We start from the raw sequence: 42,619 nt of genomic DNA, 5'->3' as shown, positions 1-42,619 counted from the left end.
GCCGTGGCGGTGGCATGAGGGGCGGTGGCGGTGGTTCCGTTGCACCCGGCGGTGGTGGCGGCTTTAGAGGTGGCGGCATGGCCGTTGCGCCCGGCGGCGGTGGCGGCTTCAGAGGTGGCGGCATGGCCGTTGCACCCGGCGGCGGTGGCGGCTTCAGAGGTGGCGGCATGGCCGTTGCACCCGGCGGTGATCGCGGCATCAGGCCTGGCGTCGTTGCCGGCACGGACGGCCGCGGACCTGCCGTTGTTCGGCCCGGCGTCGGCGGAGGTACCGTCGCGGGTGGCGGCTGGCACGGCGGCCGTCATCATCATCATCACCGTCATCGTCACGGCGGCTTCTGGCCGGGCTTCGCGATCGGTGCTGGCATCGGATCTGCCTATGGCTATTACGACAACTCCTACTATTACAACGACCCCTATTATTACGACGACAGCGTGGTCGCCGCGGCGCCCCCGGCCGGCGACGATGCCGTGGCGTACTGCACGCAGCGGTACAAATCCTACGATCCGGCGTCAGGAACCTATCTCGGCTATGACGGGCAACGGCACCCCTGCCCCGCGCAATAACAGGATATCGTAAGTTCGAAGGGCGGCGCATTCCGGTGCGCCGCCCTTTTCATTGCAAGATTACGAGCGCAGCGCCACCGCGACGCCACCGAGCGTGAACACCAGCGCCGCGACCTCGCGAAGCCCGAGCGGCTCATGCAGCATCGCTGCCGCCGCAAGCACCCCGATGACGGGAACGAGCAAGGTTCCAATCGAGGCGGTCGCCGCCGGCAGCCGTTCCAGTGCGGCAAACCAGCACACGTAGCAAAGGCAGAACGCGATCAGCGTCATATAGAGCAGCGACACCCAGCCGACGTATGACAGCGCAGCCAGTTGCGGCTGCTCGACCGCAAGCCCAACGATCGCGATCGGCAGGCAGCCGAGCCCGACCTGCCAGGCGGCCAGCGACAGCGGCGGCATCGCCAACGGAAAATGCTTGGTCAGCACGGTGCCGAGGCCGACGCATACCGCGCCGGCCAGCGCGCACGCGATGCCCGGCAGCTTCTCGACGCTGGCTTCAAAGCCGTTGCCACCGATCAGCACGGCTATGCCGGCGAGCGCTACCGTCAGCGCGACCGCGCGCAGCTGCGACAGCCGCTCACCCAGGATCGGCCATGCCAGAAGCGCCACCCAGACCGGGATCGATGTGCCGAGCACCGCGGCCTCGCTGGCGTTGAGCCACAACAGCGCCAGCCCCATGAACGCGACCCAGCCTCCGATCGTCAGCATCGAGACCAGCAGCAACCGCAGCCACATCGGCCGCGGCACGCTCAATTTCTGCCGCCGCGCGAGCGCAAACAGAGCCAACGCCGCGGCGCCGGCGATGCCGCACAGGCCTCGCGAGGACAAAGGCGGCCATTCCGTCAGCAAATGTTTCATGATCGGGAAATTGAGGCCCCACCCGACCGACGTGACGGCGAGCAGGACGAGCCCGAGCGGCGACAGCCGCCCCGCGCGATTGACCGGGGACATGGCGGGATTAGATCCGGAACCGGAAGTACATTTGTTCTCGTTCTGACACAGCGAAACGTAATTGCCCTCAACAACTTTTATGTGCAGTCTATCATACAGACGACCTGTCGGCGTTTCGACTTAATCGTCACGTGGGATGTGCGAGTCGCTTAGTCGCCTCCCGAGGAAGAAGGAATCATCGTGCCGCGCGTTCTCGTGGTCGATGACGACCCGATGGTCTGCGTTGCCATCGAGGTTTGTCTGACGCGCAAGGGTTTCGAGGTCACCGTTGCCGACGGTGGTGAGGCGGGAATGCGCGCACTCGAATCCTGCGATTTCGACGTCATGCTGATCGACGTGTTCATGCCGCATATGCGTGGATTCGAATCGATCCGGATGTTTCAAGAGTGCAGACCGGACCTGCCTGTTATCGCGATGTCGGGCTATGCCTTCGCCAACGCCGAACGCGCACCGGATTTCCTGCGGATGACCATCGAGCTCGGCGCGGCATGCTGCCTGCGCAAGCCCTTCACGCCGGACGCGCTGTTGACCTCGGTCAATCAATGCATCACCACACCGAAAGCTTCCGCGCGCCACTCGAAATAGCGAAGTAAGCAACTGGCAATGCCCTCGCAGCGTATCATCCTCGGAATTGGCCTCGCTATCCTCCTCGTTATCGGCGCTGCCTCGATCGGTTTGGACCTCAAGTCGCGGTCGGATAACGCTTCCGTCGACCGTGCGCTTGGAATACTCAGCAAAATCTCGGACATGCGCCCGCTGCTGCGCCGGGCGGAAAGCGCGGCGCGTGCCTTCGCAATCAGCGGCGATCAGGAATTTGCCCGGGAATACCGTGAGGTCAGCGCCACGATCCTGCCGGCGCTGGCGGCCCTGATCGAGGCCGTCAAGGACAATCCCACCGAAAAGCGGCTGATCGACGAGACCCGCGCGCTGGTGGAGCGCCAGATTGCCATCAATGGCGAGTTGATCACGCGCCGCACCGCCGGAGACGTTGCCGCGGTCGCGGCGCTCGTCGGCCAGGAGGACCGTGCGGCGACGGCCGCGATCGCCGGGAATCTTGAAAAGGCGGTGGCGGAGGAGCGCAGGCAGCTCTTCGCGAGACGCGCCGAGTCCAACACCAACGGCAGGTTCCTGCTGGCGATCGATCTCGCCGGCGTCGCGCTGATCCTGATCCTCGCTACCGCGCTGACGCTATCGACCCGCCGCTCGCGCCGCGAACTTCAGGATTCGCTGAGCGCCACCCAGGCCACCAACGAGGCGCTGGAAGCAGCGGTCGCCGAGCGCACCGAGCATCTGGTTGCCGCGCATGACGAACTCAGGCTTTCGGCCGCCGTTCTGCGCAGCACCTTTCACAGCATGGCAGAAGCAGTGCTCGTCATCGACCCCAAGGGAGAGATTTTGCTCTCCAATCCGGCCGCCGAGAAGATGCTGCGCTACCGGCCCGGAATGACGGTGGAACTGCTGCGCTCGCTCAGCACGGTGTTTCATGCCGATGGCGTCACGCCGCTGCTGGTCCACGACATGCCCGCCTCGCGCGCGCTGCGCGGCGAAGCGTTCGACGCCACCGAAATCGTGGTGCGCCCCGTCAGCGGCAACCCGCCCGTTCATCTCATGATCAGCGGCCGGCCGCTGCGCGATGGCGCGGGCGCCATCAGCGGCGCCGCGCTGGTCTATCACGACGCCACCGCCTCGCGCGAAACCGAGCACAAGCTCTTGCAATCGCAAAAGCTCGACGCCATCGGCAAGCTCACCGGCGGCGTCGCGCACGACTTCAACAACATGCTGACGGTGATCACCGGCACCACCGAAACGCTGGTCGCGGGCCTCGCGCATGAGCCGAAGTTGCAGAAGACGGCGGAATTGATCGACCAGGCGGCGGAACGCTGCAGCGAGCTGATCCAGCACCTGCTCGCCTTCGCCCGTCGCCAGCCGCTGCAGCCGCGCAATGTCGACATCAACGCCACGGTGCTGGACATCGCAAAACTGCTTCGGCCGACGCTCGGCGAGCAGGTCGAGGTCAACTCGATCCTCGAGCAGGAAACGGCGACGGCCCATATCGACGCCTCGCAGCTCGCCAACTCCCTGCTCAACATGGCGATCAACGCCCGCGACGCGATGCCGAACGGCGGCAAGCTGCTGCTGGAAACCCGCAACGTCGTGCTTGACGAAGCCTATGCGCAGGCCAATCCAGACGCGAAGCCCGGCCCCTATGTGATGCTCGCGGTCAGCGACACCGGCACCGGCATGTCGCAGGAAGTGCTGGACAAGGTGTTCGAGCCGTTCTTCACCACCAAGGAGGTCGGCAAGGGCTCGGGCCTTGGCCTCAGCATGGTCTACGGCTTCGTCAAGCAATCGGGCGGGCACATCCGGATCTACAGCGAGATCGGCCACGGCACCACGATCAAGCTCTATCTGCCGCCGGCCCGCGGCCAGGTCGAGGCAGCGCCAGCCGCGGTGGCGCCGCTGCCGCATGGCAACGAAACCATCATGGTGGTGGAAGACGACGCGCTGGTGCGCAATTTCGTCACCGCGCAATTGCAGAGCCTCGGCTACCGCACGATGGGCGCCGCCAATGGACCGGCGGCACTGAACCTGATCGAAGGCGGCCAGGCGTTCGATCTCCTGTTCACCGACGTCATCATGCCCGGCAGCATGTCCGGCCGCGAACTGGCGGAGAAGGTGTTGAAGCTCCGGCCGGACATCAAGGTGCTCTACACGTCAGGCTATACCGACAACGCGATCGTGCATCAGGGCCGCCTCGACCGCGGCGTGCTGCTGCTGACCAAGCCCTATCGAAAATCCCAATTGGCCAACATGGTCCGCCGCGCGCTGACGGGGTGAACTGGTGGAAGGCGCTAGCTTCTCCTCAGTTGCGGCGGCGTCTTCAATGCCAACCTGGTGTATGGAGGAGCAAGAGGTTCGATGAAGGGATTCGGTGGGAGCCAAGGCTAATGGCCGACGTGATCTACAAGCGCTGCTATTTCGATTGGGGCGGAAGATGCGCCTACTGCGACGTTGCACTCCCCCGGATAAAAACGGGCGGCAAGATCAAGGCCAGCATCGACCATTTCATCCCGCTCGCAAAGGGAGGCAAGAATAGCAGGGCCAACCGCGTGCTGTCCTGCTATCCCTGCAATCTCGCCAAGGACGACACCGACCCGCGCGAGACCAATCAATGGCCCCACGTCGAACAGCGGCTCGCCGCGATCGCCGCTTCGCCGCTCCTCAGTCACGGGCAACTCAAACGGCTTATTCCCGAGCTGGTGAAACAGGTTTCCGTAGAGGCATGATCCGCACCCGAGAGCCGCGTTGGCGCTGATCGCTATCGTCTCTACTACCCGAGCCCCGTCAGTCGTCGCCAGCATTCATCGCGCTGGTCGAGTTGAGAAACCGTCAGCAGGTGAGGAAAAGACCCATGCGCGCCTACATCATCTGCCATATGGGCACGTCGATCGACGGTCGCCTGCATCCGAGTCGCTTCACTTCACCTGCGAACGGCATCCCTCGAGATGTGCTGCGTGGACATTATGAACGCGTCCATAATCAGTTCGGCGCCGATGGATGGATCGTCGGCCGCAGGACCATGAGCGAGATGGCGAAGGGAGCGGAACGGCCGATCAAAGATGCACCCACGGTCGCGCGCGATGCCCATATTGCCGGGCGTAATGGGCGCAAGCTTGCAGTCGGCATCGATCCATCGGGCCGCGTTCATTACGGCAAGGACCATATCGGCGGCGACCATGTCGTCGCCGTTCTGGGCGAGGAAGTATCCGATGCGTACCTCGCGGAATTGCGTGAGGACGGCGTGTCTTATGTCTTCGCCGGACCCACGGGCGATGATCTGCCCCGCGCGATGGAAGAGATCGCCTCGCTGTTTGGTGTCAAAACGCTTCTTCTCGAAGGCGGCGGCAAGATCAACGGCGCCTTTCTGAAGCACAAGCTTATTGATGAGTTCAGCACCTTGATCCATCCCGCCGTCGATGGCGTGGCCGGTACGCAAAGCATCGTGGATTATGACGGGCCCGAGGGGGACCGCCCCGGAGCCGGGCAATCGCTGCGCCTCACGCACTGCGAAACGCTCGAAGGCGGCATGGTGTGGTTGCGGCACGCCGTGGAACGTGGGCCAGACTGACCACTTTTGTGCTGGCCAACATGGTCCGTCGCGCGCTGTCGGGGTAGGCGTTGTGGGGGAGATGTTACCTCTGCCCTCATCAAGCGACGACGCGAATGATCTGAATTGGACTTTTAAGGATTGCTACGGCAGTGTGTTCGCAGACTCGTGACCATGTCTGTTGTACGGGCTCAATTGCCAGCTACGATGCCCCATGGCTCTCTTTACGCAATCCAGCTTCAACGCAACTGGCATCCGCTCGCTCTGTTGGCGCGGTGATGAACTCGTCGATTGGGTCGGTGGCGGCCGTGAAGGCAGGTTCGTTTGATCACGTCGTAGACAGCCAACCCACTCGGACGGAGAAGCGGTCCGTCGTCATCCTCGACGCTATCCTGGGGCTCGGCTGTGGTAGCCACTGCAATGCAGTCATCGTCGAGCCAGCAGGCCGAATTCTCCTCGGCCAAACCCGGGTCGAACGATGAGGGAAACTCATGGCGGTCATCAAGGTGACGTGGATCTGCGAGGGCTTGCGCAACATCGAAGCACAGCACGAGACTTAGCGGATGCCACAACCACCCGGCGCCGCAGTGGCGCCGAACTGCGATTGCGCGCGCGTCACTGCGCGCCGGAGCCGCCCGCCACGATCTTCTCGTTCAGCTTCTGATCGACGATCTGCACCGTGCGGTCGATCTCGGCACTGGGCGCGCCAAGCTGATGTGCAATCAACTTCACCAGGAGGTCGACCCGCTCGATGAAGGGCGCTCCGGCGGCAACCGCACGGGCCGCCGATGAGGGCTTGAGAAGGCTTTCCGCCGCCTTGGCATATTTCTCGAAGGGCACCTGATCCGCCGGGTCGGCGCCCAGACGGCGGGCGATGCCGTCGACATGGTCATAGATCGACTGCGAGAGTTTTAGATCACCATGCACGGCGTCGCGGATCGACTGCGGCTCGTGCGGCGTGATGCAGCGGTAATTCCCGGTCAGCAGCATCGACCATTTGGCCAAGGGTACGAACAGCGAGTCGAACACCTTGAGCTTTACCGGAACGTCCTTGCCATCCAGCGTCACCGCGTCGATGCCAGTCTCGAGCTCCCGCAGCAACTTGTTATGCTGCTCGTCTTCAAAGGCGGCGGCCTTGAAGTTTGTCGGCAGGCCGACATGAAGGACGTTCGCCGCCTCTTCCGGCGGACGGAAGGCCTGCGGATCGGGAGAACAGAGCGACACCAGTCCCGGCTTGAAGCGCTCCCATACCTGGGCGTTGGTATAAGCCTCCTCGAGGTCCATGTCCGCCAGTGCCGGGATCCGCTTGAGATAGGGCAACGGCGGCATGTTCATAATCGAAAGACAAGGCAGATTTGCCGCGGCTATCTTGATCATCAGAACGCGGATCGTGTGGTTGGTGTATTGCGGCTCCTGCATCGCAAGCCCAACTAGGTCGTAGTGGGAAAGGTCGACCTCGGCGGGCGTGGTGGCGTCCAGCTTACCCGGCAGATCGCGCGAGAAGATCGCGCGGTGCACCGCCTCGTCGCGCAGCTTGATGCGAACTTCGGTGCCGTCGCGATTGATGAGGTCCGCCGTCTTCCTCCGGCAAACCAGGGTCCCGTTGTGACCCGCCATCAAAAGCTTTGTCGCCAGCAAGGAGCCATACGAGGCCCCAAGGATCAGAATGTTGCGCGCCATACTCTCTCTTTCACAAATGATGTGAGAATTTGCCCCAACTATTTAGCGGGCCGAAAATTTCGCCCGTGGCATACAACGAATTGATAGGCGTTACAATCACATAGCGGCCCACCAAGATGGAATTAAAAGGGAAGTATTCCTACGACCGCGTCGCCAACACCACGCCGACCAGCGTAAACACCAGCGCGACAATCTGCGTGACGCCGAGCGGCTCGCCCAGCGCGATCGCCGATGCCACCACGCCGATGACGGGCACCGCCATGGTGCCGATCGCCGCCACCGAGGCCGGCAGGCGGGCGAGCGCGGCGAACCAGCTCACATAGGCGATGCAGAACTGGATCACGGTCGAATAGACCAGAAGCCACCAGCCGAGCTGCGTCACCTTCTCGATATGCGTTGTCTCGATGGCGAGACCGATGATGACGATCGGAAAACATCCCAGCCCGATCTGCCAGGCCGCGGCCGGAATCGGCGGCAGCGGCACCGGCAGTTTCTTCGCCAGCACCGTGCCGAGCGCAAAGCCCATCGCGCCGCAAAGCGCCATCACCATGCCCGGCAGTTTTTCGGTCGTGGCTGATATGCCGTTGCCGCCCATGATGGCAGCGAGCCCCGCAAACGCCATCACCAGCGCGACGGTGCGCAGGATGGTCGGCCGCTCGCCGAGCACAGGCCAGGCCAGAAGCGAAGCCCAGACCGGCATGGTGTAGGCGATCAGCGCCGCCTCGCTCGCCGGCAGCCACAGCAACGCCAGCCCCATCAGCACCATCCAGCCCGTGACGTTGAGCAGCGCCGCCAGCATCAGCCGCGGCCACAGATGCCGCTCGACCTTCAGGCTCTGGGCGCGCGCCAGCGCCAGCACGGCCAGGAGTGCTGCGCCGATCACGCCGGTCGTGCCGCGCAGCGTCAGCGGCGGCAGTTCGCTCAAAAGGTACTTCGTGACGGGCCAGTTAAAACCCCAGCCCACCGAGGTGATGGCGAGGAACATCAGGCCGGCGGGCGCGATCCGCGCACCCGCGCTGGTGGGTTTTGATTCTGTCATGGAGCCCGGCAAGGGGTGGAATCGGCCCTCACCTTGCCGCTTATCGGCGCCCGCGACCACGGGTGCGCGGACATGCCAGACCTCCCCTCCCCGTAGCCTCACGTGAGTCTCGGCAGTGCAATCCCGACGGCTGAAAGAATAGCTGCCCTGTGAACAGCGGGCGAAGCCTTGCTCCACAGGGTGGGGATAATTTTTTTCCCTTGGGAATCCCTGAGGACTCACTGATACTTGTATCAATCACAGGGGCGGCATCACCCCCTGTTATCCCTCACTTTCCACCATATTTAGTATTTGATTCAGGAACTCGTACTAGTCCTTGACGGGCGCGACGGGTTTGGCCTAGCCTTCTCCTGGACGGCGCGAGTGAGTTTTTGGGTCCCGCCGATCGCTCCCAAATGGGTTCCTTGAACGAGCACTCCGTCGGCCGGTCGAGGCACGGATCGAGGGCTTGTCTGCCTTGAAACGGGGGCGAGCGGCGCACCGAAAGAACGAGCCGAATGGCTCACGGTGACGAGTAGCGCGTTGAGTGGAAGGGGTTGGCCTCGCCGGCGGGCGGGACGAACCCTTGGGGTGGCGAAGACAGAAAACAGGGCCGGGTCCACCGGTAGAGCTAGCGGATCTCAGGAACCAAGGTTGTCTTCAACCTTGGTGCCGAAAGTTCGCTCATTGATAACATCCGGCAACCGCGAAAAAGCGGACCGGGCAAGAAGACGGGGCACGACCTATGCGAATCGAACGGCGCAACACCACTTCCGGCCAGTCACCCTATGCAGGGATTGATTTCAGGCTGACGACATCCGAGATCCGCAACCCCGACGGTTCCATCGTGTTCCGGCTGGAAAATGTCGAAGTGCCCCAGTTCTGGTCGCAGGTCGCCTCCGACGTCCTGGCGCAGAAGTATTTCCGGAAAGCGGGCGTCGCCGCGCGCCTGAAGAAGGTCGAGGAAGAGACCGTGCCGTCCTGGCTGTGGCGCTCGGTGCCCGACACCGAGGCGCTGGCCCTCCTCCCTGAATCCGAGCGTTTCGTCAGCGAGCTCAGCGCCAAGCAGGTGTTTGACCGCCTCGCCGGCTGCTGGACCTATTGGGGCTGGAAGGGCGGCTACTTCTCCTCGGAAGAAGACGCGCAGGCGTTCTTCGACGAGCTGCGCTTCATGCTGGCCAAGCAGATGGTCGCTCCGAATTCGCCGCAGTGGTTCAACACCGGCTTGCATTGGGCCTACGGCGTCGATGGCCCCGGCCAGGGCCACTATTATGTGGACTGGAAGACCGGCAAACTCACCAAATCCAAGTCCGCCTACGAGCATCCGCAGCCGCACGCCTGCTTCATCCAGGGCATCGAGGACGACCTCGTCAACGAGGGCGGCATCATGGACCTCTGGGTGCGCGAGGCGCGCCTGTTCAAATACGGCTCCGGCACCGGCTCCAACTTCTCCCGCCTGCGCGGTGAAGGCGAGCGCCTGTCCGGCGGCGGCCGCTCGTCCGGCCTGATGAGCTTCCTCAAGATCGGCGACCGTGCCGCGGGCGCGATCAAGAGCGGCGGCACCACGCGCCGCGCGGCCAAGATGGTCGTGGTCGACGCCGACCACCCTGATATCGAGACCTATATCGACTGGAAGGTGAAGGAGGAGCAGAAGGTCGCCGCTCTCGTGACCGGCTCCAAGATCAACCAGAAGCACCTCAAGGCCGTGCTGAAGGCCTGCGTCAACTGTGAAGGCTCGGGCGACGACTGCTTCGACCCCGAAAAGAATCCTGCCCTGCGTCGTGAGATCAAGCTCGCGCGCCGTGCGCTGGTGTCCGACAACGTCATCAAGCGCGTCATCCAGTTCGCCAAACAAGGCTACAAGGACATCGACTTCCCGACCTACGACACCGACTGGGATTCGGAAGCCTACCTCACGGTATCAGGCCAGAACTCCAACAACTCGGTCTCGCTGAAGGACGACTTTCTCCGCGCCGTCGAAACCGACGGCGACTGGAACCTGATCGGCCGCACCAACAAGAAGATCACGAAGACGCTGAAGGCCCGCGAGCTCTGGGAGAAGATCGGCCACGCTGCCTGGGCCTCGGCCGATCCCGGCCTGCACTTCAACACCACCATGAACGACTGGCACACCTGCAAGGCATCAGGCGAGATCCGCGCGTCCAACCCGTGCTCGGAATACATGTTCCTGGACGACACGGCGTGTAACCTCGCCTCCGCCAACCTCATCACCTTCTACTCGACATCAACAAAGCGGTTCGACGTCGAATCTTACGAGCACCTCTGCCGGCTCTGGACCATCGTGCTCGAAATCTCCGTGATGATGGCGCAGTTCCCGTCGAAGGCGATCGCCGAACTCTCCTACGAGTTCCGCACGCTGGGCCTCGGCTTTGCCAACATCGGCGGCCTGCTGATGACCATGGGCCTGCCCTACGACAGCAAGGAAGGCCGCTCGCTGTGCGGCGCGCTGACCGCTGTCATGACCGGCGTCGCCTATGCGACCTCGGCCGAGATGGCAAAGGAGCTCGGCCCCTTCCCCGGCTACAAGAAGAACACCCAGCACATGCTGCGCGTGATCCGCAACCATCGCCGCGCGGCGCATGGCGAGAGCCGCGGCTATGAGGCGCTGGCGGTCAACCCCGTGCCGCTCGATCACGCCTCCTGCCCGCAAGCCGACGTCATTGCCCACGCCAAGGCGGCCTGGGACAAGGCGCTGGAGCTTGGCGAGCTCAACGGCTACCGCAACGCGCAGACAACAGTGGTGGCGCCGACCGGCACCATCGGCCTCGTGATGGATTGCGACACGACAGGCATCGAGCCTGACTTCGCGCTGGTGAAATTCAAGAAGCTTGCCGGCGGCGGCTACTGGAAGATCATCAACCAGGCCGTTCCCGTGGCGCTGCGGACGCTCGGCTACAGCGAGGCTGACATCGCGGAGATCGAGGCGTACGCCGTCGGCCACGGCTCGCTCTCCAATTCGCCCGGCATCAATGTTTCGACCTTGAAGGCCAAGGGCTTCACCGACGAAGCGCTGGCCAAGGTGGAAAAGGCGCTGCCGACCGCGTTCGACATCAAGTTCGCCTTCAACAAGTGGACCTTTGGCGAGGATTTCCTGCGCGAGACGCTCAACGTCGCACCGGAAGCGATCGCAGCCCCCGGCTTCGACCTGCTCGCCGCGCTCGGGTTTACAAAGCGCGAGATCGAGGCCGCCAACGTGCACATCTGCGGCGCGATGACGGTGGAAGGTGCGCCGCACCTGAAGGCCGAGCACTATCCGGTGTTCGACTGTGCCAACCCCTGCGGCAAGATCGGCAAGCGCTATCTGTCGGTCGAGAGCCACATCCGCATGATGGCGGCGTCGCAGCCGTTCATCTCGGGCGCGATCTCCAAGACCATCAACATGCCGAACGACGCCACCGTCGACGATTGCAAGGCGGCGTACCTCCTCTCCTGGAAGCTCGCGCTGAAGGCCAACGCGCTCTACCGCGACGGCTCGAAGCTGAGCCAGCCGCTCAACTCGCAGCTCATCAGCGATGATGACGACGAGGACGATGCGACCGAGGCGTATTACGAAAAGCCGATGGCGGCGCGTGCCGCCCAGGTCTCGGAAAAGATCGTCGAGAAACTGGTCGAGCGCATCGTCGTGATGCGCGAGCGCGAGAAGATGCCTGACCGCCGCAAGGGCTACACCCAGAAGGCGGTAGTCGGCGGCCACAAGGTGTACTTGCGCACCGGCGAGTATGACGACGGCCGCATCGGCGAGATCTTCATCGACATGCACAAGGAAGGCGCCGCGCTCCGCTCCTTCATCAACAACTTTGCCATCGCCGTCTCGCTCGGCCTGCAATACGGCGTGCCGCTGGAGGAGTATGTCGACGCCTTCACCTTCACCCGCTTCGAGCCGGCGGGCCCCGTGCAGGGCAACGACTCGATCAAGTACGCGACCTCGATCCTCGACTATGTGTTCCGCGAACTCGCGGTCAGCTACATGTCGCGCTTCGATCTCGCCCATGTCGATCCCTCTGAGTCCAACTTCGACGCGATGGGCAAAGGCGTGGAAGAAGGCAAGGAGCCGTCCGACGGCCACCAGGCCACCAAATATCTGTCCAAGGGCCTGACCCGCTCGCGCACGGATAATCTGGTGGTCATGCGCGGCGTCGATGCGGATGCACGCGGCTCCCACAACGTCACCGCGATCGCCTCCCACGGCCCGAGCGGGCGCGCCTCCGACGCCCATGAAGGCGCGGTCGCCCTGAAGCAGGAAACCCAGCACGACCTGTCTCCGACGGAAAAGCTGGACGCGCTAAAGTGGAGCAAGTCCGGCAGCGCGGCAGTGGCGGTCGCGCCGTCCAAGGCCGAACGCCGGGCGGAAGCCAAGGCCAAAGGCTACGAAGGCGAGATGTGCTCGGAGTGCGGCAACTTCACCTTGGTGCGGAATGGGACGTGCATGAAGTGCGATACGTGCGGGAGCACGACGGGGTGTTCGTGAGCGACTAATACATACATCGAGCAAGCGAAAGGCCGCTCGAAGGAGCGGCCTTTTGTCATTGGAGAGACCATGTCAGATCAATCAGGCGAGCCCCAGCAACAGCAGGAAATAACAATAACTCCCACGCTTGAAAGCGAGCCTAGGTATGCTGAACAACTAGGACACATCAGCGTGGAGTGGGCCAACCTCGAATGGCACACATATTTGACATTTGAACTTGTGAGCGGGTCACCGCCTGCCGTTGCTAGAAGCATTTTCTACGCCATAGACAGTACTCGCGGCCGCAGAGAAATGGTTTCTGGAATAGGCAAAGCTCTAATCGACAATGACAGCGAGAAGAACATTTTGGATGATATTCTAAGACGTATCGGCAAGAGCTCGGCTCAGCGAAACAAGTATATCCATGACACTTGGGGCGTTGCCACTACTCAAAAGCATGAGGTTTTTCAGCTGAGGATGAATCAAAATGATTCATCTCAGAAAATGGATGCCGTAACCATCCCTGATATGCAGACTGTTGCAGAAAATATCCGCAAACTTACAGATGAATTACACAATTTCCGCGAACGAATCCGTCCAAAGGTGCCAGCATGGCTTGAGAGATATCGGAAGCTGCCCGGGCTAGGCCTAGTGTACGCTCCGAAGGGACACCCGCCGGGTAGGAAGCCAAAAGGCTTTCACACCAAACCGTAAATTCGGCAAGCAAGTAATTCGAATGTGCCTGAACGCCCAGCGGGCGATCTCAGAATCCAAGGCTCGTCAAATGAACGCGACCGCCAGAACGAACCGAACTATTTGAACCGATCAAGCTCATGAGCGGCGGTCTTGGTCGTGCAGAATTGGAGCTTGCCACGTCTTTTTCGATGCCGATCTGATACCAATGCTCTCGGAATTTTTCCGTTAGAACTGTGAACGGCGTCACAATGCGAGATTGTCACCAGTGTTATGTCTGTAACCAAATAGACGTTCAATCGGCCGTTCTTGTCGTATGAAGTCGATCGGTCAACCCAGACTATAGTCGTGTAAGGACGTCACGCCGACATCAGACCTCTTGCTCCCGCTCGCTGTGCTCATGCGAGCTACTTACTTTTTCCTTCGCGGTGGCGGTTCAAACAAAAGTTGCGCGATCGCGCGATCGTTTGCATCTCGTTAAAGTTAAATAGAACGTGGACTTCAGCTTTGGAGTTGACGCCGTGTCCAACAGAGATTCTGCGCCTGTTCTACTGCGACTGAAGAAGCTTGAGGAAAAAGTCGAGGCTTCTAGCAAGAAGAGATCGTCCAGTTTCTTCACGGATCCCTCGAAACTCATTTCGATCTCTGCATTCATCATTTCGATTGCCACCACTTTTTATTCATGGCGGAAAGAGAATGTTGAATCGCAGATTGCACAGCGACGACAACTCGATGCGACGATTCAGCAAATGATAGACGGAGGGATAAAAAATTTCGAGTTTAGTGTCAGGAATGCGAATCATCCGAACGTCGGAGCTCTGAGCGGTTGGTTCAACGCACAGATCGCCCTATCTGCAAAAAAAGCTGCACTAGAGTTGGCGTTGTCAGGAACCGGAACGATTACCGACTACATCATGGTTGGAAACGCGCTTCTCGATGCTAATGATTATAGTAGAGCAGGAGTTGCATTCCAGCGAGCCGTCCAGATCGGACAAGAGAAACAAGCCGCGGAAGACAGTTCTCTATACCGCCTAGCCAAATCATTCCGCGAACTAATATTTGGCGAGAGCCTAGACCAAACAGTTTCGGACGAGCAGCGGCCCCACGAATTGGCAAGTGCCCATGCCGCCCTCGCTGCCAGTTTGATCGCACGAAATATGCTTGAAAAAGCACAGAATCAATACGACGCAGGACTACGAGTTATAGAAGCCTCAAAGTACCCCGAAATCTATAAGCAGCAATTGCGTGCATACGTATACAAACTGTGGGGAGGCGCGCTGTGGAGGTTCAACCTGGACTGCAATGGCGCCAAAGCAAAATTGGAAACTGCCGCGCGCTTGCATCCCGACAGTTTGAAGATCCAGAATAACGATTGGAACTCTATTCAATACGAGTTGGGAGTGCTCGTAGCCAATTGTGGTTCAGATGGAAGAAGCCGCGATATTTGGTCTGGACCGAGTGCGGCGACGACGCAGAACGTAGTGACTTGGCCTCAGCCTGCTGTTAGTCCGGAAGCAGTAACAGTTGCGAGCCCTGTTTCACCGGGCAATCCTCCCCGCACGCCAAGTGTAGCGCCGAAAGCCTCACGTCAAAAAGCTGCTCGTCAATAATCGGGAAGTAGCAGCCTCGCGGCAGCATAGGCATGGATCTATCTGAAAATTACGGTGGGAATGCACTTAATCTTCCGCTGGCAATGCACCGCTAGTGACATTTCCGCCGTTCGAAAAGCGAGGCAAGCACTGCTGCTACGTCATCGGGAGTTACAGGACACCCAATCCCGTGCGGATATGCCGAGCTGCCGCGGATGAGGTTCTATTCACTCGACCAGACGACAGGCGCCGCCGACATCGCAAAGCTGAAGCGACAGAATTCTTAGGTCGAAGCGTAGGGCCGATTAGCCGAAGGCGTAACTGCCGTTCTGCGTGACCAAGTCGACGAGTTACGCTTCGCTAACCCGCCCTACTCGCTATTTACTATTCCATCCACTCACTTCGCCAGCCCGAGCGACTTCAACGCCTTGCCGTTGTCCTCGTTCGCCGCCTTCATGAACTCCGCGAAGCCAGCCGAATCCAGATAGAAAGTCGTCAGCGCGACACGTTTCGCTATTGTGCCCTACTTACCCCCCAAAAGACGCATGTCAAGAAAAAGCAAGAGCTTCCTACGCCTCCGCCGCTGGCGGCGCGGTGCACGGTGGGCGCGACGGAAGCTCGCGAGAGCACCGCGGGCGGCTCGGATCGTTGGCGTCGTGGCGATCCTGCTTGTGCTCGTCGCGCTGACGAACCTTGTCTATCAGGTGATCCGCAAGCCGACTGAGCTGTTTGCCTTCGTTGGCGATGCGCTCGACAAGGAGCCGGCCGAGACCTGGCGGCAATACGGGCCGCTCTTCCGCGCCTATTCCACCAGTACGATCACGCCCGAATTGCTGGCCGCGCTGGCGCAGGTCGAGAGTTCAGGCAACCCGGTGGCGCGCACCTACTGGCGCTGGCGATTAAGCCTGAATCCTTTCGCGATTTACCAGCCCGCCTCCAGCGCCGTCGGCCTCTTCCAAATGACCAATGCGGCCTACGCCGAGGCCGCGCGGTCCTGTGTCCGAGAGAATGCGGTCACAAATACCGGCTGCGGGTTCACCAGCCTCACTATCCGCGTGATCCCGAGCCATGCCGTTGAGCTCGCGTCCGTGTATCTGGCCTGCAATGTCGCGGCGGTTCTCGCCCGCGTCCCCGATGTGCCGGCAAGCCTGCAGCAGAAGCAGGATCTCGCCGCGTTTATCCATCTTTGCGGCGGGGGTCCCGCCACAGCCTTCGCGCGCCGCAACTTTCAAATGATGCCCGGCGAGCGGTGCGGCGATCATCTCGTCACAGCCTATATCGTCAGGGTCAATGCGATGAAGCGGCAGTTCAAGCGCCTGGCGGCCGATGGTGGGTTCCAGAATTAACCTGCAGAGCGCACATCAAGCTTAACGCGCGAGTTTGGTTGCTACACCACGCAAGCCGAATAGATTCCGATTACCGGACGATTTCCCCCAAGTCATCCGGGTCCACGCCAGCGAAGCCGCCAGGCGAATTGCCCTCTGCCTGGCGGCTTAGTTTTCGGCTCTCGGCGGGTGTAGCTCAATGGTGGAGCGTTGGGTTCCAAGCCAAGGAGGCCGGTTCGATTGCTAACCCGCCCTACTCGCTCCTTGCCTCTTTATTGCAAGCCGCGCTTATGCAAGGCGATGATTACGATGCGAATGATGCAGTCCGATATCGACTCGTCTTGCAGTCGCAACCTCTGCAGCCAACGCCACGTTGCCGCGTCGATCTCGGTCCGCCAGTTGCCGTTCGGCAAGCGCCGTCCGGGCGGGGGCGCGAACACGCTCGCGATCAGGGCGCGGCATTCCTCGGTGATCTCGGTATCCGGCATCGCTTGAATGGAAAGAAGTCCTCGCGCGCCCAGCGCCGCCGGCGTGTTGCCCTGATCCGGCAAAATGCACTAGTTAAATCGCGGCAATGCTAATTGGGCCAACGCGGGCCTTTTGCCTCGCCAGATACGGCGAGGGCTCGCAATACATGTTCTATTCTCTGGATTCGGCAGCGGGGGCCGCCGCGATTGCAAAGTTGAAGGAATGAAAATCTTAGCAAGTAGCCCGGATGAGCCATCGGGCGCATTCGCGCGACCCGTTGGCTCATCCGGGCTACGTTGGCTCATCCGGGCTACGCTCGCTGCAACTCACCTCACTCACTTACTTTGCCAGCCCGAGCGACTTCAGCGCCTTGCCGTTGTCCTCGTTGTCCGCCTTCATGAACTCCGCGAAACCAGCCGAATCCAGATAGATCATGTCGAAGCCGCGCCTGTTCATGAACTCCTTGAACTCCGCGCTGTCCCAGATCTTCTTGATCGCGGTCTCGTACTGCGTGGCAATCTCCTTCGGCAGGCCCTTGGGCGCCGCAAAGCCGCGCCACACACCCTTGTGCCATTTGTGACCCGTCGCCTCCTCGGTGGTCGGCACATCAGGGAAATTCGGCGCGCGCTTCGGCGAGAAAAACACGAGGCTGCGGATGCGCCCCGCCTTGATCAGCGCCTCGGCTTCCGGCATCGAGCACGCGACGAAGTCGACGCCGCCGGCCGCAAGATCGGTCAGCGCGGTCGCAGCACCCGTGGACGGCACCCAGCGGATCGAGGTGGGCGACACGCCGTCGGCCTGCATCAGGCCGGCGAGCGCGACATGCCAGCTTCCGCCCTGCCCCGTGCCTGAGGCCACCACCTTGTTCGGATTCGCCTTGATATGTGCAAACAACTCCTTGACGTTCTTGTAAGGCGAGTCCGCCTTGACGTGGATCGCGGCGGGGTCCTGGTTGACCATCGCGATCGGCGTATACTTCTCGAAGGTGAGATCGGTGAGCCCCGCCCAGTGCATCAGGTTGATCTCGAGCGTGATGAGACCGAACGTGTAGCCATCGGGCGCGGCGGTGGCGATCGCCTGGTGGCCGACCACGCCCGACCCGCCCGTGCGGTTCACGACGTTCACCGGCTGCTTGAGATCGCGTTCCAGCATGTGGGCGATCTGGCGCGCGACAGCGTCGGTGCCGCCGCCCGCGGCCCACGGCACGATCAGCGTGATCGGCCGCTCCGGGAAGGCACCTTGCGCATTTCCGGCACCGAGCAGGTTTGCGGCCGCAAGCGCCGCAAGCGCAAAATTTCGGACATGGCGAAACATTCGCAGATCCTCCCGCTTTGTTTTTTGATGCGCCGGGTGAGACACCGCGACGCCGCGCTTATGCGCTATTCGCCATTCGGACGGCGGAACGGGAATATGTCAAGGAGAAGTGCCGACACATTGGCGCAACGGACCTAACCGGGAATTGAAACATGAAAGTCTTCGTGACAGGGGCGACCGGCTATATTGGCGGGTCGGTTTCGACCAAGCTTTCCATAGGCAGGCCATGAGGTGATCGGGCTCGCGCGTTCGGCCGACGCGGCGACACGCTCAAGAAGCGCGGCATCGAGCCGCTCGCCGGCGCCATCAACGCCTACACGCCGTTCGCAAGTCGCGTGATCAAGCAGGAACGTACGTCAGCCTAATCACGTCCTCGCCCATTAGATCGCTGGTCACAAGGCGGAGCGGCGGCCGCGGGCCGGCAAAGAATGGCCTGCCGTGACCAAGCACGACGGGATGGAGGTAGAGTCGATACTCATCAATAAGACCAAGGTCGGTCAGGCTTCGCGCCAGGTCCGGTCCGCCGACGTCAATCTCCCCGACGTGCTGGGCCTTCAGCCCACGAATCACCGCATCGAGGTCATCCCCAACAAGGGTGGCGTTGGGACCGACGGATTTCAGCGAACGCGACACGACCCACTTCGGTTGGCGCCGCCATGCCGCCGCGAATTCGCATTCTTCCGCGCTCCACTCAGGATGATCTTCATCCCAATAGCGCATGACCTCGTATAGGCGGCGACCGTACACACTGCCGGTCGAGGCGCGTGCCTGGTCTATGAAGTGACGAAAGAGCGTCGGGCCTGGCGCAAACGCCATGTGGTCGACGTAGCCGTCCAGAGACACGTTCATTCCAAAGACGAGCTTCGCCATGCTGCAAAATCTCCACTCCAGGCTGTTCAGAATAGCTTGAGCCGACGTTGTACAGAAGTGAGATTGGCGTCTTTTCGCGGCGCTGCGGAATTTGGTCCGCCATCTCTGCATAGCGGACCTGACAAGCTGTCCACCCGATAGATTTGTGGGTTCACGGCCTGGATCGCCGGAAGTCAGATTTTTCCGGCTTTTACGCCGCAGACTCGCCGTAATTTTCTCACCAGACTACCACAAGTAGAACCTTTGAAATCGCAGTAACTCCCTTAACGCAGCCGTCGCTCTACAGGTCCCGCATCGGGCCGACGGATTTGAGTAATAACGCAAGGTAATGGGTGATGAAGATTCTTGTTGTTTCGGCGATTATGCTCGCCATGTCGCTCTCGACGACGCCGCGGATGGGAATCGTCACGGGTGGTGCGACCGGCACCTACATCAAGATTGGCGAGGACGTCAGGAAGATCGCCGAACCGAGCGGCATCTACTTGCAGGTTCTTGAATCGGCCGGCTCTATCCAGAACGTGTTCGACGTTCGCAAGAAGCGCGGTGTCCAACTCGGTATCGTGCAGTCGGACGTGCTCGAATATATCCGCGACATTTCCGACGACCAGGAACTGAAAGTTATCGCCACCAAGCTTGCTGCCGTTTATCCGCTTTACAAGGAGGAGGTCCACATTCTCGGTGATCTTTCCTTGAAAACGCTGCAGGACTTGCAAGGCAAACGTGTTGCGATAGGTCCTCAAAGAAGCGGCACATACCTGACTGCAAAGACGATCTTCTTCCAGACGGGAGTCACGCCGTCGAAAGAGGTATTGCTCGGCGGCAAGGAAGCGCTGGATGCGCTGCGCAAGGGAGAAATCGATGCAATGTTCTATGTGGCTGGCGCGCCGGCAACGCTCTTTTCGGAGAACACAACCGTCGACGACAAATTCCAGCTCATCGGGTTGGACGACAAAGCCCTCGACAGCTATCTCACGGCCGTCATCCCGGCCGGCACATACAAATGGCAGGAATCCGAGGTGAGAACGGTGGCGGTCAAAGCCGTTCTGATAACGTTCAGCTACGCTGGCGAGCAGTGCCAGAATGTGGCCAAGGTGGCCAAAATTATCCGCGAGAACAAGGCTTGGTTGGATGTCAACGGGCACCCGAAATGGCGCGAAGTGAATCTCGACGAGAAATTGCCGAAGTGGCCGCAATATGAATGTGTGGCGGCAACGCAGGAGCGCGCGCAGCAGCCCAAGCCAAAGGGCCCGGATATCAAAATCGTGCGCTAGAGCAGATGCAGCGCGCGCTGCTCCTCGACCGCAGCGAGTAACCCGCATCCGCCCTGCCCGCTGATTTGCTCTGCGCGCAAGTCAAATCTCGTCGCATCACATGCGGCAAAACAACACGACGGGCAAATCACTTAAAACCTGTCCAGTGCTCGCAGCAAAAATATTTCGCTTTCGTTGTCGGGCAAATCAATGGTTTGACTCCGCGCGTCTCACCCGATGAGAGGGGCGTGCGCACGTCACGAACGCGCGGTGAGATGCGGTGGACGCTGAATGCGCGCTAGACGTACGCGCAGGAAGCGTACGGCGAAGTCGTGTGGTTCGGGCGCCGCGGTGCTGGCGCTAAGTCCTGGAGAAGCGAAGCTTCTCGGGGACGACGGAGGCAAAAGAGCCGTTCTCCGGGAAGAGCACGAAGTAAGCCGTAAAGCCATTGCGCAGGGAAGGCCGGGATGCTCCCGCTGCCCTGTATGCTCGTGTGCATTTTCTTTAGCGCAAATCGCACGCGAGACCGCGGGTGCAGCAAGCACCCGGTCTTCCCTGCGCCCTCTTTACAAGAGGAGGGCAACGAAGTTGCAAACCTCGGGCGTATCAGCGCCGCGAGATCGCGAAGGTGTGTCAGCCCGTAGCCCGGATGGAGCCAACGGGGCTACGCTCGCTTTGATTGTGGAACGACACTTTTTCGCTGTTTTGGCGGCAGGCCTCAAGAGCATGGTGTGGCAGCCGGCACACACTCCCGGTCTTAAGCGCGTCGTCGCTCGCGAAAGAGCCGCACTGTTCACAGACTTGCCGCAAATGCGTGTGGAACTTTCATGGGGACAATTGGCTGAGTATCAATCCATGCGTTTGTCAGTTCTATCGACCGCCGCCGCCGAGCGCGCCGGCGTGCTGTGTTGTGTCTTGTTTATGGTGATAAGCGCTCAAGCGCTCGCGCAGACGTCGGCCACGGACAATCCGAGCCCGACCGCAGCGCAGCCTTCGGCGCCCGCGCAGGAAAAGCCTGCGGCCGCTGCCGAAGACAAACCGCCTGCCGCGGACGACAAGCCCGCCACCGCCGAGCAGAAGCCAGCGCCCGCGGAGGAGAAAGCAGCAATCGCGCAGGACAAGCCCGCGGCGGTGGAGGAGAAGTCGGCTGCCACGGACGACAAGCCTGCCATCGTCGAGCAGAAGCCGGCCCCTGCCGAGGAGAAACCAGCAATCGCGCAGGACAAGCCCGCAGCCGTCGAGGAGAAGTCGGCTGCCGCGGACGACAAACCCGCCATCGTCGAGCAGAAGCCGGCGCCCGTGGAGGAGAAACCAGCAATCGCGCAGGACAAGCCTTCAGCCGTCGAGGAGAAGCCGGCTGCCGCGGACGACAAGCCTGCCATCGTCGAGCAGAAGCCGGCCGTCGCGGACGCGAAGCCTGCGGTTGTCGAGCAGAAGCCGGCTCCTGCCGGTGAAAAACCAGCGGTTGCGCACAAGAAGCCCGCCTTGAAGCAGAAGCCTGTCGCCAGGCAATCAGCAAGCGCTGTCCAAAGCAAAGGGGCAGAGCACAGTAAATCGGTGCAACCGGCCAAGGCAGCCCACAAGCCGCGCGAGCGGACCATGGTCATGTTCTGCACCCGCTTCCGCACCTACAATCCGTCGTCCGGGACTTACCGGGGCTACGACGGCCAGACGCATTCTTGCCGATAGAATCATTCCATCATCGGTCGGCCGATCCAGAGCCGGTTGAGCCAGCGCACAGCAAAATCCGGCTGCTTGTCGCCCTGCAGGCGCGCCAGCGCCTCCTGATAGGGGCCCACCGCGCGCAGGCGCATGGGGAGCCTCGGATAGATGCGCCGGATCCACGTCAGCGCCCGGTTCATGCTGCGCGCTTCGCGTTCGCCGAACTCAAATCCGAATTCCTGGGCGAGCCGCTCCGGCAACAAATGGGCCGTCAGCGCGCGATACCATCTGGGGACGCGCAGTCCTGTGGCGGAGCCTGAAAAGATCTGCTGCGCGATGTCGCGGGCGGCGGGACTGACCGTGAGAACATCCGATTGCGACATCGACTCCGTGTAGGCGGTGAACGACGTCCAGTCCGCAGGCAGGTCGGCCGCTCGAACGCCGAACAGCGCCGCGTACAGCTTCGCCTCGGTCCAGTATTGCTCGCGCTCGCTGTTGGTGAGTGCAGGCAGGACGAGGTCATGCGTCTGCAAGGCGGTCTCCACCAGCGTGGCGTGAACCCACCGCAGCGCCGAGACCTCATTGGCATGGTACGCCGAACCGGCTTCGAAGCGGCCTGCCGCCTGCGGCAATATTCCAGTCACCACGGTGTGACGCCGATGCAGCCGGCGGCTTGCGGCCAGCGCCTGATCGAGCGTGCCGAACACCATCGTGAAGGTGATGTTGAAGGTCCGGTGAAACCGGCCGACCGGATCGGCAAAGGTCCGGGAATGCTCCGATATGGCCGCGGCGACCCAGGGGTGCGCCAACTGCAGCAACAGCGCCCGCCCCGCGCCAAGGAAGATCGCCGCCTCGCGGTCGACCCGCCACGTCAGGGACTCGGGGCCAAAGATTCCCTTGATCGGTCCGGCCGCCGCCGCGCGAACGGTGTCGAGACTGCCTTCAAAATCATCCGCGGACAACAACAACGGCGCGTCCTCAAGCGGGTCCGCCTGCCTCACCCGCCACCCTCCGGCTTGATTCCGGCCGCCTTCATGATCGGCAGCAGCCGCGCTTCCTCGCTGTCGCGATAGGCTGATATCTCCTGCGGCGTGGTCGGCCAGGTGGTGGCGCCGAGATCGGCGTAGCGCTGTTTCACCCAGGGATCGCTGAGCGCCTTCACGGTGAGCGCGTTGATTTGCGCGACGAGGTCGGCGGGCATGTTCGCCGGGCCGACCAGGACGGCCCAGGAGGTGAGTTCATAACCGGGCAACAGTTCGGCCATCGCGGGCACGTCGGGAAGCTGGGCCAGCCGCGTCTTCGCGGTGACCGCGACCGGCCTGATCGCGCCGGAACGCACGCTCGGCAGCGAGCCCGGCAGATTGTCGAACAGCAGATCGACATTGCCGCCGAGCAGGTCGTTCAGCGCCGGCGCGCCGCCCCTGTAGGGCACGTGGCGGACCTGGACGCCCGCCATGCTGTTCATCATCTCGCCGGAGAGATGCAGCGTGGTGCCGAAGCCGGCAGACGCATAGGTGTATTTGCCCGGCTCCTTCCTGAACGCCGCGAGCAATTCCTTGATATCAGCGGAGAACAGGTCCTTCTTCGCCGTCAGGATATTCGGCAATTGCCACATGCCGGAGATGAAGGTGAAATCCTCCCGCGGATGATACGGCAGTTTCGCGTAGCTGCCGATCGCCAGCACGTTGTTGGCGATGCCGCCGAGCCCGACCGTGTAGCCGTCCGCCGGCGATTTTGCGATCGCATCCGCGCCCAGCACGCCACCGGCACCGGCCTTGTTCTCGACCACGAAGCTTTGCCCGGACAATTCGCTCATCTTCTGGCAGAGCACGCGCGACAGCGTGTCGGTGGCGCCGCCGGCGGGAAAGCCGTTGACATATTTCACGGGACGGATCGGCCAGGCCTCTCCCGCGCGGCCTACACGTGGCGCCAGCCATGGCGCGGCAACGGAAGAGCCAAGGAGCGCAAGCGCGCGACGGCGGTCGATAGACAGCGGCATCCGGTGTCCTCCCCTTCCCAAAGTCACGCGCCGCCCTGCAGCGTTCGCTGTTCTCTCCTCCTTCGCTCGGCGTTCCGCGACGATCTGCCAGCCAGAGGTGGGGCGCGTTCGGCTGGCTTCAGCTTACGGGGTGCGAGCTGTGCTGCAAAGCCCGCATATCGCGACCAAGAGCCCGCGACGACACGCCGGACCTGGCCGTGACGCCGCCAGGACGGCATTCTCTATCGGCGTGCGCCGGGCGGTTTGACTGCCCCCTTCTTCCACAGCCGAAATCCGCCCTCGAACGCGTTGGTGTTGGCGCCGAGGCGGACCTTGCGCGGCAGGTTGTCGATCTTGTCTGTGTTTCCTCCGCCCAGCATGACGTAATCCGGCTCCAGTGCAGCGAGCAGACGTTTCAGGACGTCATCGACCGCGCGTTGCCATTTCTTCTTTCCAACGCGCCTGAGGGCTGCGGCGCCGACGCATTGCTCGAACGTCTTGCCGTTGCGGTACGGCAGGTGAGCTAGCTCCATCGGTTCCAGAATGCCATCCACGATCATCGCGGAGCCAAGACCCGTTCCCAGGCCCAGGAACAGCATCCGGCCGCCCTGGTAGCTGCCGATCGCCTGCATCAGCGCATCATTGACGACCTTCGTCGGGCAGCCGAAGGCCTTTTCGAAATTGAAACCGGCCCACCCGAGACCGAGATTGTGAGGCTCCGACAAGGGCCGGTTGTTGACCACAGGTCCCGGATACCCGACCGCGATGACGTCATAGGACCAGTCTTTCGTCAGCGCCTTGACCTTCCTTACCATCACTTTCGCGGAAAGTTCGGGACCGGACGTAAACGCGCGCCTGGTTCGCTCCCTGTTGGTCATGACCTTCACGCGCGAACCACCGACGTCGATCACGAGGACCGTATGCCGCGATGCACGCTTGCCCGTTTTCTTCACCATGAATTCGCGCCCTGCGCTGTCGGACGAGCACAACTATCACCGAGACTCTGCCGAGGTAGAGAAACAAACAGCACCACAGCTTTGTTCTCCATCCGACTCCATTTTGTTCGCAAAGAACGAATCGGAATCGTGCAAATCAGCGCGAGCCAATTCTTAACAACACGTTTGCTTCGGGCTTGCGTAGCACGGATGTCGTGCTCGACCGTTGGCTCATCCGCGCTACTGCTCAACGTCATATCCCAGCCCCGGCCGCAGCGCCCGCATCTTCCCGGCCAGCCTCCGGCTCCCTGTCTCCTCCCCCCGCGCCAACTGGTTCGCGACCGCCACATGGTCCTCATCGCTCTTGTGCTGGTTGAGTTTTGACTGGCCCTCGATCTCATCGACGACGAGATCGATGACGCGGATGGAGGCGAGCATCGTCTCGCGCTTGGTGGACTCCATCTGGGTGAGTTCCCAGGGCTGTTTCGGCAAGCGCGCCTCGGAGACCGCGAGCAGCGCGTCGCCGTGGGCGCGGTTGTCGTCGCGCTCACGTAAGTACGCGACGCCTGAGAGATGCACAGCCTGATAGAGCCAGGTCGAGACGTTGTCGCGCGAGGCATACCAGTCGTTGGAGACATAGGCGTCGTCGCCGGAGACGATCAGGAGGAAACGCCTGTTGCCGTCGACGAGTTCGACGAGCCGATTTCTGGCCGTCAGATGAAGCTGGACGATCACGCGATCGTCGCGCCGCAGGATCACGAACGGCACGTGGGAGGCGCGCGGGCCGCGCTCATCCGCGGCCACGATCGCGCCAAAACCGCGGCCGGCCGCGAAAGCGAGCGCGCGCTCCTCTTCGATGCGAAACTGGGGTCTAAGAATATGCATGGCCGAGCGCTCGAACGGCAGGAGAATGGAGGGCTTCCGTGAAGGCTAACCCATTCGTCCCGGGATCACCAACCCGCTCCAGGGCGCGTTCCAACCGCAAGGCAGCTGCGATATGAGACTTCGTACGCCTCATTCGACCCCGAAATCCAGCTTACCAATGAGCCCAACGCCATGCTCCCGCTAAAACCCCAGGCCACCTACGACGATTTCGCCCGTCTCGATATCCGGATTGGCAAGGTCGTGGACGTGCAGCCATTTCCCCGCGCGCGCAATCCATCCCTTAAGGTCGGCGTCGACGTCGGCGCTGACAGGATCATGTGGTCGAGCGCGCAGATCACGAACTATGAGCCGGCGGCGCTGCTTGGCTCGCTGGTCGTGTGCGTCTGCAATCTCGGGGCGAAGAACATCGCGGACTTCACGTCCGAACTGCTGATCCTCGGCGCAAAGGACGCGGCAGGCAACGTGATCGTGCTGGGCCCGCGCAGCGAGGTTGCGATCGGCGAGCCGATTTTTTGACGCCTATCGGGTGCGCATTCGCGCGACCGGGCTACGCTCGCTGCCTTTGCGCCAGATAGAATCCGAACAGCACCGTCACCAGTCCCGCCGCCTGCAGCGCGGTCGGGGGCTCGCCGAGCAGGAGCCAGCCGATGAGTATGGTCAGCGCCGGCACGGTCGCCGGGAAGACCGCGGCGCGAGCGACGCCGATGGTCTGGATCGAGAACGCAAACAGATACAGCGCGGCGGGGCCGGCCAGGATGCCCTGCGCCAGTGCCTGCAGCGCGTTTTCGCCAAAGCCGAGCGCCGCCACGCGGGCGAACCCGCCGGAGACCGCATAGAGCGGCAGCAGCGAGAGCGACAGCACGCTGATGACGGTGGCCGCCGAGAAGGCGGAGACGCGCCAATGCCGCAACAGCGTGCCGAACACCGCGAACATGAATCCGGTCATCACGAACAGCAGATCGCCAAGCACGCCGTCAGGGCCGATATGACCGATCGACTCAGCCCCGATTACCACGAGACCGCCGACGATGACGACCGCCCCCAACACGCGCGACGGCGGAACCCGCTCGCGGAGAAACACCGCGGCGAGCAGCAGGCCGCCGAGTGTCGCGCTGGAAGGCTGGATGACGCTGCCATGGCCCAGCGGCACGAACAAAAAACCAGTATAGCTGATGAGCGACATCACAGGCCCGCCCAGAACCATCAGCACCAGTCCGCGGCCCCATCCGATGCCGCAGAGATTACCGATGCCGGCGCGAAGCACGAGCGGCAAAAACGCGATGCCCGACCACAGGAAGCGGTGCATCAGCAAATCCGCGGGCGTGAATCCGACCTTCAGCCCGTGCCGTGTCGCGACGAAGCCGAGCGCCCAGCACAACGCCGCGCCGACGCCGCACGCGACCCCAAGCAGGGCCGGTTTCGCATCGGGTTTTTGGGTTGGAATATCAGCGCCGCCGGTCGGCTCGTTCATCGCGGACGCTTAACTTGGCCCGCACAGCGGTTCAACCCACGCCCACGCAAGGCTGACGAGCGCATCGGCGTATCAGGGCCGCGCATTCGCCGTTCACGGGCGGCGTGCCGACGGGTTACACTAGCGCATCCTGGTCACAGGAAGGATCGCCATGAACGGAAATCGATATTACGGGGTTCGCGTCGAGGGCGCGAAATACGGCGTGGGTTTTGGCTCGGCACTCGCCATCGCGATCTCCTATACCAACAACCACTCGATCCTCTGGGCGATCATCCATGGCATCCTGGGCTGGCTCTACGTAATCTATTTCGCGCTGTTCAAGTGATCCTCGTTTGCAGCAAGCGTGTGCGGCGGATTAGCCGAAGTGGTAATCCGCCGCTCTCTCGCGACAAGTCGGTGGGTTACGCTTACGCTGACCCACCCTACTCGCTCGTTGCTTCGCCTCAGGCCGCCTTCGCGGTCTTCTCCGGCGGTGCGGTTTCCATTGCCCGCATGTAGAGGTCGAGCAGGCTTTCGCGCTCGTCGCGCTCGTCCTGATCCTGCTTCCGCAGCTTAATGATCTCCCTGAGGATCTTCACATCGAAGCCTTCGCCCTTGGCCTCCGAAAACACTTCCTTCTTCTGCTCGTTCAGTTCAGCCAATTCGGTGTCGATGTTCTCGATGCGCTCGACGAAAGAACGAATCCGGCCGCCGGGAATGGTGACGTCAGACATGGTGCCTCCCTGTTTAATGAGGTCGTGAAAATGCCCGCAAACAAATAACCAATGTGTTAACCTCGGAAGGTTCCCTTCCCTGCAACCCACTATTCCCCAGAATTGTCCGCATGAACGTGATTTCTATCCAGTCGCAGGTCGCTTACGGCCATGTCGGCAACAGCGCCGCGGTCTTTCCCATGCAGATGCATGGGATCGACGTGGTGGCGGTGCCGACCACGTTGTTGAGCAACCGGCCCGGTTACCCGACCATCCGCGGCCGGGTGCTCGATGCAGAACTCGTGGCCGATCTCCTGCGCGGCATCGAGGAGCGCGGCGCGGTCGATACCGCCACGATGATCCTGTCCGGCTATCTCGGCTCGGCCGACAACGCCGATGTGGTCGCGGACTTCGTCGCGCGCGCCAAGGCCAAAAATCCCGCACTACTCTATTGCTGCGACCCCGTGCTCGGGGATCGCGACCGCGGGCTGTTCGTCCACGCCGACATCCCGCCGCTGGTGCGCGATCTTCTGTGTCCGCTTGCCGATATCATCACGCCCAATCATTTCGAGTTCGAATGGCTGTGCGGGGCGAAGACTGCTGCGATCGATCAGGTGCTCAAGGCGGCGCGCGCGTTCATGGCGCGCGGGACGGTCGTCATCACCAGCGCCGAGCTTGCCGATACCCCGGAAGGCGAGATCGAGACGCTGGCCGTCGAGCGCACGAGATCCTTTCGCGTGCGCACGCCAAAACTGCCGATCAGCCCGAACGGCACCGGCGATCTGTTTGCCGCGCTCTTGGTCGCCGCGCGCGTCCGTGGCGCCGACACACCGGATGCGCTCAGCCACGCCGCGTCAGCCATCTTCGCCGTGCTGGAACGCACCGCGGGCGCCGGCACCGAAGAAATGCGCATCGTCGAGAGCGCCGAACTGCTCGTCCACCCGCAGCGCCAGTTCGAATGTATCGCGATCAGCCCGTAGCCCGGATGAAGCGCAGCGCAATCCGGGATCACTCCAACACCACCCCGGATTTCGCTTCGCTCCATCCGGGCTACTATCCGCAGGACAAAAAATGAGCCGTTTCTGGAGCAGCTTGACGCACGACCTGAAACCCTATGTGCCGGGCGAACAGCCCCGCATGGCGGAGCTGGTCAAGCTCAACACCAATGAAAGTCCGTTTGGTCCTTCCCCAGGCGTGCTGGAAGCCATTCGCGGCGAGGCGACTGATACGCTGCGTCTATATCCGGACCCGCAGGCGTCAGCGCTGCGGGCCGCCTTGGCCACCTACCACCAGGTGCGACCTGAGCAAGTGTTCGTCGGCAATGGCTCGGACGAGGTGCTGGCGCACGCCTTCGCCGCACTGCTGAAGCATGATGCCCCACTGCTCTTCCCTGATATCACCTACAGTTTCTACCCGGTCTATTGCCGCCTGTTCGGCATCGCCTACGAAACCGTCCCGCTCGATCAGGCCATGCGAATCCGCAGTTCCGATTATCGCCGGCCGGCCGGCGCGCTCATCGTACCCAATCCGAACGCGCCAACAGGAATTGCGCTGTCACGGGCCGAGATCGTTACCCTGCTGAAGGAACATCCTGACGTTCCTGTTGTCATCGACGAGGCCTATGTCGATTTCGGCGCCGAGACCGCGATACCGCTGGTCGCCTCCCACCCGAACCTTCTGGTCGTTCAAACCATGTCCAAGTCCCGGGCGCTGGCTGGCTTGCGGGTTGGCTATGCGATCGGCGACGCCGACCTGATCGAGGCGCTCACCCGGGTGAAGGACAGCTTCAACTCCTATCCTCTTGGCCGGCCCGCCCAGGCCGGCGCCATCGCTTCCTTGGAGGACGAAGCCTATTTTCAACAGAGCCGCACGCGCGTGATCGAAGGCCGGGAGCGGCTAAACCGCGGTCTGGTGGGGCTCGGCTTCGACGTGCTGCCGTCCTCCGCGAACTTCGTCTTCGCACGTCATCCGGCGCGTGAGGGCGCGGCGCTGGCGAGCGCGCTGCGCCAGCGGGCGGTGATCGTCCGCCATTTTTCTGCGCCTCGTATCTCCGCCTATCTGCGGATCACCGTAGGCACCGACGAGCAGATCGACCGGCTGCTGTCGGCCCTGTCGGACATCCTGGGCAGCCCGGAGGGCGGATTAGCGAAAGCGTAATCCGCCATTGCGGATTCATATCCACGGCTTGCTGTTGCGCAAAGACGGCGGATTACGCCTTACGGCTAATCCGCCCTACTCACTACTCACTGACGACATCAAGTTTGACCTTGGCAACACCCTTCCCCACCATTCCCAGCGCGTCGGCCGCGGAATAGGAGACGTCGACAACACGCCCCCGAATATAGGGACCGCGGTCATTGACCCGTACCGTTACTGACTGGCCGCTCGCGACGTTCGTCACGCGCAACTTGGTGCCGAAGGGCAACGTCGGATGGGCGGCGGTCATGTCGAGGGTGTTGAACTTTTCGCCGCTCGCGGTCTTCGTGCCCTCGGTGTAGAAGCTGGCAACCCCATGCGAGGGCGTCTTGTTGCCGCCTGCATCCCTGCGCGACGCGACCCGGGTATGCTTTCTGACGGCAGCCACGCGCCTTTTCATCATGGACGATGTCGTTCGATCTTGGTCCACCGACGCCTGCCGGCTGGCGCGAAGTTCGGATTTCTGGGTGACGACCGAGGATTGCGCGCAGGCCGCAAGCGATGCGGCTCCGAGCGTGACGGCAAGCAACCGTATGAATTTCCCTGCACGCGCGGCCGGGATTAACGGCGCTTCAAATTGTGTACGGCCTGCTCTGACGTCGACACACGAAGTACTGGTGCAGCCAATGGAAGACATGTTGCAATCCCCCGCTCGCGCCCCAGCCCAAGCCGAAAACCAACACGCGGCCATGGCGGGACCGAATCCGGGCGGAAGCGTGGCCGGACGCGATCAGCCACGGTTTCCACAGCGCAATTCGGTTCGAGTGTGATGATTGTGTCACAGGAATTAACCCGGATGAGTGGAGCGATATCCGGGACCACTCCAGCAGCGCCCCGGATCGCTTCGCTCATCCGGGCTACTGGCTCGCCTTGACCACCGCTACGTCAGGAAATCTCGTAGACCGACACCTTGTCGGCGATGCCGCTCAGCGCCACGCGTCTCGTCGCCGGCTTCAGCCCGTTGCTCTCGAGCAGGGCCCGGGCATACGCGTTCTCCACCACCTGTTCCGTCACCACGATCGAGCGTGAGGCCGCAAGGCCCTGGACCCGCGACGCGATATTGACCGTCTGGCCAAAATAGTCCTGCTGGCCGTTGAGCGTGACCGCGAGGCATGAGCCTTCGTGAATGCCCATCTTCAGGCGCAGGCTCTGATGCTGACGCTCGGCGCCAAGATCGCTCATCGCCTCACGCATGCGGATCGCAGCGGCAATGGCGCGGTCGGGCGTCTCGAAGGTCGCCATGATGGCATCGCCGATGGTTTTCACCACCGCTCCTCTTTCGGACGCGATAATCTCCTGCAGCAGCCTGAAATGCTCGTTGACGAGATCGAAGGCTGTGAGGTCACCGACGCGCTCATAGAGCTCGGTGGAGTCCTTGAGATCGCTGAACAGGAAAGTCAGACTCAGGATCTTGAGGCGCTGGCCGATGGCTAGCGTGTCGGTCCGATAGATATCGCGAAAAGTCTGATTAGTGAGGAGACGCGTTGCCGTGAGAACCGACTTGCGTCGCTTCAGGAGGTCGTCCAGCGCCGGATTCGCCACCCACACCGCCGGCAACACGCGACCGTCGGTGCGGTTGTCCAACGCCAGGCGCAGTGGTCCGGGGCGCAGAGTAACGCTGTCGACGGGAACCTGGATCTTGTTGAAGATCACGGACAGGTTCTGGCGCTCGCTTGTCTCTTCGCCGCTGACCTCCAGGAACTGGGCCGCATGCGTCACGGGATCGAACATGATCAACGTACCCTGCGGCACCTGCAGGGAAAGGATGGCCCGCTCCCCTGCCGGCAAGTCGACGATTTCGAGCGTGACCTCGTCCAGCAGCTTCTCCAGATCGTCCGGAAGATCGATCGCCGAACTCCAGAAGATCTGGCGATAATATTCGGCCGCGGATAGTTCGTCGGGATTATGGGCCGCGATCTTCCGCACCCGCGGACTTACCGTGAAGGTCACCTCGACCAGATTATCGAGCGTCGTCTCATAGCCCGCGGCGCAGAAGGCGCAATTATACTGCGCCCGATCCAGCGTCTTCAGGCTCTTGTTGGCGGAAAGAACCCCGGCGCAGCTCGGGCACATCACGTTCCATGTCATCTCGAACATGCCGAGCCCCACCGCATTCAGCAGTGCTGCGATGACCCGCTCTTCGTCGATGCCTGCCGTGCCTGCGAGATCAAGCGCGTTCATCTTGTTCAAGGCATGATCCGGGGCATCCCGCACCATACGCTCAAGCATGTCGACAACGGCTTCGTCGGACGACTGACGGAGCGCCGCAAACAAGGTCTCGGTTTCGCTCATGCGACAATGCTACCTTAAAGAAGGCAGCGCGAACACCCGTTAACCCGCCCCGTACGGGCACCGAACCACTGAACCCGCGCGTTGTTCGTGGCCCTGGGGCCGGTCGGCTCAAGACAAAAAGCCCGCGACGGATCGCGGGCTTTTTGCTCAAGCGGCGTTGGAGATTGTCGGTTCAGCGAATGGCGCGACCGGTGGTCGGGGCTGACGCGGCCGTCTCGGCCGTCCGTGTCGTCCGCGATGTCAGGACGCTCAGTTGATGCGCAGTGGCTGCGGAGGTCAGCGCGGGCGATTGTTCCCTGGCATCAGCGGCGCCAAGCACGCGAACCTGCACCGCCGATATCGGCAGCCCCTTCGTTTCATAGGCCGGCAACTCCGCCGCAAAGCCGGCAGTGACGCCCGCAATCGAGATCAGGGCGGCGCATGCGATGGATAGGTAAGTCTTCTGCACTTCAATTCTCCGGGGTAGGATTCGAAGCAGCAGGCTACACCCTTTTTGTTGCAATGCGATATAACGATATCGCATTGCAACAATGCAGTTCCCCGCACTCAATTAATGGTGAGAGCCCAACCAGTTAGCGGCAGGGCCTGCCGAACAGGAGAAAAGCATGCAAGTGGCAATCGTCGGTGCCGGAGCGGTCGGATGCTACTATGGAGGACTGCTGCTGCGGGCCGGACACGACGTGACGTTCATCGGCAGGCAGCCGCATGTCGACGCCATCAACGCCCATGGCCTGCTGCTGGATACGAAGGCTTTCAACGGCCACCTGCCCGCCAAGGCCGCGACCGACACAACCGCCCTTGCCTCGCCCGATCTGGTGCTGGTTTGCGTAAAGTCGGCCGATACCGAGCAAGCCGGCCGGTCGCTCGCCGGAAACCTGCGGCCCGAAACATCCGTTCTCAGCCTGCAGAACGGCGTCGACAATGCGCCGCGTCTGCGCGAAGTCACCGGCCACGCCGTCATTCCCGTGGTGGTCTATGTCGGCAGCGAGATGGCCGGGCCCGGCCACGTCAGGCATCACGGCGGCGGCGACCTCGCCATCGGCGCCTCTGCCGCGAGCGAAGCGCTAGCGCAAATGTTTCAGGCCGCCGGCATTCACATCACGATCGCCGACGACATCGACAAGACGCTGTGGAGCAAGCTGATCATCAACTGCGCCTTCAACGCGCTTTCTGCCGTGGCTGATATTTCCTACGGACCGATGCTGGAAGTCGAAGGCACTCGCGATGTCGTGACACGCGCGGTGCAGGAGGCGACAACGGTCGCTCGTGCCTGCGGCGTATCAATCGGCGACGATCTCCTCGCGCATATCCTGAACATCCCGGCCATCATGCCGAACCAGATGTCGTCCACCGCTCAGGATCTTGCGCGCGGCAAGCCCAGCGAGATCGACTTTCTCAACGGCTATGTGGTGCGCAAGGGCGCCGAGCTCGGCATTCCCACGCCGACCAATCACGCCCTGCAGGTGATGGTGAAACTGGCGGAACGGGGCAAGACGATGTCCGGACGACGGACCTAGCAAGTAGCCCGGATGAGCGTTAGCGACATCCGGGACCACTCTGGCGCCGCCTACGCGATCACTCGCTTCTCGAGGATCTTCCGAAAATCCGTCGCCAGGCTGCCGTAATAACCGGCCAGCACCTCGTAAAAGCTCTGCTCGGCCTTGTCGGTTGCTTCCCGCGCCTGCTGTTCGCAGCGCGAGGCTTTCGTCTCGTACTTCTCCACCTTGGTCTTAAGCTCGGCCACCACCATCGTCGTTACTCCCCGCCACACACACGCCCAAGATGCTAGGCCGGCAAAGGTCGAAAAGATGGCCGGGCTGAGGAGATTTCGCAGCGTAGCCGTGAGCAAGTCGTGGCTGATCGCGCGGGCCGCCTATCGCGCCGGCACCGCCGCCGGCGGACGCAACAAGCCAGACCGCGACGCGCCTGTCTTGGCCTGTGGCTTCGCCGCGCCGCGCTTTCCGCTGTCGATGGATTCCAGATAGGAGGTCAGCGCCCAGGCCGAACTCGAACCGCTGGAATAGTGTTTTTGCAGAAAAAGATAGAGCGTGAGGTGAAAGCGGCCCTTGGCGAGCCCACGCGGGCTGCGATGACAGGATACGCAACTTTCGGCAAACAGCTTTGGCGCCGGCTTGCCTTGATCGAGATTCTGCGCGACGGCGGCCGATCCGCCCAGCGCGGCCATAACCGCAACGACAAGCAGACCGCAGCGCACTTTGATTGGCGACATCAGTTTTTCCGGTACAGGGAGCGGATGAGCTGCCTGCGGTGGCTCGGGGAAGGAAGGCGGAAGATGGCAGGCGAAATGCAATCTGCTGTCCAGGCGTGGCGAAAAATGGGTGCGCTTCCGCCATCATTGCGCTCTAATCGCGGCATGGCGCAGTTCGTAGGATGGGTAGAGCGCAGCGATACCCATCGATTTGCAAGCTGCGAAAATCGCGAAAAGTGATGGGTATCGCTTCGCTCCACCCATCCTACGCACATCCCCCTCAATACGGCGGCTTCTTCTTTTCCCGCTGCGCTCTTGCCGCCTCCATCCACCACACGAGATCATCCGCAAAGCGCGGAAACGCGTGCGACAGCGCCTTGCCGCCCTCGCCAGTTGGCTTGCCGTCTTCGGTCAGCGTCTGCGCAATCGGCCCGACCGCGATCGAACTCGAAATCACCACCATGCCCATTTCCGAAAGCGTGCCGTGCCAAGCGAGCGCTGCGCGCGCGCCGGAGAAGCGGCCGGCGGAGTAACTCGCAATCGCAGCCGGGCGCCAGAACCATTCTTCGAGAAAATGGTCGGTGAGGTTTTTCAGCCCCGGCTGCATGCCCCAATTGTATTCGCCGGTCACGAAGACAAAGCCGTCAGCGGTGCGGATCTGTTCGGCAAGTTTTTCCAGCACCGCCGGCGCGCCGCCTTTCGGATGTTCCTTGTACATCCGATCCAGCATCGGCAGGCCGATCGCCTTGGCGTCGATCAGTTCAACATCGTCGCCGCGCGCGGCAAACCCGTCGACGACGAATTGCGCCAGCCGGATGCCCATGCGGTCGGACCGGTAGGAGCCGTAAAACACGAGAATGCGGTTGCTCATGACACCTGTCCCTTAAGACATTGGATGATGCACTCGAACCATGCGGGCTATTCCCATGCAAGGCTTGGCCCCGCGGCAAATGAACCTGAAGGCCGCAACGCGACACCTAAGGCCGAGCTTCATTGATCTTCGATAATCCCCGGATGAATCTGTATCTTTTTCGGATTGCTGCACGGAGAGACATGTCCACCCCGCCTCCGCTTCCATCCGCATCCGATTGGGGCTCGTGCTCGGCGCAACCGTGTTGAGCGCGATCATCTTTCTGGCGCTGCTGTCGTCCTACGCCGCGCGCTGAAGCAAACGGCCAACAAAAAAGCGGCCGCGAGGCCGCTTTAATGAGGTGACAATCCAGCTCACCAATAGCCGGGCTCGTCGCCGTAGTAGGCATAAGAATCAGCGTAAGGCGCGGTTGCGATGGCGCCCGCCGCTCCGATCACACCGGCAGCCACACCGACCGGGCCGCCGACATAGCCTGGACGGTAATAGCCTGGACGGTAATAGCCCGGACCGTAATACCCGCGAGGTCCGTAGTAGCTGTAGTCATGGCGGCTCGGCAGGCGAACGCCATATCCGCCACGCAGATAGTTGGAGTTCGGGTAGTTGAACCCGATCATGCCGGGTTCCTGGGTCGCTTCCTGCGACATCGCAGGTGTTGCAAGCGCCGCCGCAAGAATCGCGGCCGCGCCAAGCAGTGTCAGTTTCCTCATTGCTCACTCTCCATTTGCATATGAAGAGCGAACGGACGAGACGAGATGCTTGTTCCGAAGGGCGATTCACAGCGCCGTGATTTCGCCATGTCGCCGCCAAGAGAAAAGGCCGGTGGGCGTTACGCCACCGGCCTTCTCTTGCAACTGCCGGCTCGGGAGGTCCGGTTCCGCTGCGATTCCATGCCTAAAATTTGACCACTGCACCATTAATAAAATCTTAATGGCTGACTGTGAGGTGCATCACGGATTGGCAAAACCTTCTGGCGCTAGCTTCGTACCAATAAGAGTAGCTTCGCCTAAGCGCAGGAGGCCAACATGGCCCAGGTTTATTTCCACTGCTCGAATTCCCGTGAAGTCCGCCTCGATCGCTCCGGAGAAGCGGTAAGCGACCTCGCCGAGGCGCGCGACCGCGCAGCCTGTATCGTCCGGTCGCTGATCATGGGACGCGACGCGGAAGACTGGCGCGACTGGGTCGTGCACGTGAACGACGATTTTGACGAAGAGATCTTCGTTCTGCCGTTCGCCTTCGTCCTCGGCAAGCCGCACTGAGAGGTTGCCATGCTGCCGGCGCGACCACCCTTCATGCCGTTGCTCCGCCGCCTCGATGCGATCGTGGCGCGGTGCCACCGCCTGATCGAGCGCGCCCGCGACCCCTATCGTCCCGAGCGCCACTACATGCGCGGCCCCGGCCCGAAGTGGCGCGCCAGGCATCGCGCTGACGTCGCAGGTGCTGCCGTCTAAGACCCGACCGGCCGCGCACCCGGCGCGGTCCGTGCCAGATCCAGAAAACCCCTATTCCGTCAGCGCTTTCTTCGCACGGCGGTTCCAGCACCGGAACCTGCGGCCCCAACCTCTCCACGAGATCGCCTTGCTTTGGTCAAACCTCGCTGGCCGTGTGGCGGCACAGGCAGGGGTTTTTACGGGCAGAGGTTTTTCGACCCTGCCAAAGCATGCTCGCCGCCCGATGCGGGTGACATTGGACTGAGCAAGGGACCGCCAATGCAATCCACGCCAACGCTGAAAGACACCGATCCGCACGACGTCTTTGCGATCGAATCGCTGCTGCACGCGCATGCCGAAAAGGCGCCACCGCTGGCGCACGATCCGGCCGCCCCTCCAGCGGCGCCGCAGGTTCACGTTACGCCGCCGATTTCGGCCAGCGCCCCGATTCCGCAGGTCGAACCGACGTTTCGAGCCCCGGACGCGCGCGATATCCAGCTTGAGAATGTCAGGCCAAGCGAGATCAAGGTGGATGGTCTCAAGCCTCTTGGCGAACGGCCGATGTCCAAATGGGTGAAGCGCGTGGTCATGGCGCTGCTCGGCCTGTGCGGCGCCATGGCTGCCGCGGCCTGGCAGCATTATGGCGATCAAGCCAAGGCGATGGCCGCCGAGTGGGCGCCGCCCTTCGTGCTGGCTGCATTGCCTTCAGCAACCGGGCCTGCCGTCGCGGAGCAGCCGAGCACCCCGGCCACTGATGCCACCGCAACGGATCAGGCCGCCGCGCAACCGGCGGCAGCGCCGGCACCGGCTCAGCCCGAACCCAGCACTGCTGCCTCCACTACCGTCACCGCCGCAGCACCCGCTCCTTCTGCGGAATCGGCCCAGTTGCAATCGATGGCGCAGGATCTCGCTACGATGGGCCAGCAGGTCGACGAGTTGAAAACCACCATCGCGCAGCTCAAGGCGAGTCAGGCCCAGATGGCGCGCGAGCTTGCCAAAGCTTCAGAGGCCAAAGCGGCCGAAGCCAGGCCAGCCGAGCAGAACCAGCGCCCCAGGGTGTCGGCGCTGCCGCCGCCGCGGCAGGCCGCCCCGCCGCCCGTGCGCAAGCCGAAGCCGGCCTATTCCTCTGCGCCGGCGCCGATCGCCGCCGCTCCTGCAGCACCGTACCCGCCGGCGCAGGCCGCCGCACCGTTGCCGCCCGCACCGCCTCAGCAAACGATAGCCGATGACGGCCAGCCGGTGGTGCGCCCGCCGATGCCACTGCGGTAGCACGCCGGACGACACGAAGTCTGTTATCACAGCGCGAGCGCGAGGCGCTCGTCGCCACTGTGCGAGCGCAATTGCGCTCGTCGCCAGGCGCGCATTCGCGCGCGCCGTTGGCTCATCAGGCTTTCAGATAGCGCGGAACTCAGCTCTGGTGCGGTCCCCGCATCATCTTCATGGCGTCTTCGATATGGCGCCACTCCCTGGCTTCCTCGGCATCGCCCTTGCTCTCGCAAGCCAGCGCATTGTGGGCGGCTTGCGCAATCGCGGTGAGGCCATGCTTCTCCATCATCTGGCGCGCAATCGTGTGGATCTGCATTTCCGACATCATGTCGCTCTCCCAGGGTTCCACCAGTCCACACCGCAGCGTTTCGACCGTCGCGGCTTCCTCATGAAAACTGCCGAACCGAAAGTCTCGTTCCTCCCACTGAGACGGATAATTTTCGGACAGGTTTAGGGATCGCGCGGTTCCACCTGCGGTCCCCGTAATATCCCGTCCGCAATCTCCCCGAATATCAAGCTGGTCTTCCGACTGGTATTTTTCAGCGTGAGTCGCAATCGCGGGAGTCGGACATGGCAAAAGTCTATTTCCACTACTCCAATTCCGAAGGTGTATGCGTCGACCAGCGCGGTACCGCCGTCGGAAATCTGACTGAGGTGCGCGATCACGCCGCCCGCGTCGTGCAGTCGCTGATAACGGCGCAGGGCCCGGAAGACTGGCGCGACTGGACGCTGCATGTCAGCGACGATCTCAACGACGAAATCCTCGTCCTGCCGTTTTCGTCCATGCTCGGCAAGCTGCATTGAGGGGTCGTCATGTTGGTCATGCCGCTGCTCCGACGCCTGGCAGAAATCGTGATCCATTGGCACAGCCTGGTCGATCTTGCTCGCAACCGCTACCGCCCCGAGCTGCACTACATGCGCGGCCCCGGCCCGAAATGGCACGCGAAGCATCAGGGACATAGCGCGTAGGATGTAGGGTGGGCAAAGGCGCTCTTGCGCCGTGCCCACCATCTCGTCGCGGCGGCGCGCTAATGGTGGGCACGCTTCGCTTTGCCCACCCTACAAACCCCTACAAATCCCCCAACTCCGGCGGCTCGAACCAGTTCGTCAGCGACAGGCCGCCGTCGATCACGATCGCGGCGCCCGTGACGTAAGCCGATATCCGGTTCGACAGAACCGCCAGCGCCAGCGGCGCAAGGTCGCCGGCCTGGCCGAGCCGGCCGAGCGGAATGTGTTTTGCGAGCGCAGGATCAGCGACGAAGCCGCCGGCCGCGATCGCGCCGGGCACCAGCGCGTTGACGCGGATGTCGAAGCGGCCGAACGTCTTGGCCAATTCCTTCACCAGCATCGAAAGCCCCGCCTTCGACGTCGAGTAGTGCGGCAGGTTGCGCGGGGTGCCGGCATGCAGCGAGGTCAGCAGCAGGAACGAGCCGGGCTTCTTGTCGGCGATCAGCTTTCGCGTCAGTTCGCGCGAGAGATGGAATCCGGCTTCAAGATTCACCGCATGCATCTGCGCCCAGGTCTCCGTGCTGACGCCAAGCACGTGATCGGCTTCGCGCCGCGGCGGAGAGGCGCTGTGCACGAAATGCGTCACGTGCCCCAGCGCGCTGGCTGCTTCCGCCAGCAGCGCATCGCGCGCGGCGGGATCGGCGAGATCGCCGACCCAGGGCACGGCAAGCTCCGGCCGCGGCGAAGCGTTGACGGCCGCCGTCACCGTCTCCCGGTTCACGTCGGCGAACACCGTGCGCACGCCCTCGCCGACCAGGGCTTGTGCGATCGCGCGGCCGATCCCGTTGCCCGCGCCGGTGACGAGCGCCGCCTCGCGCGCAGGGTCGAATGGATTGTCGAGCAGGCTCATGTTCGCGTCTCCCATCGCAACAAATGCGCTCCGATATTGCGTCCTACCATCTCGTTGCTGGCCACATCTTGCGTGAATCAGTTCAGCGCACCATCTGCACCGCTAGGTTGCTTCCACCTTGCCGGGAACCGTCCTAATCTCTCTCTTTAACCGGCGGGCTCACGACCATGCAAACCCGCGTTCGAAAAGTCGCCCACGTTCTGGAACGCCTTGGACTTGCCATGGCAGGCGCGGCGAGCGGGTTGTTTGTGGCGGCGCTGGTGGGAACGAGCCATTCTGCACTCACCAATCAGGCCTTCCTGCTCCTGATGATGATCGGCGGCGCCGTCGGCTTTTATCTCGGCATCGATACGCCGCCCCGCCCCCTCACTGCATCGAACGGCCGGCCCACCGATGGCGGCTGGGACGGCAAGATCGACACGCCGGACCTGCTCAGCGCGATCGGCACCTTTCTCGCGGCGTTCTCGGCGTTCGCTAGCGTCGGCCTGATCGTCCTGCGCCACGATCCGCATTTGGCATGGATATTGATGATCATGGCCGGATGGGTGGTCGGCGTCGCCATGCAGATCATCGCAGGCACGATCGCCCGCCTGCGCCGCTAATCAGCAGCGGGAGCCTGCGCATTCGCCGTCAGCTCTCCTCCTCCAGCGTCAGCACCAGCCCGGTCAGCGCCGCGCCGATCCCGAACATCAGGCCGTAGGTCGTGACCAGCATCACCGTGGTCTGAACAGGTGCGTCGCTTTTCGCGACGAGGTCTCTGACGTGAAAGGCATCGATCAGGCCAAGCAACAGCACCAGCGATAGCCCAAGCGCCACGCCCATCAGGAAATGGGTAAGCAGTGCGTTGAAGAGTGACTTTTGCGGACGCATGGACGCCGTACCTTCGGCATGATGCCTAGCCAACGCACGGTTGTAGGAACTGGTTCCGCAGCCCGAGAACAGAATTCGTCCTGCGGCCGATCAGCGGCCCGCGGCGTTTGCAAAGCGTTAAGCAGGCGCTGGCATACCCATGGGCATTCCCAAAAATTTCCACAATCCTTTTTAGTAAAAAGGCATCGCGTTTCGACAAAGGAGAATTTCCCATGCGACTAGGGCAAGCGATCTTCTTCGGTACGGCGGCCGCCCTCCTCACCTTGGCAGCGCCGACGCTCGCCAGGAACTCGAATTCCCATACAACGAAGACAACCGAAGCGCCTGCGGCCGGCTCCTGCCATGCCTATCAGCAGGCGGCCGACGGCTCATGGACGCAACTGCCTTGTCAGGAGATGGGTTCCAAGGCGCAGCAGCCGAAGTCCGCATCGAAGCCCGCCACCGAGGAAACACAGTGAACGGTGTAGCGGCGTAGGGTTGGCAAAGGCGCCCTTGCGCCGTGCCTACCATCTATCATCGATCGCGCATCTTGAAGGTAGGCGAGGACCCGACCTTCTGATTTTCTCATCACGACCGCTGAGCCAGCGGCAAGTCTAGCCATGTCCGCTATGCTCCCATAGCGAGGGCTAGTCACTCGGCTGCTCGATCCTCCCGGTACGCTGAAAATACGACATGAGCATCTGGCAAGTTAGCGCCCACGCAATGCCGAAGCACCAGCCCGCCAGCACGTCGCTCGGATAGTGAACTCCGAGATATATGCGGCTGACACCGACCAACAGGGTCAGGATCGCGGCGGTCATTATGAGATGAATGCGAACTAAGCGGGAAGCTTGCGTCTGAGCGAGCATCAAGCCGAGCGTCAGATAGCAGACAGCCGAACTTGCTGCGTGCCCACTCGGAAAGCTCAGTGTAGAGACCTGAGTGAGTGGAGTGACGATATCGGGGCGCGCTCGCGCAAAGGCAAGCTTGAGAAGGGTATTGAGAAGGGCACCGCTCAGGACCGTCGTCAGGACGAACAAACCGGCGTGACGCTTGCCTGTAGCAAAAAGGAACGTCGTTACGATCGTGACCAGCAGTGCGAGTACCGCAGTGCTGCCCAGTGCCGTGATGTCTCGCACAACGTCGAGCAACCATGGCGGCCCAATTGGTCGCGACAAGTCGGACGCATCGCGAAGGGCGACCATCAACCGGCGGTCGAACGCGATAGGTTCTCCTTCGGTCACTTCCAGTGCGATGAACGCAAACCCGAACAGAAGAACGGCGACGAACAAGGTCGGAGCCCAAGACCTCAGATGCCTGACAGCATTTTGCCATTCAGTCGTTCTCATCTTCGCCGCCTCCGCGAATTTCAACTTTCATCAACCTACAAAGATGCGACCTGAAGTGGCGGCAAAGCCAGATGAACTCCGGGCTTCATTGCGCCGCCAGTTTCAGATCGATTGCCTGCTAGCATAAACTTCGTCGGGCGTCCTGCCGTCGCTAGGCCGGGCCCTGATTTTGGCGAAATGCGCTGTCACCCGCCTTGTGCGCAATTGCGCACTGGGGCGGGTGACCCAGTATTGCAGAGGCGCCAGTGATTGAACCGATAGGCCGCGGGCGTACTGGATGCCCTTGGTTCACAGAACAAGTGCAACACCTGCTATGGTGTTGTTGCGATGGGACAATGTTATTGCCAGCTCAGCCTTGAAGAGCGGATCGAGATTTATC

46 protein-coding genes are annotated in these 42,619 nt (G+C 62.1%); 24 read left to right on the top strand and 22 right to left on the bottom strand.

Translation table 11 applies throughout. The features are described from left to right. On the top strand, window positions 1–566 hold a 566-nt coding region (locus IVB22_RS37780; RefSeq protein ID WP_247522224.1), incomplete at its 5' end, for a BA14K family protein. 60 nt (window positions 567–626) lie between these two features. Here the strand turns inward: IVB22_RS37780 and IVB22_RS37775 are convergent. Continuing rightward, a complete protein-coding gene (locus IVB22_RS37775) occupies window positions 627–1,517 on the bottom strand; it encodes a DMT family transporter (protein WP_247522223.1) in 891 nt (296 codons plus the stop codon). A 180-nt stretch (window positions 1,518–1,697) separates the two neighbouring features. Here IVB22_RS37775 and IVB22_RS37770 point away from each other — a divergent pair, with 180 nt between their 5' ends. The 4 genes from IVB22_RS37770 to IVB22_RS37755 all read left to right on the top strand — a co-directional run bounded on the left by IVB22_RS37770 (window position 1,698) and on the right by IVB22_RS37755 (window position 5,646). After that, window positions 1,698–2,102 carry a response regulator gene (locus IVB22_RS37770; RefSeq protein WP_247522222.1) on the top strand — a complete coding sequence of 135 codons (405 nt, stop codon included), beginning with the start codon at window positions 1,698–1,700 and terminating at the stop codon, window positions 2,100–2,102. A gap of 18 nt (window positions 2,103–2,120) precedes the next feature. Then, window positions 2,121–4,355: a CHASE3 domain-containing protein gene (locus IVB22_RS37765; protein WP_247522221.1), complete on the top strand. Its 2,235-nt coding sequence runs from the start codon at window positions 2,121–2,123 to the stop codon at window positions 4,353–4,355. A 110-nt stretch (window positions 4,356–4,465) separates the two neighbouring features. Next, complete coding sequence (locus IVB22_RS37760; RefSeq protein WP_247522220.1) at window positions 4,466–4,804, top strand: HNH endonuclease; 339 nt, start codon at window positions 4,466–4,468, stop codon at window positions 4,802–4,804. Window positions 4,805–4,929: 125 nt separating this feature from the next. Further along, window positions 4,930–5,646, top strand: coding sequence for a dihydrofolate reductase family protein (locus IVB22_RS37755; RefSeq protein WP_247522219.1), 717 nt, complete (start codon window positions 4,930–4,932; stop codon window positions 5,644–5,646). Between the two features lie 594 nt (window positions 5,647–6,240). Here the strand turns inward: IVB22_RS37755 and IVB22_RS37750 are convergent. Both IVB22_RS37750 and IVB22_RS37745 read right to left on the bottom strand, forming a co-directional pair. Further along, the gene (locus tag IVB22_RS37750; RefSeq protein ID WP_247522218.1) at window positions 6,241–7,305 is read right to left on the bottom strand and encodes a ketopantoate reductase family protein; all 1,065 of its coding nucleotides are present in this window, start codon (window positions 7,303–7,305) and stop codon (window positions 6,241–6,243) included. Window positions 7,306–7,444: 139 nt separating this feature from the next. Continuing rightward, complete coding sequence (locus IVB22_RS37745) at window positions 7,445–8,344, bottom strand: DMT family transporter (RefSeq protein WP_247522217.1); 900 nt, start codon at window positions 8,342–8,344, stop codon at window positions 7,445–7,447. A 724-nt stretch (window positions 8,345–9,068) separates the two neighbouring features. Here IVB22_RS37745 and IVB22_RS37740 point away from each other — a divergent pair. From IVB22_RS37740 to IVB22_RS37720, 5 genes are all read left to right on the top strand, one after another. Next, entirely contained in the window at window positions 9,069–12,812 is a 3,744-nt protein-coding gene (locus IVB22_RS37740; RefSeq protein WP_247522216.1) for a vitamin B12-dependent ribonucleotide reductase, read from the top strand. Between the two features lie 69 nt (window positions 12,813–12,881). After that, entirely contained in the window at window positions 12,882–13,505 is a 624-nt protein-coding gene (locus IVB22_RS37735) for a hypothetical protein (RefSeq protein ID WP_247522215.1), read from the top strand. Window positions 13,506–14,005: 500 nt separating this feature from the next. After that, window positions 14,006–15,094, top strand: coding sequence for a hypothetical protein (locus IVB22_RS37730; protein ID WP_247522214.1), 1,089 nt, complete (start codon window positions 14,006–14,008; stop codon window positions 15,092–15,094). 524 nt (window positions 15,095–15,618) lie between these two features. Beyond that, window positions 15,619–16,419: a transglycosylase SLT domain-containing protein gene (locus tag IVB22_RS37725; RefSeq protein WP_247522213.1), complete on the top strand. Its 801-nt coding sequence runs from the start codon at window positions 15,619–15,621 to the stop codon at window positions 16,417–16,419. 297 nt (window positions 16,420–16,716) lie between these two features. Next, window positions 16,717–16,893 carry a hypothetical protein gene (locus tag IVB22_RS37720; RefSeq protein WP_247522212.1) on the top strand — a complete coding sequence of 59 codons (177 nt, stop codon included), beginning with the start codon at window positions 16,717–16,719 and terminating at the stop codon, window positions 16,891–16,893. A 312-nt stretch (window positions 16,894–17,205) separates the two neighbouring features. Here IVB22_RS37720 and IVB22_RS37715 read toward each other — a convergent pair whose 3' ends face one another. Beyond that, entirely contained in the window at window positions 17,206–18,180 is a 975-nt protein-coding gene (locus IVB22_RS37715; protein ID WP_247522211.1) for a tripartite tricarboxylate transporter substrate binding protein, read from the bottom strand. 339 nt (window positions 18,181–18,519) lie between these two features. Further along, window positions 18,520–19,050, bottom strand: a complete 531-nt coding sequence (locus IVB22_RS37710) for a dihydrofolate reductase family protein (protein WP_247522210.1) — start codon at window positions 19,048–19,050, stop codon at window positions 18,520–18,522. Window positions 19,051–19,385: 335 nt separating this feature from the next. Here IVB22_RS37710 and IVB22_RS37705 point away from each other — a divergent pair, with 335 nt between their 5' ends. Further along, window positions 19,386–20,321 carry a TAXI family TRAP transporter solute-binding subunit gene (locus tag IVB22_RS37705; RefSeq protein WP_247522209.1) on the top strand — a complete coding sequence of 312 codons (936 nt, stop codon included), beginning with the start codon at window positions 19,386–19,388 and terminating at the stop codon, window positions 20,319–20,321. 567 nt (window positions 20,322–20,888) lie between these two features. After that, complete coding sequence (locus IVB22_RS37700; protein ID WP_247522208.1) at window positions 20,889–21,989, top strand: BA14K family protein; 1,101 nt, start codon at window positions 20,889–20,891, stop codon at window positions 21,987–21,989. Between the two features lie 2 nt (window positions 21,990–21,991). Here the strand turns inward: IVB22_RS37700 and IVB22_RS37695 are convergent, their stop codons facing one another. The 4 genes from IVB22_RS37695 to IVB22_RS37680 all read right to left on the bottom strand — a co-directional run bounded on the left by IVB22_RS37695 (window position 21,992) and on the right by IVB22_RS37680 (window position 25,760). Beyond that, complete coding sequence (locus tag IVB22_RS37695; RefSeq protein WP_247522225.1) at window positions 21,992–22,927, bottom strand: oxygenase MpaB family protein; 936 nt, start codon at window positions 22,925–22,927, stop codon at window positions 21,992–21,994. 32 nt (window positions 22,928–22,959) lie between these two features. Further along, the gene (locus IVB22_RS37690; protein ID WP_247522207.1) at window positions 22,960–23,961 is read right to left on the bottom strand and encodes a tripartite tricarboxylate transporter substrate binding protein; all 1,002 of its coding nucleotides are present in this window, start codon (window positions 23,959–23,961) and stop codon (window positions 22,960–22,962) included. Between the two features lie 221 nt (window positions 23,962–24,182). Next, the gene (locus IVB22_RS37685) at window positions 24,183–24,896 is read right to left on the bottom strand and encodes an ROK family protein (RefSeq protein ID WP_247522206.1); all 714 of its coding nucleotides are present in this window, start codon (window positions 24,894–24,896) and stop codon (window positions 24,183–24,185) included. 219 nt (window positions 24,897–25,115) lie between these two features. Then, complete coding sequence (locus IVB22_RS37680) at window positions 25,116–25,760, bottom strand: FMN-binding negative transcriptional regulator (RefSeq protein WP_247522205.1); 645 nt, start codon at window positions 25,758–25,760, stop codon at window positions 25,116–25,118. Window positions 25,761–25,931: 171 nt separating this feature from the next. On the opposite strand from IVB22_RS37680, the gene IVB22_RS37675 reads away from it, so the two are divergent. Then, on the top strand, window positions 25,932–26,276 hold the full coding sequence (locus IVB22_RS37675) for a tRNA-binding protein (protein ID WP_247522204.1): 345 nt from the start codon (window positions 25,932–25,934) through the stop codon (window positions 26,274–26,276). A gap of 31 nt (window positions 26,277–26,307) precedes the next feature. Here IVB22_RS37675 and IVB22_RS37670 read toward each other — a convergent pair whose 3' ends face one another. Continuing rightward, window positions 26,308–27,231: a DMT family transporter gene (locus IVB22_RS37670; RefSeq protein ID WP_247522203.1), complete on the bottom strand. Its 924-nt coding sequence runs from the start codon at window positions 27,229–27,231 to the stop codon at window positions 26,308–26,310. Window positions 27,232–27,382: 151 nt separating this feature from the next. Between IVB22_RS37670 and IVB22_RS37665 the strand changes: the two genes are divergently transcribed. Next, on the top strand, window positions 27,383–27,556 hold the full coding sequence (locus tag IVB22_RS37665) for a hypothetical protein (RefSeq protein ID WP_187399379.1): 174 nt from the start codon (window positions 27,383–27,385) through the stop codon (window positions 27,554–27,556). Window positions 27,557–27,674: 118 nt separating this feature from the next. Here the strand turns inward: IVB22_RS37665 and IVB22_RS37660 are convergent, their stop codons facing one another. After that, window positions 27,675–27,944, bottom strand: a complete 270-nt coding sequence (locus IVB22_RS37660) for a DUF2312 domain-containing protein (RefSeq protein ID WP_247522202.1) — start codon at window positions 27,942–27,944, stop codon at window positions 27,675–27,677. Window positions 27,945–28,054: 110 nt separating this feature from the next. Here IVB22_RS37660 and pdxY point away from each other — a divergent pair, with 110 nt between their 5' ends. Both pdxY and hisC read left to right on the top strand, forming a co-directional pair. Continuing rightward, a complete protein-coding gene (gene pdxY, locus IVB22_RS37655; protein WP_247522201.1) occupies window positions 28,055–28,903 on the top strand; it encodes a pyridoxal kinase PdxY in 849 nt (282 codons plus the stop codon). A gap of 91 nt (window positions 28,904–28,994) precedes the next feature. Next, window positions 28,995–30,080 carry a histidinol-phosphate transaminase gene (gene hisC, locus IVB22_RS37650; RefSeq protein WP_247522200.1) on the top strand — a complete coding sequence of 362 codons (1,086 nt, stop codon included), beginning with the start codon at window positions 28,995–28,997 and terminating at the stop codon, window positions 30,078–30,080. An 82-nt stretch (window positions 30,081–30,162) separates the two neighbouring features. Here hisC and IVB22_RS37645 read toward each other — a convergent pair whose 3' ends face one another. From IVB22_RS37645 to IVB22_RS37635, 3 genes are all read right to left on the bottom strand, one after another. Further along, on the bottom strand, window positions 30,163–30,756 hold the full coding sequence (locus IVB22_RS37645; RefSeq protein ID WP_247522199.1) for a septal ring lytic transglycosylase RlpA family protein: 594 nt from the start codon (window positions 30,754–30,756) through the stop codon (window positions 30,163–30,165). A gap of 248 nt (window positions 30,757–31,004) precedes the next feature. Further along, window positions 31,005–32,411 (bottom strand): adenylate/guanylate cyclase domain-containing protein, encoded by a 1,407-nt coding sequence (locus IVB22_RS37640; RefSeq protein WP_247522198.1) that lies wholly within the window; start codon window positions 32,409–32,411, stop codon window positions 31,005–31,007. Between the two features lie 172 nt (window positions 32,412–32,583). Continuing rightward, on the bottom strand, window positions 32,584–32,859 hold the full coding sequence (locus IVB22_RS37635) for a hypothetical protein (RefSeq protein WP_247522197.1): 276 nt from the start codon (window positions 32,857–32,859) through the stop codon (window positions 32,584–32,586). 157 nt (window positions 32,860–33,016) lie between these two features. On the opposite strand from IVB22_RS37635, the gene IVB22_RS37630 reads away from it, so the two are divergent. Next, window positions 33,017–33,928: a ketopantoate reductase family protein gene (locus IVB22_RS37630; RefSeq protein ID WP_247522196.1), complete on the top strand. Its 912-nt coding sequence runs from the start codon at window positions 33,017–33,019 to the stop codon at window positions 33,926–33,928. Window positions 33,929–33,978: 50 nt separating this feature from the next. On the opposite strand, the gene IVB22_RS37625 is transcribed toward IVB22_RS37630, so the two are convergent. From IVB22_RS37625 to IVB22_RS37610, 4 genes are all read right to left on the bottom strand, one after another. Continuing rightward, on the bottom strand, window positions 33,979–34,161 hold the full coding sequence (locus IVB22_RS37625) for a hypothetical protein (protein WP_214491290.1): 183 nt from the start codon (window positions 34,159–34,161) through the stop codon (window positions 33,979–33,981). A 123-nt stretch (window positions 34,162–34,284) separates the two neighbouring features. Beyond that, the gene (locus IVB22_RS37620; protein WP_247522195.1) at window positions 34,285–34,641 is read right to left on the bottom strand and encodes a hypothetical protein; all 357 of its coding nucleotides are present in this window, start codon (window positions 34,639–34,641) and stop codon (window positions 34,285–34,287) included. Window positions 34,642–34,900: 259 nt separating this feature from the next. Continuing rightward, the gene (locus IVB22_RS37615) at window positions 34,901–35,491 is read right to left on the bottom strand and encodes an NADPH-dependent FMN reductase (RefSeq protein ID WP_247522194.1); all 591 of its coding nucleotides are present in this window, start codon (window positions 35,489–35,491) and stop codon (window positions 34,901–34,903) included. Between the two features lie 353 nt (window positions 35,492–35,844). Then, window positions 35,845–36,198, bottom strand: a complete 354-nt coding sequence (locus IVB22_RS37610; protein ID WP_247522193.1) for a hypothetical protein — start codon at window positions 36,196–36,198, stop codon at window positions 35,845–35,847. A 315-nt stretch (window positions 36,199–36,513) separates the two neighbouring features. Between IVB22_RS37610 and IVB22_RS37605 the strand changes: the two genes are divergently transcribed. From IVB22_RS37605 to IVB22_RS37595, 3 genes are all read left to right on the top strand, one after another. Beyond that, entirely contained in the window at window positions 36,514–36,747 is a 234-nt protein-coding gene (locus tag IVB22_RS37605; RefSeq protein WP_214491284.1) for a hypothetical protein, read from the top strand. A 9-nt stretch (window positions 36,748–36,756) separates the two neighbouring features. Further along, window positions 36,757–36,939, top strand: coding sequence for a hypothetical protein (locus tag IVB22_RS37600; RefSeq protein ID WP_247522192.1), 183 nt, complete (start codon window positions 36,757–36,759; stop codon window positions 36,937–36,939). A gap of 258 nt (window positions 36,940–37,197) precedes the next feature. Then, a complete protein-coding gene (locus IVB22_RS37595) occupies window positions 37,198–38,187 on the top strand; it encodes a hypothetical protein (protein ID WP_247522191.1) in 990 nt (329 codons plus the stop codon). Between the two features lie 139 nt (window positions 38,188–38,326). Here IVB22_RS37595 and IVB22_RS37590 read toward each other — a convergent pair whose 3' ends face one another. Further along, on the bottom strand, window positions 38,327–38,512 hold the full coding sequence (locus IVB22_RS37590; protein WP_247522190.1) for a hypothetical protein: 186 nt from the start codon (window positions 38,510–38,512) through the stop codon (window positions 38,327–38,329). Between the two features lie 242 nt (window positions 38,513–38,754). Between IVB22_RS37590 and IVB22_RS37585 the strand changes: the two genes are divergently transcribed. Together IVB22_RS37585 and IVB22_RS37580 are read left to right on the top strand one after the other, a co-directional pair. Beyond that, window positions 38,755–38,988 (top strand): hypothetical protein, encoded by a 234-nt coding sequence (locus IVB22_RS37585; protein WP_247522189.1) that lies wholly within the window; start codon window positions 38,755–38,757, stop codon window positions 38,986–38,988. A gap of 9 nt (window positions 38,989–38,997) precedes the next feature. Further along, window positions 38,998–39,153: a hypothetical protein gene (locus tag IVB22_RS37580; protein WP_247522188.1), complete on the top strand. Its 156-nt coding sequence runs from the start codon at window positions 38,998–39,000 to the stop codon at window positions 39,151–39,153. A 100-nt stretch (window positions 39,154–39,253) separates the two neighbouring features. Here the strand turns inward: IVB22_RS37580 and IVB22_RS37575 are convergent, their stop codons facing one another. Continuing rightward, the gene (locus IVB22_RS37575) at window positions 39,254–40,042 is read right to left on the bottom strand and encodes an SDR family NAD(P)-dependent oxidoreductase (RefSeq protein ID WP_247522187.1); all 789 of its coding nucleotides are present in this window, start codon (window positions 40,040–40,042) and stop codon (window positions 39,254–39,256) included. Window positions 40,043–40,209: 167 nt separating this feature from the next. On the opposite strand from IVB22_RS37575, the gene IVB22_RS37570 reads away from it, so the two are divergent. Continuing rightward, window positions 40,210–40,644, top strand: a complete 435-nt coding sequence (locus IVB22_RS37570; protein WP_247522186.1) for a hypothetical protein — start codon at window positions 40,210–40,212, stop codon at window positions 40,642–40,644. A gap of 28 nt (window positions 40,645–40,672) precedes the next feature. On the opposite strand, the gene IVB22_RS37565 is transcribed toward IVB22_RS37570, so the two are convergent. After that, entirely contained in the window at window positions 40,673–40,912 is a 240-nt protein-coding gene (locus IVB22_RS37565; protein ID WP_247522185.1) for a hypothetical protein, read from the bottom strand. Window positions 40,913–41,124: 212 nt separating this feature from the next. Between IVB22_RS37565 and IVB22_RS37560 the strand changes: the two genes are divergently transcribed. Further along, complete coding sequence (locus tag IVB22_RS37560; protein ID WP_247522184.1) at window positions 41,125–41,370, top strand: hypothetical protein; 246 nt, start codon at window positions 41,125–41,127, stop codon at window positions 41,368–41,370. A 168-nt stretch (window positions 41,371–41,538) separates the two neighbouring features. Here the strand turns inward: IVB22_RS37560 and IVB22_RS37555 are convergent, their stop codons facing one another. Further along, on the bottom strand, window positions 41,539–42,183 hold the full coding sequence (locus IVB22_RS37555) for a phosphatase PAP2 family protein (protein ID WP_247522183.1): 645 nt from the start codon (window positions 42,181–42,183) through the stop codon (window positions 41,539–41,541). Window positions 42,184–42,619: the final 436 nt, after the last annotated feature.

This window comes from Bradyrhizobium sp. 190, from assembly GCF_023073415.1.
Classification (GTDB): domain Bacteria; phylum Pseudomonadota; class Alphaproteobacteria; order Rhizobiales; family Xanthobacteraceae; genus Bradyrhizobium.
Note: the sequence above shows the minus strand (reverse complement) of the source record. Positions and strands in the feature narration are given on the sequence as shown.

What these genes read in the sequence shown, in the direction of transcription:
- hisC (WP_247522200.1), top strand. Translation starts at nt 28,995, where the DNA reads ATGAGCCGTTTCTGGAGCAGCTTGACGCACGACCTGAAACCCTATGTG.
- IVB22_RS37750 (WP_247522218.1), bottom strand. Translation starts at nt 7,305, where the DNA reads ATGGCGCGCAACATTCTGATCCTTGGGGCCTCGTATGGCTCCTTGCTG.
- IVB22_RS37580 (WP_247522188.1), top strand. Translation starts at nt 38,998, where the DNA reads ATGTTGGTCATGCCGCTGCTCCGACGCCTGGCAGAAATCGTGATCCAT.
- IVB22_RS37715 (WP_247522211.1), bottom strand. Translation starts at nt 18,180, where the DNA reads ATGTTTCGCCATGTCCGAAATTTTGCGCTTGCGGCGCTTGCGGCCGCA.
- IVB22_RS37740 (WP_247522216.1), top strand. Translation starts at nt 9,069, where the DNA reads ATGCGAATCGAACGGCGCAACACCACTTCCGGCCAGTCACCCTATGCA.
- IVB22_RS37725 (WP_247522213.1), top strand. Translation starts at nt 15,619, where the DNA reads ATGTCAAGAAAAAGCAAGAGCTTCCTACGCCTCCGCCGCTGGCGGCGC.
- IVB22_RS37765 (WP_247522221.1), top strand. Translation starts at nt 2,121, where the DNA reads ATGCCCTCGCAGCGTATCATCCTCGGAATTGGCCTCGCTATCCTCCTC.
- IVB22_RS37735 (WP_247522215.1), top strand. Translation starts at nt 12,882, where the DNA reads ATGTCAGATCAATCAGGCGAGCCCCAGCAACAGCAGGAAATAACAATA.
- IVB22_RS37640 (WP_247522198.1), bottom strand. Translation starts at nt 32,411, where the DNA reads ATGAGCGAAACCGAGACCTTGTTTGCGGCGCTCCGTCAGTCGTCCGAC.
- IVB22_RS37755 (WP_247522219.1), top strand. Translation starts at nt 4,930, where the DNA reads ATGCGCGCCTACATCATCTGCCATATGGGCACGTCGATCGACGGTCGC.
- IVB22_RS37600 (WP_247522192.1), top strand. Translation starts at nt 36,757, where the DNA reads ATGCTGCCGGCGCGACCACCCTTCATGCCGTTGCTCCGCCGCCTCGAT.
- IVB22_RS37605 (WP_214491284.1), top strand. Translation starts at nt 36,514, where the DNA reads ATGGCCCAGGTTTATTTCCACTGCTCGAATTCCCGTGAAGTCCGCCTC.
- IVB22_RS37625 (WP_214491290.1), bottom strand. Translation starts at nt 34,161, where the DNA reads ATGGTGGTGGCCGAGCTTAAGACCAAGGTGGAGAAGTACGAGACGAAA.
- IVB22_RS37660 (WP_247522202.1), bottom strand. Translation starts at nt 27,944, where the DNA reads ATGTCTGACGTCACCATTCCCGGCGGCCGGATTCGTTCTTTCGTCGAG.
- IVB22_RS37745 (WP_247522217.1), bottom strand. Translation starts at nt 8,344, where the DNA reads ATGACAGAATCAAAACCCACCAGCGCGGGTGCGCGGATCGCGCCCGCC.
- IVB22_RS37645 (WP_247522199.1), bottom strand. Translation starts at nt 30,756, where the DNA reads ATGTCTTCCATTGGCTGCACCAGTACTTCGTGTGTCGACGTCAGAGCA.
- IVB22_RS37680 (WP_247522205.1), bottom strand. Translation starts at nt 25,760, where the DNA reads ATGCATATTCTTAGACCCCAGTTTCGCATCGAAGAGGAGCGCGCGCTC.
- IVB22_RS37575 (WP_247522187.1), bottom strand. Translation starts at nt 40,042, where the DNA reads ATGAGCCTGCTCGACAATCCATTCGACCCTGCGCGCGAGGCGGCGCTC.
- IVB22_RS37705 (WP_247522209.1), top strand. Translation starts at nt 19,386, where the DNA reads ATGAAGATTCTTGTTGTTTCGGCGATTATGCTCGCCATGTCGCTCTCG.
- pdxY (WP_247522201.1), top strand. Translation starts at nt 28,055, where the DNA reads ATGAACGTGATTTCTATCCAGTCGCAGGTCGCTTACGGCCATGTCGGC.
- IVB22_RS37595 (WP_247522191.1), top strand. Translation starts at nt 37,198, where the DNA reads ATGCAATCCACGCCAACGCTGAAAGACACCGATCCGCACGACGTCTTT.
- IVB22_RS37775 (WP_247522223.1), bottom strand. Translation starts at nt 1,517, where the DNA reads ATGTCCCCGGTCAATCGCGCGGGGCGGCTGTCGCCGCTCGGGCTCGTC.
- IVB22_RS37685 (WP_247522206.1), bottom strand. Translation starts at nt 24,896, where the DNA reads ATGGTGAAGAAAACGGGCAAGCGTGCATCGCGGCATACGGTCCTCGTG.
- IVB22_RS37590 (WP_247522190.1), bottom strand. Translation starts at nt 38,512, where the DNA reads ATGATGTCGGAAATGCAGATCCACACGATTGCGCGCCAGATGATGGAG.
- IVB22_RS37565 (WP_247522185.1), bottom strand. Translation starts at nt 40,912, where the DNA reads ATGCGTCCGCAAAAGTCACTCTTCAACGCACTGCTTACCCATTTCCTG.
- IVB22_RS37585 (WP_247522189.1), top strand. Translation starts at nt 38,755, where the DNA reads ATGGCAAAAGTCTATTTCCACTACTCCAATTCCGAAGGTGTATGCGTC.
- IVB22_RS37710 (WP_247522210.1), bottom strand. Translation starts at nt 19,050, where the DNA reads ATGGCGAAGCTCGTCTTTGGAATGAACGTGTCTCTGGACGGCTACGTC.
- IVB22_RS37610 (WP_247522193.1), bottom strand. Translation starts at nt 36,198, where the DNA reads ATGAGGAAACTGACACTGCTTGGCGCGGCCGCGATTCTTGCGGCGGCG.
- IVB22_RS37670 (WP_247522203.1), bottom strand. Translation starts at nt 27,231, where the DNA reads ATGAACGAGCCGACCGGCGGCGCTGATATTCCAACCCAAAAACCCGAT.
- IVB22_RS37615 (WP_247522194.1), bottom strand. Translation starts at nt 35,491, where the DNA reads ATGAGCAACCGCATTCTCGTGTTTTACGGCTCCTACCGGTCCGACCGC.
- IVB22_RS37760 (WP_247522220.1), top strand. Translation starts at nt 4,466, where the DNA reads ATGGCCGACGTGATCTACAAGCGCTGCTATTTCGATTGGGGCGGAAGA.
- IVB22_RS37560 (WP_247522184.1), top strand. Translation starts at nt 41,125, where the DNA reads ATGCGACTAGGGCAAGCGATCTTCTTCGGTACGGCGGCCGCCCTCCTC.
- IVB22_RS37675 (WP_247522204.1), top strand. Translation starts at nt 25,932, where the DNA reads ATGCTCCCGCTAAAACCCCAGGCCACCTACGACGATTTCGCCCGTCTC.
- IVB22_RS37690 (WP_247522207.1), bottom strand. Translation starts at nt 23,961, where the DNA reads ATGCCGCTGTCTATCGACCGCCGTCGCGCGCTTGCGCTCCTTGGCTCT.
- IVB22_RS37570 (WP_247522186.1), top strand. Translation starts at nt 40,210, where the DNA reads ATGCAAACCCGCGTTCGAAAAGTCGCCCACGTTCTGGAACGCCTTGGA.
- IVB22_RS37620 (WP_247522195.1), bottom strand. Translation starts at nt 34,641, where the DNA reads ATGTCGCCAATCAAAGTGCGCTGCGGTCTGCTTGTCGTTGCGGTTATG.
- IVB22_RS37630 (WP_247522196.1), top strand. Translation starts at nt 33,017, where the DNA reads ATGCAAGTGGCAATCGTCGGTGCCGGAGCGGTCGGATGCTACTATGGA.
- IVB22_RS37665 (WP_187399379.1), top strand. Translation starts at nt 27,383, where the DNA reads ATGAACGGAAATCGATATTACGGGGTTCGCGTCGAGGGCGCGAAATAC.
- IVB22_RS37720 (WP_247522212.1), top strand. Translation starts at nt 16,717, where the DNA reads ATGCAGTCCGATATCGACTCGTCTTGCAGTCGCAACCTCTGCAGCCAA.